This is a genomic window from Streptomyces sp. NPDC019890 (genome assembly GCF_044903445.1).
Classification (GTDB): Bacteria; Actinomycetota; Actinomycetes; order Streptomycetales; family Streptomycetaceae; genus Streptomyces.
The window spans coordinates 29,729-87,399 of record NZ_JBJDQK010000013.1 but is presented as its reverse complement, the minus strand read 5'-3'; the positions used below and the strand labels follow the sequence as shown (position 1 = coordinate 87,399).

Genomic DNA, 57,671 nt, shown 5'->3' with positions numbered 1-57,671 from the left:
TTCCGGCAAACGTGCCGACGGTGTGGGCAATAGCCTCGCGTTGGCGATCGGCGAGGCCGTCGAGTATGCGGCGACCCATGACGGGGTGGCCTTCTGCATCGGCAGCGGAGAGACGTACAGCATCCTCCACCAGTCGGTGATCGGCATCGAGTCCCAGGCACAACTCGCCGAGCTGGACGCCCAGGTCGACACGGTTGTGGGCGCGGTGGGCGCGGGATCCAACTTCGGCGGGATCGCACTGCCCTTCCACGCGGAGGCCAGGGCAACCGGCACGCAGGCCCCGCTGCTGGTGGCCGCCGAGTCGTCGACGGCGCCGAAGCTCACCCGAGGTGTCTACGCGTACGACAAGACCGACGCGACCGGTTCCGGCCCGCTGGAAGCGATGTACACCATCGGCAGCGACTATCCGATCCCGGACGCCCACTCGGCGGGTCTGCGCTTCCATGGAGCGGCGAAGATCATCTCCGCGATGCGGCACACGGGCGACCTGGCCGCGACCGCGGTCACCCAGCAAGAGGCCCTGGACGCCGGCCGGTTGCTGACCCGGCACGAGGCCGTACTGCCCGCTCCCGAATCCGGGCACGCACTGGCAGCGGCGGCCAAGCTCGCCACCTCGGGCGCGGACGGCATGCGGTCCGAGCGCGGCGTACTGGTGTGCGTCAGCGGCCACGGCTACCTCGACCTGGCGGCATACGAGCAGCTCCTCAATGAGGAGCTGGGCGACGAGGCGCCGAGCGAGCAGGCGCTGCTGAGCGCAGTCTCGGGCCTGAAGCCGGTCGGGCAGGGCGCCGGTCCGCTGCTCGTGGGAGGCCGGCGATGACCCCGGTCACCGAAGCGCAGGAGCGCAACCAGGCCGTCCCGTCCGTCCGCGCGGACATGCTCGACTGCGTCCAGTCCAACCTGGCCGTGCTCGCCGACCGGCATCACGGACCGGACACCCACCTGGCGCTCGGCGCGACCCTGCGGTTCAGGCCGCGGCCCGGCCCGGGCGGACTGCCCACCGTCGAGCCCGAGCTGGAGAGCCAGCTGGCCGGCGCGGAAGTCCTCGGACTGGTCGAGCACGGCCGCTGGAGCGGGGTGCCGGCGGCGGAGCTGGCGGAACTCGCCGACAGGCACGGACTGCTGTACGTCATGGCCGACACGTACGACATGCCGTGGCTGCCGTACCACCGGCAACGACACATGGAGCACAGCTATCTGGTAGCGCCCGCCGGCCGGCAGGCGCTGGTCACCGACGCGTACTACAGCCACACCCCGTGGGGAATCGCATCCCCCGGACAGTGGGTCATGGACTGGGACGATCTGCCCAAGTCCGCACTGGTGGTGCGATTCGACCCGGCGGACGCAGGGGCTCCCCTCGTCCGGCACGGCACCGACTTCGGCGACATCGACGGCTACGTCGCCGCCTATGCGGCCCACCCGGACCGGAGCGCCGCCCTGGAGCAGCTCACCACGGAGACCTGGCTGCTGGCCCGCTCCCGGCGGCTGCACGCGGCCTTCCTCGCGCGGCAGGGCAAGCCTGTCTGCGCGGAGACCGCCGCCCACCTCCAAAGGCTGGAACGCCTCGCGGAGCAGGCCTTCCTCGCACTGCGCCGGGTGCAGCGCGGGCGCGCGGAACCGGAGCGCCTCCTGCCTGACCTGGCCGAAGCCCTACGGGCCGACCGACACGTCTTCGCCGGCCAGGACGAGCTGCGCGAGACGGTGACCGCCACCGTCGCCGGGGTGCTGGGCGTCGATACGGCCGAGGTGCTGACCGCGCCCTCCCTGGCAGCGATCGCCGGCTTCAACTCTTTCCAGGTCGTCGAGATCGTCGAAGCGCTCGAGGAGCGACTCGCCGTCGAATTCGACCCCGAGGACCTGGTTCCGGAGAACCTCCACCAGCTCGACGACCTGTGCAGGCTCGCCGCCGCGGCCGCCGCCCCCTGAACACCATTCGACTCTTATCAGGAGCAATTGCTATGGACGCCCGTTTCACCGAACTGCTGACACCGTTCCTCAAGTACCTCCGGGGACAGGAGCTCACCGAGGACTCCGTGCTGCGCGAACTGGGCCTGGACTCGATGCAGTCGATCGAGCTGCTCTTCGCCATCGAGGACACCTTCGGTATCGCACTCGCCGACGAGGACCTGAACGACGCGACCTTCGCAACCGCCGGCACCCTGTGGAAAGCCATCGAGGCAGCTTCCGGCGGCAGCGCGGGCAGCCGGGCGGAGGCGGCGTGAACACCGCGCAGGCTGCCGGCCATGGCACTCTCGGTGGCTCCTTCCAGGGGCAGAGCCTGACCGAGCGGGTCGGGTACGTGGCGGGGGTCGCCGCCGAGCACGCACCTCGCCACGACCGCGAGGCCACCTTCCCCGTCGAGGCCCTGGCCGCGCTGAGAGAGACCGGTCTGCTGGGCCTGACCGTGCCGATCGACCACGGCGGGCTCGGCGCGACCGTGTCCGATCTCCTCGACGTGTGCATCGAACTGGGCCGCGCGGACATGTCCGTCGCCATGATCCTCGGCATGCACTGCCAGCAGGTCGCCGCCCTGGTCGGGCACGCAGCACCCCAGCTGCGGGACGAGCTGCTCCCGCGGATCGCCGCGGGCCGCCTCTACCTGGCATCCGTCACCACCGAGGCGGGCAAGGGCGGCCATCTGCTCACGGCCGAGTCCCAGGCCCACACCGACAACTCCCACCTGGTCATCGACCGGTTCGCGCCGATCGTGACCGGCGGCGCTCATGCCGACGGCTTTCTGATCACCGTCCGGGCCCCGGACGCGAGCTCACCGAACCAGGTCTCCCTCGTCTACGCAGACCGCGAGCAGCTCACCATCGAGCAGAGCGGTGACTGGCAGCCGATGGGTATGCGGGCCAGTCACAGCGCCGCCCTCCAGCTGACCGGCCGCGTTCCGGCACACCAGGTCGTCGGCGAGCACGGGCAGTTCTCCCGGATCGCCGGCGAGGTCTTCGGCCCACTCGCCCACCTGGCCTGGTCCGCGGCATGGCTCGGCACGGCGGCCGGAGCACTCGCCCGGGTCGTCGCGATGCTGCGCAGCCCCGCCGGCCGACGCCGCTTCGACCTCGGCTCCGAGCTGCTGCTCGGCCGGCTCTCCGCAGCCCGCCAGAAGATCGACACGGTGCACGCTCTGCTGCGCCACACCGAGCAGGCGCTGCGCTGCGGCACGGAGCTGTCCGCCCCGCGCATCCAGCTGCTGCTCAACGCCCTCAAAATCACGGCCTCGGAGCAGTGCCACGCTGCCGTCGACGACCTCATCCAGGCGGTGGGCCTGCGCGACGGCTACCTCAAGGACTCCGCGACCAGGCTGGAGCTGGCCCTGCGCGATCTGCGGTCGGCGCCCCTGAACTACAGCAACGACAGGCTGCACCAGGCCGACGGGCGACTCGCCCTGCTCGACGCGGAGGTGCGTCTTGCCTGAAGGCGCCCTGCTCACGCTCGCGGCACGTGAGCCGACCGGGCCCCGGCCCGCCCTGAACCACCTGTCTGCGCACGCAGACGGCCGACAGGTCTGGGCCGCCCTCGGCGCGGCCGGCCGGCTGACCGGTGTCTACCGCGACGGCAACCCGGCGGCAGGAGTTGAGCCGGCCGCGCTCGGCCGGCTCATGGCCGATGTGGACGCCCGCGTCGGTATCGGGTCCACGCTCTCGGTGTGCGTACAGATCGCCACCGCCGTACCCCTGCTTGCCCTCGGCGGGCAGCCGGCCGGGCGCGCCCTGGTCGAGGCACTTGCGGGGACGTCCGTCATCGCACTCGCGGCGACCGACGAGGGCTCCGGTACGGACCTCGCAGGTCTGGGCACCACAGTGACCATCGACGACGAGAACATCACGGTCACCGGCACCAAACGGTGGATCACCAACGCCACCCAGGCAGATCACTTCCTGGTGCTGGCTCGCCACCGCGAGGGCCGGCACTTCACCAACTTCACCTGGGTCCTGGTGCCCGCCGGGAGTGCCGGTGTGTCGGTCGAGGCGGCCGACACCGCGCTGTTCGACGGCTCCGGCACCGGCCATGTCCGCCTGGACCGCGTTCGGCTGTCGCGCGAACATCTCGTCGGAAGAGTGGGGCGCGGGATGACCTCCTTCGCCTCACACATCGCGGTGGAGCGGCTGACCGGCACGTTGTGGGCGGTCGCGCTGTGCACCCGCATGCTGGCGCAGACCAAACAGCGCCTGGAAGAGCGGCGGTTCGGCGACGGAACGCTGTGGCAGCTCGAAAGCGTCCAGCAGCGCTTTGCCGCATGCCTGGTCCGTACGCACCAGCTGCGGGCACTCGTCGACCGTCTCGCCGACCGTGTTGCCCGCTCCTACGACACCACGGCGGCGGCACTCCTCAAGGCCAGTGCAGCGCTGACCGTCGACGGGGTGCTGGCCGAGTGCGCCCAACTGCAGGGCGCCGAGGGTTTCGCAGGCGCGGGTGCCCAGTGGACCAGGGCCCAGGCCGCCCTGTGGGGTATCGGCGGCGGGACCACCGAAGTCGTGCTCTCCACCGTGGCGGGTGCCTCGGACTCTCTCCTCGCGGAGCTGTCACCATGAACGTGATCGAGATCGAACCTGACATCTGGGCTGTGACGCGGCAGGGCGTCACCTCGGCCCGTGGGCATCCGGACGACCACGCGGCCGCCTCCGGGATGGTCGCGTGGCGGGCGGAGGAGTTCCTCGCCGGCCGGGCCCTGCTGCGGGAACTCCTGGCCGAGGTTGTTCCGGAGGCTGCCGACGGGCGGGTGTCGCTCGGGCCGAACGGCAAGCCGTTCCTGGCCGACCGGCCCGACATCGGCGTCAGCGTCGCCCACGACGAGGGCCACTTCGCCGCCTGCGTCTCCCTGGGCCGCGCCGTAGGCATCGACATCCAGCAGCCTGTGCGGGACCTCGACGCAGGGGTGATCAGGCGCTGTGTCCGCCATGGACTCGAGTCACTGAACTCGCTGCCGGCTGCCGAACGTTCGCTCGAGTTCGCCTGGATCTGGACCGCGCAGGAAGCCTGCGTGAAGGCCGAGGGCAGCGGCTTGGCCGGCGGCCCCTGGACCGTGGACGTGCGCCTGAAGCAGACGACCGGCACCTGGAAGGGCTTCGAGTGGCGCAGCCTTCGCGAACGGTCGGACACACCCTTGAGCTGCGCCTGGGAGGTGGCGTGATGAATGGCGTACTGACCGGGTTACCGGAACTGAGCTGCTACACCGCCAACTTGGTGGCCTACCTGGAGCCGGAACTGCCGCAGGCGAGCCGACGGCTCGCCGAGGCCGTCCGGCTGGCGGTCCGTATCGATGAGCCGGGCGGCCATCTGGCCTTCTCCCATCACCGCCGTATCGACCTGACGGGCCACTCCGGGGGGCTCGCCTACCGCAGCGCAGCCCAGTGGCCGGACGCGCTGGCGGCACTGCGGGCGGAACTCGCCCTGAGCGGGCGGGTACTGGCCGTCGGCAACACCCGGTGCGTGCCGTGGTCGCCGGCGTTCGGGAAGTCCACCGTGGCGCACTGGGTGCTTGTGGAAGCCGCTCCCGGACGCTCCGACTCATGGCTGATCACCGACCGCTTCGCCGCGCTGCTGCCCGAGGGCGAGCAGCTCCCGTACAGCGGCGTGGTGGACGACGACGGACTGCGCGAGCTGCTCACCCCGCTCGGTGACCTGGAGCGGCAGTACGTACTGCGTGACATCCACGCGCTCGGAGTGACGTCGGCGCTGCCCGAGCAGTCGCACTACCGCTGGCTGGTCCGTGACCCGCTGTCCGTCGGCCGGCCACCGGCCGGACGTTGGCTCGAGGACCAGCTGGAGGTACTGGAGTTCCTCGCGGACCGGCTGGGCTCGGACCCCACGGCGCTGGCCGCACACGCGGACGACCTCTGGGCGGCCTCCCGCCACCAGCGTCACCGCCTGGAGCTGCTCGCCCAGCGCGGGCAGCTGCCGGAGCCGGTCGCTCACGCGGCGATGGCGAGCTGGGCCGAACTGCCCCGCTCGCTTCGCTTCGCCGTCACTTCGGCGGAGCGGGGCCGACCACGCCCCGGAGTGGTGGCGAAGGCATTCGCCGACCTGATCAGCACCATGACCCCTGCACTGCGGGAGGAGCACTCCTGATGGCCAAGACAAAACGGCTCTACGAATGGTTCGCGGAATCAGCCCACCAGTACGGGGACGCGCAGGTCGCGCTGGAGGTCGACGAGCAGCGTCTCAGCTACGCCCAGCTCGCCGCTGCGGCCGCACGAGTGTCCGGGGCCATCCTGCGCCGGCACGGCGCGGTGCCGTCCCGGGTCGGGCTGCTGGCGTCCCGCAGCGTCGTCGCCTACGCCGGGTATCTGGCGATCTCCCGGCTGGGTGCCACCGTCGTGCCGCTGAACCCCGCGTTCCCGGTCGGCCGCAACAGCGACGTGGCAAGGGAAGCGAGCCTGGACCTGGTGGTCGCCGACGCCGCCCTGCCCGGTTCGGCCGAGCTGCCCGTACCGGTACTGCGACTGGGTGACGAGGATGTGCCGGCGCTGCTGTCGGGGCCGGTGCCGCAGCTGCCCGAACTCGGCTCGGCCTCCGAGGATCTCGCGTACATCCTCTTCACGTCCGGGTCGACCGGGCGGCCCAAAGGGGTCCCCGTCACTCATGCGAACGTCGCTGCCTATCTCGACCATGTCATCCCCCGGTACCGACTCGGGCCGGACGCACGGGTGTCGCAGACCTTCGACCTGACCTTCGATCCGTCGGTGTACGACATGTTCGCGGCATGGGGATCGGGCGCGGCCCTCGTCGTGCCGACGCGCAACGACGTGCTGTCCCCGGTGCGATTCGTCAACCGCAACCGGATCACCCACTGGAACTCGGTGCCGTCCGTCGCGGCCATCGCACTGCGCCTGCGCGCCCTGAAGCCGGGAGCGATGCCCTCCCTGCGGTGGAGCCTGTTCTGCGGTGAGGCCCTGAAGCTGGCGCATGCCGAGGCATGGCAGGCCGCCGCGCCGAACAGCACCGTCGAGAACATCTACGGCCCGACCGAAATGACCGTGACGTGGACGGAGTTCCGGCTGCCGGACAGCGTTGACCTCTGGCCGCGGACAGACAATGGAACGGTGCCCATCGGCACTCCGTACCCGGGCCAGGAACACATGATCCTGGACGAGAACGGGCGCCCGGCCGACGACGGTGAACTGTGTGTGCGCGGCACGCAGCGCTTCCCCGGCTATCTGGACCCGGCCGACAACGTGGGCAGGTTCTGCACCTTCGACGGCCGGCAGAGCGCGGTCCACGACGGATCCGAACCGCTGACCCCCCAGCACTGGTACCGAACCGGCGACCGAGTGAAGCTGCGCGACGGCGTACTGGTGCATCTGGGCCGGCTCGACCACCAGCTGAAGATCCGCGGCTACCGGGTGGAACTCGGTGAGATCGAGTCTCTGCTGCTGCGCCGTCCGGGCGTCACCGACGCCGTGGTGGTGGCCCTGCCCGGGCGGAAGGGCGATCCGCTGCTGCACGCGGTGTGCACGGGCGCCGGTGCGAACCGCGAGGAGCTGCTGGACGCACTGCGGCGCAAGCTCCCGGCCTACATGGTGCCCACCGCGGTCACCTTCACCGGTGCTCTGCCGCTCAACGCGAACGGCAAGGTCGATCGTGCCGCGCTCGTCGCGTCCTTGTCCGAACCGCAAGCGGCCTGAGGGAACAGACGATGACCATCGACATACAGTCCATGCCCGATGCCCGAGTGGACCAGGGCACCTTCCGGCGCGTGATGGCGCGGTTCCCGAGCTTCGTCGCCGTCATCACCACCGACACACACAGTGGCCCGGCCGGCTGCACCGCCACCGCAGTGCTGTCGCTGTCGCTCGACCCGGCAAGCATTCTGGTGTCGCTGCGCAGCGAGGGGCGGACGCTCCACGACGTACGTGCGTCCAGGGCGTTCGCGGTCAATGTTCTGTCCTGGCAGCAGCGGGACTTGGCACGGCAGTTCGCCACCGGCGACCCTCGCCGGCGCTTCGACGGGGTCGCGCACTCGCACGTGCACGGAGTTCCGGTTCTCGACGACTGCTCTGCCACCGTCGTGTGCCGACTGCAGGAAGCGATTGAGGTGCTCGACCACACCCTGCTGATCGGGATCGCGGAAGAGGCCACCAGCAGGACGGACGCACCGATGGTGCTGCTGGACGGCCAGTCGCACCGTATTCCCGATGTGGCGGACTTCCGCTCCCTCTGACTTCGAGACACTTCCGAGGAGACCCTCACCGTGACCACGTTTGCCGAAACCGCCGTCGCGCGCCCGCCGGCGCAGGAGGAGATGCTGCACTCCTTCCTGCTCGCCGCGGCGGCCACCGCGCCCGACAGCCCGGCCGTCGTTGAGTTCGTGGCCAATGACAACGTCCAGACAGTCAGCTACCGGCAGCTCGAAGAGCTGACCCGCGGGTATGCGCTCGCCCTCGACTCGCTCGGCCTCGACATGGGCGACCGGGTGATTCTGGAGTCCGACACCTCGGCCCATGCCATCGCGATGCTGCTGGCCTGCTCGACGCTGGGACTGCCCTTCGTGCCGGTCAGTCCGGAAACCCCTGACCAGCGACTGCGTACGATCATTGAGACCACCGGAGCTTCGCTGCACATACAGGCGGAGGGCGGACAACGGGAGTCAATCCCCGAGGCCACTGGGACCGGGAGGTTCGGCGGCGGCAAGCTGACTCTGGACCGGCTGCCGCGTCCGCGGACCCGGCGCCGCCGGGAGCTGTGCGCGACCGACACCGCGTACATGATCTTCACCTCGGGTACGACGGGCCGGCCCAAGGGCGTGGTGATGAGCCACCGTGCGGTCACGTCCTTCTACCGAGGGATGCTCTCCCAGGACATCGTGGGACCGCAGGACAAGGTGGCGACCACCTCGCCGCTGCAGTTCGACTTCTCGCTGCTGGACATCGGTCTCGCGCTGGGCAGCGGCGCGGCCGTGGTGCCGGTGCCACGCAAGCTGATGCGTTGGCCCACCCGTTTTCTGCGGGTACTCGCCGACACCGGTGCCACCCAGGTCAACGGGGTGCCGTCGATCTGGCGCCAGTCACTGAAGCATCTGCCGGACGCGGTGGCCGCACTCAAGGGCGTGCGCGGAGTGCTGTTCTGCGGGGAGGACTTCCCGCTGCCCGAGCTGCGGCAGCTGCAGCAGCTGCTGCCGCAGGCGAGGCTGATCAACTGCTACGGGGCGACGGAATCCATGGCTTGTTCCTTCACCGATGTGCCGCGGCCACTTCCGGCGGACCTTGAGAAACTGTCCATCGGCTACGCCCACCCGGGCGCCGAGATGCTGCTCGTCGACGAGTCGGGCCATCTCGTCGAGGAGGAAGAGGTACCGGGGGAGATACACCTGCGCACCCCGGCCCTCTTCACCGGCTACTGGGACGATCCGAAGGCGTCCGCGGCCGCACGAGTGCCCGATCCGGCCGAACCGCGCTCGGGCCAGCTGGTGCTGAAGACCGGTGACCTCGCCTTTCGAGGGCCCCACGGCGAGCTGTACTTCTGTGGCCGAGTCGACTCCCAGGTGCAGATCCGGGGCAACCGGGTGGAGCTGGGGGAAGTGGAGCGCAGGCTGCTCGAACATCCCGAGGTGGCCGGGGCCACGGTGCTGCTGCTCGAACGGGCGGGGGCCGAACCGGTACTCGCCGCGGCTGTGGTGGCGCGGGCCGGGGCGGACTCGCTGGGAGACGGCCGACTGACGGCCTTCTGCGGCCAGGCGTTGCAGTCCTACATGGTTCCTGACGAGATTCACTTCCTTGCCGAGCTGCCCGTCACTGAAAACGGCAAGGTCGACCGTCGGAGCCTGGCATTCCGATTTACCGAAGGCGGCTGAGCCGTGCAGGAGAAGTCGGAAGCGGTGACGGTTGACTGGCCACAGTCGGCGCCCGTCGAGCACGTGTATTTGAGCTACGCCTATCTCAATGCCCGCGACTACGACGCGTTTGCCTCCCTACTCGAAGACGACGTCACAGTGAGCGTGCCGGGCGAGGTGATCGCAATAGGGCGCGCCGCTGTGATTTCGACGGAAAGGGGCCGACGGGTCAGTTACTCGCTCGAGGATCTGTGGGCTGGTCAGGGGCGGATTGTCGCGACAGGCGTCTTCTATCGGCAGGCAGACTCCGTGCACGGGGTGGATTTCGCCGACATCTTCATCGTGTCGAGCCGTGGTCTCATAGCTTCTCGGAAGACCTACGCATCGGTGTGCCCCACACGCTAGGTCTTTGCATCCGGCAAACCGGAACCAGCACTCTGCCCGTCCGAAAAGTGCCCGCTCACGACCGCTGTTGTCCGGCCCCCGTGTTAGCTTAACGATCAAGCGAACGCTTGCTCGGGGGTCAAGGGGGAGACACGCCAATGCCGGAAGGGCCGGGTAACCCAACATTCCGCATTCTTGGTCCACTTGAGATAACCGGCGAGGGCGGTCAGGTGTGCCGGATCCCTCGTGGCAGACAGCAGGTTGTACTGGGTGCACTGCTTCTCGAAGCAAACCGGATCGTCAGTACCGAGAGTCTGGTCGACGCGATCTGGGGTGATGATCCTCCACCCACGGCGCGCGCTCAGATTCAGACATGCGTATCAGCGCTGCGGACCAACCTCGCGGCGATCGGCGAGGACTCCCAACTCGTCACGCAGGAGCCCGGGTACCTCATCAAGGTGTCCGGCGACCAGCTGGACGCCACGCTCTTCGCCGGCCTGCGCAAGAAGGCGTACTCCCTGGCCGATGAGGGTGAGATCGAAGAGGCAGCAGCCCTCACCCGGCGTGCGGACGAACTGTGGCGCGGCCCCGCGCTGAGCGGGACCAGGAGCCACAAGCTCCAGTCGATGGCAGCTCAGCTCGACGAGCACCGGCTCATCAACCTCGAGACCCACATCGACCTGGAACTCCAGCTGGGCCGACACGCCAAGATCATTCCTGAACTCTCCGCGCTCGTGTCGAAGTACCCGTTACGTGAGGGACTGCGCGGCCAGCTGATGCTTGCCCTGTACCGCTCGGGCCGGCAGGCCGAGGCTCTGGAGGTTTTCCGCGCCGGCCGGGTGATCCTCGTCGAACAGCTCGGCATCGACCCGGGTGACGACCTGAGACGGCTCGAAGCCGCGATCCTCGCCGGGGACCGGGACCTGCACCAGCCCGGAGGCACGGCCCGGGTCCCGGCCCCGGCGGCAGTGCCCGGGGCTCCCGAGCCGTTCGAGACAGCGGTCCCCTTTCAGCTGCCACCCGACATCGCCGACTTCACCGGGCGGGCCCAACTCGTCGACACAGCGGAGAGCCTGCTCCTGGCGGGAGGCGTGGGGCGGCCCACGCCCGTGGCCGTGCTCGCCGGGCCGTCCGGCGTCGGCAAGAGCACACTCGCCGTGCATGTCGGACACCGGCTGATGCCGCAGTTCCCCGACGGCCAGCTCTACTGCGACCTGGGCGGGACGCAGCCCTCGCCGGCCGCGGCTCTCGATGTGCTGGGCCGGTTTCTGCGCGCGCTGGGTATCCCGGGCTCCCAGATACCCGGAACCGTCGACGAACGGGCCGAGATGTACCGCAATCTCCTGGCCAGCAAACGGATGCTCATCGTTCTCGACAATGCTTCCGAGGTCCAGCAGATACGCCGGCTGCTGCCTGGCACCGGCAACTCATCGGTGATGGTCACCGGCCGTTCGCGGATGACCGGCCTGCCCGGCGCGCGGTTCCTGTACGTGGACGTGCTGGATCTCGACGAGTCGATCGAGATGCTCGCCGCGGTCGTCGGCGAGGAGCGAGTGGCAGCCGAACCCGATGCGGCGGCCGAACTGGTGCGGATGGTCGGACAGTTACCCCTCGCGCTGCGCATCATCGCCGCGCGGCTGGCGGCGCGCCCCAACTGGTCGCTGGTGTGGATGCTTGACCGGCTCTCCGACGAACGGCGCCGACTGGACGAACTCGCCCATGGCGAGCTGGTCATTCGCTCCAGCCTTGCGCTGACCTACGACGGTCTGGCCGAGGACGGCCGGCGGCTGCTTCGTCTGCTGAGCGTGCTGGAAGGCGGGTGCATCCCCACCTGGGCAGCGGCCGCGCTGCTCGACACCGACCTGTTCCGTGCGGACGATCTGCTCGAATCCCTGGTGGACGCCCAGATGCTGGAGATCGTGGGCACGGGGACGTCGGGCGGCCCGCGTTACAAACTGCACTCGCTCGTGCAGCTGTTCGCGCGCGAAGAGCTGGAGCGGCCTCGAGAGGCCGACGAGAAGGAACCCGCGCTCACTCGCCTTGTCGGCGGCTGGCTGGCCCTCGCGGAGGAGGCACACCGCCGGCTGTACGGAGGCGACTTCACCGTCCTGCACGGCGATGCGCCGCGCTGGCACCTGTCCGATGTTCAGGTGGACCGTATGCTGCGGGACCCGCTGGCCTGGCTGGAAGCTGAGCGGGTGAACCTGTGCCAGGCCGTGGACCTGGCCGCGGAGACCGGACAGGCCGAGGCGTGCTGGGACCTCGCCGTCACACTGGTGACGATCTTCGAGTCGCGCTGCTACTTCGACGAATGGCAGCAGACCCACCAGCGGGCCCTTCACGCGGCCGGCAAGGCAGGCCTGGTCCGCGGCTGCGCGGCAGTCCTGTGCTCGGTGGGCTCCCTTTACTTGAGCAGGTCCCAGTTCAGCGCCGCTCGGCAGGCGCTCCAGCCGGCTCTGGAGTCGTTCACCCTCCTGCAGGACACCCATGGTCTGGCGCTGGCCCGGCGGAATCTGGCCCTGCTCGCCCAGCGGCAGGGCGACTCGCACACCGCTCTTGGGCTGTACCGGCAGGCGGTCGCGGACTTCCGCGCCGTCGCCGACCATGTGGGTCAGACGAACGTTCTGGCGCATCTCGCTCGCCTCGCCCTGGACGAGGGACGCCTCGATGACGCGGAAGGGCTGCTCGACGAGGCACTGGAGATCTGCCGGTCGACCGGCAGCCGCCGCACCGAAGGCCAGGTGCGGCTGGTCCTGAGCGACCTCATGCAGCGCCGCGGCCGCTACCAGGAGGCCGAGGACCTGCTGCGGGATGTGCTCGACCTGGTGCGCTCGCGCGGAGACATCGCGGGCGAGTCGCGGATACTGCACCGGTTGGGCATGGTCAATGCCCGGTTGGGGCGGATCAGTGTCGCGCAGAGCCTGCTGCACGACGTGGTGGGCATCAGAGAACGGATCATGGATCGGGTGGGGGCCGCGGAAGCCCGCCTGGAGCTGGCGCAGTTGGAGGCCGAGCACACCGCCCAGCTGACCCGATTCGAACTCAATCTGGGGTGCTCGAGCGGCTGATCCGGCCACCTGCCACGATGCCGGGCCGGTGCGCGGACCCGAGCCGTATGTCAGTGCTGCGCACTGCGCGGCCACGGGGTGTCGCTCGTGACACCGGCCGGAGCAACAGGGGTGGGCCACGGGGTGTCGGCTGCCGTCACCGGGCCCCGGCTCGCCCCGGAGTGCACGGTGCCGGCCCCGAACGAGGTGACGGCCACGGCGGCGGTGATCAGAACGGCAACGCTGCTGAACCGGATCTTTCGCATTTCGAGGAGCTCCTTGCCGATGTGTAGGGGGTTCGTGTCCATCTGCCGAGGACGGTAAGGACCCCCACTACTCATCGGCTCTCACCCAGCACCTCATGGCTTCTCACAGCAGTGCTTTGGCCAAGGCTCGGTCAGTAGAGAAGCAGTAGGACCCGGGCACAGGATGACGAGCTGTCAAAGCAGTCCCGTCCTGTACCAGAGGAGGTTGGACCGTGGACACTCCTCAACTCGACGCATTCGTGGCCGTTGTCGAAATCGGCAGCTTCACCCGAGCCGCCGCCCGACTGAGCCTGTCCCAGCCGACGATCACCACACGCGTGAAGTCGCTGGAGCAGGGGCTCGGCGTCACGCTGCTCGAACGCCTGCCGAGCGGAGTGCGACCCACTCCCGCCGGCCGGCAACTCCTGCCGTATGCACGGGAGATCATCTCGCTCACGGGTCGCGCCCGCCAGGCGATCAGTTCCGACGGCCAGCCGCATGGCTGCCTGGACGTCGGAACCGTCGAGAGCCTGACGAGCTACCGGCTCCTGCCCATGGTCGAGTACCTCTACCGCCGCTACCCGAAGGTGCAGGTCTCCCTGCACGCGGGAGCCGGCACCGACGCCGTCGCAGCCGTCCGCGACGGCCGCCTCGACTGCGCCTTCATCGTCGGCTCACCCGAGGAGCACGAGGGCCTCGACACCCAGGTGCTGTGTCCCGAACCGCTGGTCCTGGTGGGGAACCCAGGACATCTTCTGGTGGGCCGCGGCCGAGTCGCCGACGAGGACCTCCGCAGCACGCCGATCATCCGCGCCGACAGCCGGGCCGGCTACCAGCACCAGTTCGAGCAGGCCATCGGGCTGCTGGACGGATCCGATCGCCCTCGCGTCTTCGAGCTGGACTCGATCGACGCGGCCAAGCGCAGTGTCGCCCTGGGCATCGGCATGGCGTTCATGCCCCTGGTCTCGGTCGAGCGGGAGCTCGCCGACGGGACTCTGGCGACGATCGACTGGGCACCGCCCTTCGAGACCTTCACCCAAGTCGTCCGCCGCAGGACGAGCAGCTCCAACGCCGCGCTGGACGCCCTCGTGGCCGCCGCCCTGGACGTGGCCGCCGAGCACCTCGACGACCCTCTGCTCGCGGCCGGCTAGGGCGTACCTCCGTCGACGTTTCCCGGGGGCTTCTCGCCCCTCTCCCACTCAGTACCGAAGGAAGGCCCTGGCTCATGACAGTCACTCCTGCCGCAACGCAGCCCCAACCCACGGACCCCGTGCCGCACATCACCGAGCGGGTGCACGCCGCGATCACCAAGCGGGTGGGCGAGCAACCTCTCACTCCCCAGACGGAGCTGGCGGCCCTGGGCATCGACTCCCTCCTGCTGCTGCGCATCCTGGGCGACCTCGCCATCGACCCCGCGCAGGAAATCGACCCCTACCAGCTCGCCGACGTCCTCACGGTCGCGGATTTGGCCGCCTTCGTCGAGGACTGGAACTGAGGGAGCGGGAAGTGCGCACCAGGGACATCGACATCGTGAAAGAGTCCGTGGACCTTCCGGTCACGGCAGCGCAGCGCAGCCTCCTCTTCATCCAGGAGGCCATGGAGCGCAAGGACCTCTACAACATCAGCTTCCGCATCACCTTCGACGGCGAGGTGAACCAGGATGCTCTGCGGCAGGCGCTGAAGCGGCTGCTCGACATCCAGCCCACGCTGCGCACGGAGTTCGCCTTTGCCGGCGGTGAGCCCCGGGCACGCATCACCGAACCCGCCGACGTGCCGCTCGAAGTGAGCGCGACCGCGACCGGTGCCGCGGAATCCGACTGGAAGCGGCTGGTGGACGAGGAGAGCAAGCGATTCGCGTCGCTTGCCGTGGACCTGCGGACCGCACCCCTGTGCCGCTTCAAGCTGCTGCAGGGGCCGGGCCGCAGCGCACTGCTGTGCAACATCCACCACTCGGTCAGCGACGGCGTCTCCATGAGCGCCTTCCTCGACGAACTCCGCGACGGATACCGGCTCGCCTGTGGTGGTTCCGCCTCCGCGACCGGCACACCGGAACCCGCCGAGCGCGAACGGCACCTCGCCCATGAACTCGCCGCACAGGTCAGGGCGACGGACGCCGCGATCGAAGCGGGCGAGGTCAAAAAGCTCGCCGCGGACCTGGCCGGCGTACCGGCGACAACGCTCTACCAGACGCCCACCCGGCCGGCGAACACGTCATTCGCCGGCGGAGACCTCAATGCGCTGCTCAACGCCGAGGAGCGACGCCTCGTCGAACGCACCGCGCGCGAGCTCGCGACGACCCCCTTCTGCGTCCTGCTCGCCTGCTACTCGGCGCTGCTGGGCGAGTACTGCGGCCAGGAGCAGGTCATCGTCGGCAGCCCCTTCTCCACCCGTCGCACGATCGCCTCCCATGACCTGTGCGGCTTCTTCGTCAACACGCTGCCACTGGTCCTGCCCGCCCGTGACGTGCCGTTCGACACGCACTGCGCCGCCGTCTCCGACGTCGTACGCGAGGCCAAGCGCTACCAGGCGATCCCCTTCGACGCGCTGGTCTCAGAGGTCGCACCCGAGCGCACCACCAACCGCAACCCGCTCTTCCAGTGCATGTTCGCGATGCAGGACGAGCTGCGCACCCGGCTCGACCTCGCCCCCGGCCTCCAGGGGAAGGTCGAGTTCGTTTCCCAGCAGGCCGCCCGCTTCGACCTCTGGCTCGGCGCGACACCTGTGGAGGACGGTCTGCTCATCGAGCTCGAGTACGACAAGGACCTGCTCCCCGCCTCGTACGCCGAGCGTTTCCTCGCGGAGTACCGGCAGCTGCTGCTGCGGGTCACCGACAGCCCCCGCACTCCCCTCACAGAGCTGCTGGCCGGCCTCGACACCCGCACGGTCCCGGACTTCAGGCGGAGTCATGAGACGCGCACCCACGGCGAAGGAGGACTGCTCGGCCTGATACTCGACGCCGCTCGCCGGCACCCGGAGCAGCTCGCGGTCACGGACGCCTCCGGATTCAGCCTGACGTACCGGGAACTCGCGGCGCGCACCGCCCGGGCGGCAGCCGGACTGCACAGCCGCGGTGTGCGACGCGGCGACGTGGTTGCCGTGGTGCCGGACGCCCTCGCGGACACGGTGGTGTCCATGCTCGCCGTCCTGTGGTGCGGCGCCACCTATCTGCCCGTCGACACCACCCTCCCGGCAGACCGGCTGAGCTACATGATCAGCCACTCGGGCTGCACCTTCGTCATTGGCAGCCGCTCCGTGGTGCCCGACGAGCCCGAACGGACGACGGTCACCGCACTCGAGGAGCCCGGCGGCACCGCACAGCCCCCGCTGCTGCCCGACGGAACCGAACCCGTCTACATCATGTTCACGTCCGGCTCGACCGGGCGCCCCAAGGGCGTCCTCATGGGGCAGCCGGCCCTGATCAATCTGCTGCACTGGCAGATCGACGAGCTTCGCATGGGCTCGGACACCCGGTTCCTGCAGTTCGCGCCGCTCGGCTTCGACGTGTCCTACCAGGAGATCTTTCCGACGCTCGCCGCAGGCGGCACCGTCCACGGGCTCGGCTCCGTCGACCGTCGCGACCTCAGCCGGGTCGCGGCCCTGGTCGAAGACCAGCGCCTGAGCCACGTATACCTGCCCGTCGCCGTCCTCGGCGCCTTCGCCGAAGCGGTCAACGACGCCGGCCACACGCTGGAATCCGTCGGCTTCATCTGCGTATCGGGCGAGCAACTGCACCTGGACAGCCGCTCTCGACGGCTGCTCGACGCGCATGACCGGCTCACGCTGATCAATCTGTACGGCCCGACCGAGACCCACGCCGTGACCTACCACGTTCTGCACGGCGGGCCCGCCGAGCGCCCCTCGCATGTCCCGATCGGTCGCCCGCTGCCGGGAGTCGACACCTACCTGCTCGACAGAGCGGGCCGCGAGGTGCCGCCCGGCGCCGTCGGGGAGCTGTACTTCGGCGGTATCTGCCCCGCAGACGGCTATGTCAACGACCCCGAGCGCACCGCCACCGCCTTCCTGACCGCACCTGACCGGACGGGACGCATGTACCGGACCGGTGACCTCGCGCTGCTCACGGAGGACGGCACCCTGGTCTTCCTCGGCCGCCGGGACTCCCAGGTCAAGTTGCGCGGCCACCGCATCGAACTCGGTGAGCTCGAGACCGCGTCCGAGAAGCTGCCGATGGTCAAGGCCGCGGCCGCCGCCGTTCACGGCACCGGTGAACAGGCAGCGCTCTGCCTCTTCGTCCTGGCCGCGCCGGGCCGAGACGTGGACGTGAGGGAGCTGCGCAGCGCGCTCCAGCAGGAGTTGCCCACGTACATGATCCCCCGGCATGTCCTGACGATCGACGCCATGCCACTGACCGACAACGGCAAGATCGACCGCACGACGCTCCTTCGACGCTTCACCGCCGGCGAGTTCGCTTCGGCCGAGACAGCCGGGCCCGCCATCGCCTGGGCGCCGACACCGAACGAAGCACTGGTCCGGGACCTGTGGACGCAGCTTCTCGGACACGAGCCGGCCGGCCCCGACGAGTCGTTCTTCCTGCTCGGCGGCAACTCCTTCGACGTGCTGCGACTGCTCACGGAGCTGGGAAAACGCACCGGTACGCGCGTCCCGGTCGTCGAGTTCTTCCGGGCGCCGACCATCCGCGCGCTGGCCGACCACATTGCCGCGCCGGCCACCCAGCCGGGCGATGCCGCCAACGGTGGCCACTGACCTCAATCCCCACAGACAGCGGAGCAACACATGACCACCGTCATCGACCTGATCGAGACGAACGTCCAGCGACACCCCGACAAGGCCGCTCTCCTGTGCGGTAACGACCGGGTCAGCTACCAGCAGTTGTGGGACGGGGCGCATGACGTCGCCGACCGGCTGCTGGCCCGCGGCTGCACCCGCGGCGAGACGGTCGCCCTGGTGGGGCCGGGCAACGCGGAGTTCATGACCGCCGCGCTCGGCGCCTGGCTGGCCGGTGCCGCCTGGGTTCCCATCGACCCCCGGCTGCCCGCCGAGCGCATCCGGTACGTCCTCGAGGACACCGGCGCCAGGGTGGTGCTCGAGACCGGCGGCAACGGCGTCGAGACCGCCCTGCCCCGTGAGCGAATCACCCTGCAACCTCCGACTGCGGACGCAGGCCGGGAGGAGCGCCTGCGCTCCCACCGAGCCTTGGCCACCGACCGCGCCTATCTCATCTACACATCCGGCTCCACCGGCCTGCCCAAGGGCGTGGCTGTCGGCCATCACGGCCTGGCCGTCCATCTGCTGGGCACGCTGGAGGCATATCGGCTCACTCCGGACGACGTTCTGCTCTCCTTCGCATCACCGAGCTTCGACGCGGCCGTCGAAGAGATGTGGGCGCCGATGGCCGGCGGCGGCACCGTGCTGCTGCGCGGTCCGGCCCTGTGGACCGGTCAGCAGCTCTTCGAGCGGGTACGGGCGCACCAGGTCACCTACATCTCCTGCACCACCGCCTACTTCGAGGCATTCTTCGGCGAGGAGCTGACCGAGAACGACATCGCTTCACTCGGCTCCCTCCGCGGCATCATCTTCGGCGGCGAGGCGGTGAACCCCGGTGTCGTACGCCGCTGGGCCAACGGGCCACTCGGCTCACTGCCCGTGTGCAACACCTACGGACCGACCGAGACGATCGTCACCGCCACCCTGTACTGGATCGAGCAGGGCTGGGACGGCGACCGGGTCCCGATCGGGCACTGTCTTCCGGGCCACCTCTCCGTCGTCCTGAACACCGAGGGCGACGAGGTCGCCGACGGCGAGAGCGGCGAGCTCTACCTCGGTGGCCCTTGCGTGGCGGAGGGGTACCTGGGACGACCCGACCTCACGGAGCAGCGCTTCGTCGAAATCCCCGGCCGCGACGGCGTCTACTACCGTACGGGCGACCTTGTCGCCGTCGAGGGCGGTGAGTTGCTCTTCCTCGGCCGCGCCGACCGGCAGGTGAAGATCCGCGGCTTCCGTATCGAACTCGAGGAGATCGAGGTCGCTCTCCGCAACCTCGACGAGGTGCGCACCGCCGTCGTGGGCGTCGAGCAGCGTCCCGGAGGCGGTGACCAGCTGATCGCCCATGTCGTCCCGCAGGATCCGGCGGACCAGGATGCGCCGGCCGCCTTCCGCTCGGCTCTGCGCGTCGCCCTCGGCAAGACCCTGCCGGTCTACATGGTCCCCGCCGAGATCAAGGTGCACAGTGAACTGCCGCTGGGAGTGACCGGCAAGGTTGACCGGGCCAGGGTGCTGGCCGACGCGAGCACGTGACATGAGCACCAGACCTGCCGGGTCCCCGCTGCGCATCGAAGCGGGGCCCGGCGTCTGGGCCGCCCTGGCGTACGCACCGTCCGATACCGGCCTCCTCACCACTCGCGACCTCGACGATGCGACGCGCCTGCCCTTGCTCAGGCGCATCGACCGGCTGGGCGCACGTGGCCTGCTGCGTGCTCTGCTGTCCGAGCGGTTCCCCGAAGCTGCCACCGCCGCCGTCGAGTACGAACCGTCCGGCCGCCCCGTGCTCCTCGGTCATCCCCGCATCGGCATCAGCGTCAGCCACAGCAACGGTGCCTACGCCGCGTGCGCCGCACTCGACCGGGCCGTGGGCATCGACGTACAGCCTCCGCCGTCGGAGCTGGCGGATCCACTGCTGCGCTGGTGCACGCCCAACCGGCAGCAGGAGCTCACCGCTCTGCCGCCGCACCGCAGAGCCGCCGAGTTCGCCTGGATCTGGACCGTCAAGGAGGCATGCGGCAAGGCCCTCGGCACGGGCCTGGCCGACGACACCTTCACGCTGGACGTGCCGTGCGGCACGGCGCGCGGGACGTGGGGCCCGTATCAGTGGGTGAGCCTGCGCCAACGCTCGCCGCTGCCCCTGAGCTGTGCCTTCAGCAGCATCAGACAAGGAGAATTCAAGTGACCGAGCAGCGATGGCTGCAGACCTTCGCGGCGGCCCGACCGAACGGCGGACCGACGCAGGCCCGGCTGGTGTGCCTGCCGCACGCCGGCGGATCCCCGTCCTTCTTCCGGGACTGGCCCCAGCACCTGGACCCGCGGATCGAGACAGTGGCCGTCTGCTATCCCGGCCGCCAGGAACGATTTGGGGACCCTGTCATCACGGACATGCACGACATGTCCCAGCGCCTGGCCGCCGTCCTCGCGCCCCTTGGCGACCGGCCGCTGTGGCTGTTCGGGCACAGCATGGGCGCCGCCATCGGATACGAGGCCGCGCGCGTGCTGTGGAACACCTATGGGGTGCATCCGGCCGGCCTGTTCGTGAGCGGCATCGCGCCACCTCACCGGATCGAAAAAGGCGACGTCCACCTTCAGGGCGACGACGCCATCGTCGCGGACGTACTGGACATGGGCGCCGCCGAGAGCGCACTGCTCGCCGAACCGGAGTTCAGGGAACTGCTGCTGCCTGCCTTCCGCGCCGACTACCAGCTCATCGAGAGCTACCGGCCGACGGACACTCCTCCGCTGGACATCCCGCTCACCGCCTACTACGGCACCGCCGATGAGGACGCCGCCACCTGGATCGACGAATGGGCACGCTATTCGGTCCGATCCACGGTCACCATGCCCTTCCCCGGTGGACACTTCTATCTCCAGGACGCCGCGCCCCAACTCCTCGCCGACCTCTCGCACCGCATCCTGGCCGGCACACAAGGAGAGGGCTGACCTCACATGCCGACCACCACCCCCGTCCGCCCCTGGCTGCTCAGCGCCCCGTCGCGGGCCGGCGCACTGCAGCTGTACTGCTTCCCGCACGCAGGCGGAAACCCTGCCGAGTACCTCCGCTGGGCTGCGCGGCTACCGGATGCCGAGCTCCACGTCGTCCAACTGCCCGGTCGCGGAAGCCGCCATCAGGAACCCCACGCCACCAGCATCGAACGGCTCGCCGCCGATTTTCTCGCCGACGTTCCCCTGGAACGGCCGTACGCCTTCTTCGGGCACAGTCTGGGTGCCCTCATCGGATACGAGATCACCAGGGCACTGCGGGATGCCGGTCGGCGTCTGCCGCAGGACCTCATCGTGTCCGCGTTCCCCGCCCCTCATCTGCCCCGGTCGGCGAAGCCTCTGCACACCTTGCCGGACGACCAGCTCCTCCAAGCCGTCGCACGCCGGCACGGTGGCATCCCTCCCGAGATTCTCGGCTCCCCACAGATGCGCGCCCTGGTGGTCAACCCCCTTCGCTCGGACCTGCGGCTTGCCGAGACCCATCACCATCGGCCCTGCACACCTCTGCCGGTGCCGCTGACCGTCTTCGCCGGGAATCGCGACCGGGTGAGTGCGGGACAGCTGGCCGCCTGGCAGCAGCACACCATCGAGCCGATCACCGTCCGGTCCTTCCCCGGTGACCACTTCTACTTCCGCGACCACGAACCCCAGGTACTCCAGAGCCTCGAGGACGTCCTCAGCCCCTCGCGGTGAGAAACTCCCGCCGGGCCCCGACGCCCGGGTGCCGGTCATCGGGATGTGCCGAGGGCCGGATGCGGCTCATGCATCCGGCCCTCGTAGCGCGACAGTGCGTCAGTACGGGTGCTTGTTCGGCTTGCTCGCCCAGGCCTCGTAGGACGTGGCACCCAGCTCGGGGTGGAGCTGCTCAAGGGTGATGCTCCGCCCCGCCGGCGGCTTCGCGAAGTCCTCGTACTGGAAGGCGTCGTCGAAGCCGATCTCCTGGGTCGCCTTCCAGTCGCAGCTGTAGTAGACGGTGTTTATCCGGGACCAGTAGATGGCGCTCATGCACATCGGGCAGGGAGCGCCACTGGTGTACAGCGCGCATCCCATGAGCATGCGGGCGCGCTCAGGCACGAGGTCGGGGGAGCCCTCGGGCCGCGGTATCAACTCCAGGGTGTTCTGGTTCTGGTGCTCCTCGGCAACGCTGGGCGCCTCGGGGTTCAGGATCGCAACTGCCTTGTGGATGGCTTCCACTTCACCGTGCGCGGTCGGATCGGCCGTGAGAAGCACGCGGTTCTGCCCGCGGGCGATGATCTCGCCGTCATGGGTGATGACTGTGCCGAACGGTCCGCCCCAGCCCTTCTCCACGGACTCCGTGGCCAGCCGAACCGCTTCGGCCATGAACTCCTTGTGTCCCATCTCGGAATCCTCCCGCCCGTCCGGCGCAATTGCCGCGATTTGTCCGATAACTCCCTTTCGATCTAGACTACTCCGTATGAGTACCCGTGCAAGTGGTGACCCTGGCGGCAGCGCCACGGTCGTGACCTCCCAGAAGGTCCGGGCGGGCCTGGACGACGACTACAAGCGCTGGCAGGAGAAGACCAACCAGGTTGTGCGAGGCTTTGACGGTTTCCAGGACACTGAGCTGTACCCGCCGGCTTCGGGCGACGAGAACGAATGGGTCGTCGTATTCCGCTTCTCGCGTATCGAGCAGCTGACCACATGGCTGGATTCGGGTGAGCGTCGACAACTCCTGGATGAGGCGCGCCCGCTGTTCGACGGGACCCCGACACAAGAGGTGCTCGCCGGCGGGACGCCGGCCGAGGATGTCGTCACCGCAGTCATCTCGCACGATGTGCTGCCGGGGCGCGAGCGGGACTTCATGCGCTGGCAGGACAAGGTCCTCAAAGAGCAGGAGAAGCATCCCGGCTTCATGGGGTCGGAGTTGTTCAAGCCGGTGGAGGGCATTCAGGACCGTTGGGTGGTCGCCTTCCGCTTCGACACGCGCGAACACCTCGACGGGTGGCTCAACTCCGAGGCCCGCGAGAAGCTGCTGGACGAAGGGCGCGATTCCTTCCGTTCCTACGACGTGCGCAAGATCGGGTCGGCGTTCGGCGGCTGGTTCCGCTTCGGTGAGGGTACGGACGAAGGTATTCCGCCCAACTGGAAACAGGCCATGTCGGTGGTACTGGCCCTGTATCCCACGGTGATGATCCTCAACCTGACGGTCGGCGACTGGTTCAACGACATGGGGATGCCCGGATATGTGGCGCTGTTCTTCGGCAACGTACTGAGTGTCAGCATCCTGACCTGGCTGCTGATGCCGCTGGTCAACCGAGCATTCGCCTTCTGGCTGTTGCCGAGCCGGGCACGGTCCGTACGCGTCCACGTGGCGGGCGCTGCGATTGTGGCGGTGTGTTACCTGGTGTTGATCGTCGTCTTCGGCCTGACCACGGGTTAGAAGCGGACCGCGAGTCAGTCCCGGACCGCGTGTCGTCCGCCATTCTCCCAGGCGGCTGTCTCCAGGCCGCGAGCTTCCACAGGGGCCGGTAGACTGGGGATGTCTCCGCTTGCGCTCTGCAGAATTCACACCTGACCTTCAGCTTCGTCCGCAGCCGCGGCTTGCGCAAATCCTGGAGTCCGTGATGAGCAGACAGCGGCAAGCCCGACGAATCGAGGGGGAGCTCGTCCAGCGGGGCGACGCCGACTACGCAGCGGTCCGGGCAAGCATGGTGTGGAATGGGCTCAAGCCCGATCGATTTCCTGAGGTGATCGTCCGGGCCGCATCGGAGCGCGATGTTCCCGGAGCCATCGCGCTGGCCCGTTCCCGAGGACTCCGCATCGCCGTTCGGTCGGGCGGGCACAGCTGGTGCGGGTCCTCCCTCCGCTCCGACGGCATGCTCATCGACCTCTCCCGGCTCCGGCGGTGCGACATCGACATGGCTTCCGCGACGGCGACCGTGCAGCCCGCTGTCACCGGCGGCGAACTGGCCGCGGAACTCGTCGCGCGCGGCCTCAGCTTTCCCACGGGGCATTGTGGGTCGGTCGCCGTCGGCGGATATCTCCTCAGTGGTGGTCTCGGGTGGAATTCCGGTGCCCTGGGACCGGCTTGTCGGAGCGTTTACGAGATGGAAGCCGTGACGGCGGACGGCGAAGTGGTCAGGTGCAGCGAGGACGAGAATCCCGACCTGTTCTGGGCGGCGCGCGGAGCGGGTCCGGGTTTCTTCGCCGTCGTCACCGGCTTTCGCCTTCGCCTGCACCGGATTCCCGGGGCGATCATGTCGTTCACCCATGCCTTTCCCCTCGCGTACGTCGAAGAGGTGTCGAACTGGGCCACCGAGACCGCGCAGGAGCTCGACCCGACCGTGGAATTGACCCTCGTACTGGCAACCGCAGCCCCGCACATGACGAAGCAGCGGCCGCGGCCGAAGGTGATCACCGTCGCCGCGACGGCTTTCGCGGATTCGGGCGACCAGGCGGTCCAGGCTCTCCGGCCGCTTGAGAACTGCCCCTTCGCCGACCGCTCCCTGTTCCGGGAGGCGTACGAGCCGACGTCCCCCGCTGCCCTGTACGAGGCCTCCAGCGACCTGTGGCCCGCAGAGAACCGCTACGCGGCCGACACGCTGTGGTCGGATGCGGACTTCGGGACGCTGTTGGCCAGGCTCAGCGACGCGGTCGACAGCGCCCCGTCCGACAAGTCCCTTGTCCTGGCACCCGTGTCGCCCGCGTCGCACGACGACGATCTGCTGCGCGACATGGCGTTCTCGGTGCTCGGCGAGAGCTACGTCGTCCCCTATGCCATCTGGGACGACCCTGCGGAGGATGACATCAACACCCGCTGGTTGCGCGAGGCGATGAGCGCCGTGGAGCCGCTCGGAACGGGGCACTACATCGCCGAGGCCGACCTCACCGCCGGTGCGACCCGCGCCGAGCGGTCGTTCACGACGAGCGACTGGCAGCGGCTGCAGGCCCTGAGGGCGCAGTACGACCCGGAGGGTGTCTTCCACTCCTACCTGACGCCCTGAGGTGCGCAACCGACCGCCGCCCGGTCACCCCTCGCCGTTCACAGCGGACGCCCTCACGCATCCTCCAGCGCACGGAACGTGAACGCGAACTCCGTCGGCTCGACCCGGAGTCGGTACTGCGGCAGCGGGCCCGGCCCGCAGGACTGCGAACCGATGCCCTGCTGGTCGTGGTCGAGGTTGACCCAGACCGTGTCCTTCGACGGTACGAGGTCGGTGCGATGCTCCGCGGCGTCCAACTGCTCGCTCGTCCAGCGCCGAGCCGTGAACCAGAACGCCGCGTCGCCCTCGACGCGCAGACCGCCGACCTCCGCCCACCGCACGTCCGCGCGTGCGCCGTTCTCCTGCGGCCGCACATACGGGGTCTGCAGATCGTCCACGGACGACTCCCAGCGGCCGAGCATCGACGCGGCCCGGGTGTCCGGGTATGCCTCGCCCGGGCCGCCGCCGGACCACTTCACGTACCCCGCCGACGACGGCAGGCCGAGGCGGATGCCGAGGCGAGGCAGCGGCAGCGGCCACTCGCCGTCGAGGCCCACCGATACCGTGAGACGCAGCCGGGTTCCGTCGGACGTCCAGCGGTAGACCGTGCGCAGCCCGGCCTCGCGGGCCGCGGGCGCGACCCGGGTCCGCACGGTCAGTGCATCGTCGGTCAACTCCACGCCGTCCAGCCTGTGTTGCATTCGGTGCAGGCCGAATTCGCGCCAGCGCGGCCCGTAGCAGAGATCGGGCTCCCAGGCCGCGCCGTTGTCGTTGTCCGTCGTCGCCCGCCAGACATCCAGCCGCAGTCCGGTGACGTGCACCGCCCCGATGGTGCGCAGCGCCCCGGTGCGGGCGTCGAAGGACGCCGGGCCGAGCGTGATCAGCTTCTCGCCCCGCACCGGCCGGTCGCCGCGGGCCATCCGCTCGGGAGGCCGCTCGCCCACCGGGAGTTGGCCCCAGGCCACCTGGTGGCCGCGCCGCCCCCACGCGATGTCCTCGGCGAGCAGGGCCCGTACCGTCCACCGGGTCTCGGCGCTCCCGGCGCCGGCCGGTGGCGCGGGCAGTTCGATGTCCGCGGACTCACCCGCCGTCAGCTTCGGCACGTCCAGCGGACCGGACTGAATCGTCTCGCCGTCCACCTGGTACGACCACTCGAAGGCAATCCCCGAAAGGTCCGCGAAGTCGTACGCGTTGGTGATCCGTACGGTCCCCGCCCTGCCGTCGCCCTCGATACGGACCGGCTCGATCACCTTCTTGTACTCGAGGAGGCCGGGGGAGGGCGTACGGTCCGGAAAGAGCAGCCCGTCACAGACGAAGTTCCCGTCGTGCAACTCCTCGCCGAAGTCGCCGCCGTACGCATATCCGTACCGCTCGTCCTTCAGGCCGTGGTCGATCCACTCCCAGATGAAGCCGCCCTGAGTGCGCTCGTACGTCTCGAAGAGCCTCTGGTAGTCGGCGATCCCGCCCGGACCGTTGCCCATCGCGTGCCCGTACTCGCAGAGGACGAAGGGGAGTCCACGGCGCTTCTCGGGGCCGCCGTCCAGGCCTTGGCCGATCTGCTCGACCTCGGCGTGGTCCGCGTACATCCGCGAATACACGTCCGTGTCCCGGCAGTTGTGGTCGCCCTCGTAGTGGACGAGCCGGTCGGGATCGCGGCCGTGGATCCACTCGGCCATGGCCGTCAGACCACGGCCGGTCCCGCACTCGTTGCCGAGCGACCACATGATCACGGAGGGGTGGTTCTTGTCGCGCTCGACCATGCGGGTGGCCCGGTCGAGCAGTGCGGGTGTCCAGCGGTCGTCGTCGACCGGGTTGCCGCGCCAGTTCTGCTCGGCGAAGCCATGGGTCTCCAGGTCGCACTCGTCGATCACCCACAGGCCCAGCTCGTCGCAGAGGTCGAGGAAGGCAGGGTGCGGCGGATAGTGCGAGGTGCGCACGGCGTTGATGTTGTGCCGTTTCATCAGCTCCAGGTCGAGACGCATGGTGCGCGCGTCCAGCGTCCGGCCGGTCTCCGGGTGGAACTCGTGCCGGTTGACGCCCCTGAGCAGGATCCGCTTCCCGTTGACCTTGATGACGCCGTCCGCGACGGCCACCGTGCGGAACCCGATGCGCAGCGGGATCCGCTCGCCCTCGGTGGCCAGTTCGCCGTCGTACAGCCGCGGTGTCTCGGCCGTCCACGGCTCGACCGGCACGGTCACCGCCTCTCCGGTCGCCATGTCGATGCCGAGCTCGGGCACGGTGATGCGGCCGGCCGTGTCCGAGTCGACCCGCAGGGTGCCCAGGCCCGCGCCATGGCTGTACGGGGCGTGCACAAAGAAGTCGAGTGCGCAGCCCGCCGGACGGTGCAGCAGTGTCACGTCCCGGAAGATGCCGGGCAGCCACCACTGGTCCTGGTCCTCCAGATACGAACCCGACGACCACTGGTGAACCCGGACGGCCAGCACATTGCCCTCGGGGCGCAGCAGCTGCCCGACGGCAAACTCATGGGGCAGGCGGCTGCCCTTGAAGTCGCCGATGTCCTCGCCGTTCAGCCACACGCGGGCGCACGACTCCACTCCGTCGAAGCGCAGCACGGCGCCGCCGTCCGCCGGCCAGTTGCCGGGCAGGTCGAAGGCGCACAGATGGTCGCCGGTCGGGTTCTCGGTCGGGACGCGTGGCGGGTCGACGGGGAAGGGGTAGCGGTGGTTGGTGTAGATCGGCGCGCCGTGGCCCTGGAGCACCCAGTGCCCGGGTACGGCGATCTCGCTCCAGCCCGAGGTGTCATGGCCGGGCTCGGCGAACGAGTCGGCATGGGCGTCCGCCGTGGCCGACAGCCTGAAGCGCCAGTTCCCGTTGAGACAGAGAGCGGCGGCATCCGATCCGGCGTACCAGGCGCGCGGTGGCAGTGCCCCGTTGCCGGGCGAGACATCGTCGACGTACGAGAAGGACATCGGTCTCCTTGGACAGTTCATGAACTGACCTTGCAAGGCGCGACGCTAATCTTCCCCCAATGCTTCGGCAAGGAGTCAGACGAAGTGGCGGCCGCCCGTTGCCACGGCCGAGGCAAGCGCCCCCTCCAGCGCGAAGGTGGCCGCACCCAGACACACGGGATCGGTGGGAATGGGCGAGAGCACGATCTCGACGGCGGAGGCGGGACGCCGCAGCGCATGCCGCGCCACCGTCTCACGCACCCCGGTGAGCAGCGGCTCGCCCAGCCGCCGCGCGACCCAGCTGCTCAGCACGATCACCTCGGGGTTGAGGAGGTTCACCAGGGCGGCGATCGCGATGCCGAGACGGCGCGCGGTCTCCCGTACGACGTCGACCGCGACCGGATCGCCCTCGGCGACGCCCTGCGCGAGTGCGTCGATGGTCGCCGTCTCGTCGTCCGGGTGCAGCAGCGGGCAGTGTGCGTCCCGCTCGCGCAGATCGCGCATGATGCCGGGCGCCCCGACATACGTCTCGACGCAGCCGCGGCTGCCGCAGTGGCACGGCCGCCCGTCCAGGACGAGCGTGGTGTGGCCCCATTCGCCCGCGTTGTTGCTCACTCCCCGGTGCAGCGCTCCGCCCAGGGCGAGCCCGGCGCCCACTCCGGTGCCGAGATTGACCACCACGGTGTCACTGCGGCCGCGGGCGGCGCCGAACCAGAGCTCCGCCGTCGTGCACGCGTGCAGCGGATTGTCGAGGTGGAGTGGGTAGGCGATGCAGTCGGCGAGCAGATCGAGCAGGGGTACGTCGTGCCAGCCCCAGTTCGTCGCGTGCACCAGGACACCGTTTTCGCGGTCCACCTGGCCCGGCATGCTGACGCCGACGCCCAGCACCCGGGCGCCGTTCGCGCCGGCCTGCGCGACCACCGAGCCGACGGCCGCCGCGACCTGCGCGACCACCTGCTGCGGTGTCCGCTCACCGGGGCGCACCGGCTCCTGCGCGCGGGCCAGCACCGTCAGCCCCAGGTCGAAGAGTTCGGCGTGGACGTACGTCTCGGCGATGTCCACGCCGATGAGCGTGCCACCCGACGCATTGGCGGCGACGAGGCCACGCGGCCGGCCGCCGGCGGACTCCTCGAAACCGGCCTCGGTGAGCATGCCGAGCTCCAGCAGCTCCCCGACGAGCGTGGCGACGGTCGCCAGACTCAGGCCGGTGGCCGACGCCAACTCCGGCCGGGAGGTGGGGGAGCGGGCGATGATCCGCCGCAGCACCTCATAGCGATTGGCGGTGCGGATGTCACGGGACGTGCGCTTCACCGAACTCCCCCTCTGTCCCCGTGGCCCGGCGGGGCGCAAGGCTATGACGGCGGAGTGGAGTTCGACAAGGGGTTGGCACAGGGGCTGGAGGAAGGGAGATGCGGTGGGCGGGCGCGATACCGCGGCTTTCAGGCGAGCAAAGCGGGGGTGGCCCGGCCCAGGACCGAGGTGACCCGGTTCCAGGTTTCCATGTCCCGCTCCACGGGCGGGAGTTCACGGCCGGAGCCGGTGCCCCACCTCGTGGAGATCGCCACTGCGTCGTCCCCCGTGGCGGCACCGGCGGCGAGCGCGGCCGCGCCGAGTGCGACGAGTTCGCCCGCCTCGGGGACGATCACCGGCCGCCCGGAGAGCCGTCGTACGGTCTCCACCCAGGCATGCCCCTGGGCGCCGCCGCCGATGAGCCGCAGCGGACGCTCCCGTACGCCCGGCGAACGGGGGTCGAGGCCGCAGGCGTTCAGCACCTCGTCGAGGGCGCGCAGCACGGTGACGGCCGCGCCCTCGTACGCGGCGCCGAGGAGCTGCTGCCGGGTGGTGGTGTGGCGCAGACCGGTGAGCAGCCCGGCGGCGGCGGGCAGGTCGGGGGTGCGCTCGCCGTCGAGATACGGCAGCAGGACCGCCTCGCTGCCGGGCGCGGCGTCGTCGCGGTCCAGACCGAGGAGGGCGGCCACCTTGTCCACGGCGAGCGTGCAGTTGAGGGTGCAGGCGAGCGGGAGGTACGTACCGTCGGCGGCGGCGAAGCCGGACAGCGCAGGCGTTGTGGGCCGGGTGCGGGTGGCGGCGAAGACGGTGCCGGAGGTGCCGAGGCTGAGGACGGGGTGGTCGAGGAGCCCGGCGCCGCCGAGGCCGAGTCCGACGGCGGCGGCCATGTTGTCGCCGGTGCCCGCGGCGACGGGGGTTCCGGGCGGCAGCCCGAGCGTGGCGGCGGCCGATGCGGTCAAGGTGCCGATACGGGTGCCGCCGGTCGGGGCGACCTCGGGCAGCAGTGCCGCGTCCAGGCCGATCAGCCGGAGCAGATCCGGGTCGTAGGCACCGGTCGCGGTCGAGTACCAGCCGGTGCCGGAGGCGTCCCCCGGGTCGGTCGCGGCCGTGCCCGCCAGCCGTTCGGTGAGGAAGTCGTGGGGGAGGCGGACGGCGGCCGCCGCCTTGGCGACGGCGGGCTCGTTCTCGTACAGCCAGCGCCATTTGGCTGCCGTGATCGCGGCAACCGGCACGGATCCGGTCCGGGCGGTCCAGGCCTGTGGGCCGCCGAGTTCCGCGGTGAGGGCCGCGGCCTGCGGGGCCGAACGGGTGTCGTTCCACAGCAGGGCGGGACGGAGCGGCCGGCCGGAGCCGTCGAGGACGACCAGGCCGTGCTGCTGGCCCGCGACGGCGATGCCGGTGACGGCCGCGGAACTCACACCGGCGGACGCGAGCTCCTTGAGGCCGTCGCCGACCGCGTCGCACAGGGCCCGCCACCACAGCTCGGGGTCGGACTCACGGGCGCCCGCCTCGCCGTGGACCTGGTGCGGGGCGCGGCCGACGGCCAGCGTCCGGCCGGTGGTGGCGTCGGTGAAGACGGCCTTCGTGGACTGGGTGGAGCTGTCCACGCCGATGACGACTGCGTTCGGCGGCATGGGCACGCACCTCACTTCGCAGGTTTTGATCTTGCGCAGAACAAATTACGGGATGGCTGGGTGTGGCAACAGGCCTCGGCGGCGACGGAGCCCTGTTTGAGGCCTTCCCTGTCCTGGGGGCCGCGTGCATGATTAGTAATGTCAAGAAACAAATTGGCAGCGAAGGTGGCCAGGGCATGTCGGAACGCTTCACCCCCACCCCGGAGGACAGGTTCAGCTTCGGTCTGTGGACGGTCGGCTGGCAGGGTCGCGACCCCTTCGGCGACGCCACCCGGCCGGCGCTGGACCCGGTCGAATCCGTGCAGCGCCTGGCGGGACTCGGCGCCTACGGCGTCACCTTCCACGACGACGACCTGATCCCCTTCGGCTCCTGTGACACCGAGCGCGAGTCGCACATCAAGCGCTTCCGTCAGGCGCTGGACACCACCGGCCTGGTGGTGCCGATGGCCACCACCAACCTCTTCACCCACCCCGTCTTCAAGGACGGCGCGTTCACGGCCAACGACCGCGACGTACGCCGTTACGCCCTGCGCAAGACCATCCGCAACATCGACCTCGCCGCCGAGCTCGGCGCGCGCACCTATGTCGCCTGGGGCGGCCGCGAGGGCGCGGAGTCGGGCGCCGCCAAGGACGTACGCACCGCCCTGGACCGGATGAAGGAAGCCTTCGACCTGCTCGGCGACTACGTCGTCCAGCAGGGCTACGACCTGCGCTTCGCCATCGAGCCCAAACCCAACGAGCCGCGCGGCGACATCCTGCTGCCCACCATCGGCCACGCCCTGGCCTTCATCGAGCGCCTCGAGCGCCCCGAACTCGTCGGCGTCAACCCCGAGGTCGGCCACGAACAGATGGCGGGCCTCAACTTCCCGCACGGCATTGCCCAGGCGCTCTGGGCGGGCAAGCTCTTCCACATCGACCTCAACGGCCAGTCCGGCATCAAGTACGACCAGGACCTCCGCTTCGGCGCAGGCGATCTGCGCGCCGCCTTCTGGCTCGTCGACCTGCTGGAGACCGCGGGCTATGCGGGCCCGCGCCACTTCGACTTCAAGCCGCCGCGCACCGAGGACCTCGACGGTGTGTGGGCGAGCGCCGCGGGCTGTATGCGCAACTATCTGATCCTCAAGGAGCGCGCGGCCGCCTTCCGCGCGGACCCTCAGGTCCAGGAGGCACTGAGGGCGTCCCGGCTGGACGAACTCGCCCGCCCCACCGCGGAGGACGGGCTTGCCGCGCTGCTCGCCGACCGGGGTGCCTTCGAGGAATTCGATGTCACGGCCGCCGCCGAGCGCGGCATGGCCTTCGAGCGCCTCGACCAGCTCGCCATGGACCACCTACTGGGCGTGCGCTGACGCGGGGCCCGGCCCCCCGTTCTTCATCGCCCGACGGGCCTGAACATCAGGCCCGTCGGGCGACTTCCGCGTACGCGACGGGGTCGGCCAGCACGTCCCGTACCACCAGAGCCGCCGCACCGCGCGCCGCGTCGCCCGCCAGCGACGAGGCGCGCAGCCGGCCGCTGTCCCTGGACCAGAGCCCGGACACCACCCGGCCGGTCAGCTCGCGGCCGGCCGCGGGAGAGAGCCATGGCATCAGCCCCCGGTAGATCCCGCCGAGCACTACCGCGTCCGGATCCAGCAGATTCACCGCCCCGGACAGCACCCTGCCCAGTTTGGCCCCGGCCGCCTCCAGCGCCTCCATTGCACGCTGGTCGCCGTCCCGCGCCCGCCGTTCCAGCTCGGCGACGCCGGCGGCGCCTGCGTTCTCGTCGAGCCCCGCCGTGCGCAGCAGCGCCGACTGACCCGCGTACTGCTCGAGGCAGCCCCGCGAGCCGCAGCGGCACTCGGGCCCGTCCGGCTCCACCACCACATGCCCGATCTCACCGGCGAAGCCGTGCGCCCCGCGCAGCAGTTCACCGTCGAGCACCACCGCGCCGCCGACACCGATCTCACCGGTCAGATACAGAAAGGTGCGTACGCTGCCGAGCCCGCCGAACCAGAGCTCGGCGAGCGCCGCGAGATTCGCCTCGTTCTCCGCGCTCACCGGCAGCGCCGGGCCGCCGGGCCGTCGGCCGGCCAGGGCTCGCGCGAACAGATCCTCCGCCGCGACCCGGCTCCAGCCCAGGTTCGGGGCCTGGCGCACCGTGCCCGCCGACACCAGACCCGGCAGCGCCAACTCCACGCCGACCGGCCGGAGTTCCTGCTCGGCCGCCGACTCCAGCGCCCGCCCGGCTATCCGGGCGGCACGCCCGAGCACCTCGTGCGGCGGCACGCCACGGTTGTCCAGGTGCTCGGTCAGCCGGACCCGGTCGGTGCCGGCCAGATCCACCACGCACACCGACACATAGTCGATGTTGACCTCCACGCCGAGGCCGGCCGGACCGGTCCGCGCGACCTTCAGCACGGTGCCGGGCCGGCCCGCCTGCCCGCTGAACGTCTTGCCCGACTCGGTGAGGAACCCGCTCGCCAGCAGCTGCTCGACCAGCGACGACACGGCCGCCCTGGTCAGCCCCACGCGGGCGGCGACTTTGGCGCGGGTCGCCTCGCCCTCCTCGTGCACCGCGCGCAGCACCAGGCTCAGATTGTGCCGCCGCACGGACTCCCGCCCGGCCTTGGGCTCCAGCGGAGTGGGGTTGCTGTTCATGAGGCGACGAGCCTATGCGAGGTCCTCGGATGTGTGTGTCAGGGCGTCGCCGTGATCGATTCGGTCCCGGTGCCGTGTGGCGTGAGGTACTCCTCCGAGACCTCCCTGGGCCCGAAGGGCCACACCTTCTCGTACCGTGCCCACACCACGAAGGCCACGCAGCCGAGCGCCAGCCAGGCCAGCGACCATTCGATGGGGTGGCGGCCGGGCGAGTTCTTGTCGGCGTATCCGTAGATGACCAGCCAGCCGACGAGCGCGATGACGCTCGGCAGCGGATAGAGCCACATCCGGTACGGACGGCGCAGCCCCGGCTGCCGCTTGCGCAGCACAGTCACGGCGACGACCTGCGCCAGCGCCTGGACGATCACCATCACGGTGGTCAGCAGCTGGATGAGCGTGGCCAGGTCGGTGTGGCGGCCGATGAGGAAGCCGACGGCCGCGACGACGCCCATGGTGGCCAGACCCAGCATCGGGAAGCGGTGCTTGGGGTGGAGCCTGCCGTAAGGACGGAAGAAGACGCGGTCGCGTGCGGCGTCGTACGGCACCCGAGAGCCGCCGAGGAGCCCGGTGAAGACGGACGCGAAGGCGGTGATGAGGATCAGGACGGTGACCGTCTGGGCGGCGCCCTTGCCCCAGGTCTCCTCCAGCACGGCGGAGGCGACCGAGGTGGCTGCGATGTCGCCGGGGTCGGTCATCCGATGCCAGTCGATGACGCCGAGGGTGCCGATCTGCAGCATCAGATAGATCGCCATGATGCCGAGGACGGAGAAGATGATCGAGCGCGGCAGGGTGCGGCCCGGGTCCTGGATCTCGGCGCCCATGTAGGCGGTGGTGTTGTAGCCGAGATAGTCGTAGATGCCGATCGTCAGGCCCGCGGCGAAGCCGATCCAGAAGTGGTTGCTGCTGAACTCCAGGGCGTGCGCCGGGTAGGTGAAGGCCAGGCCGGCGTCGAAGTGGGTGGCGGAGGCCACGATGACGAGGGCGACCGAGGCGATCATGACGGTCCACATCACGGCGGTGATCCGGGCGATGTGCTCGATGCCCCGCCACAGCAGCAGGATCACGAGGGCGATGACGCCGAGTCCGATCAGATCGCCGGAGCTCTGCCCCAGCCCGGGCGCGAGATAGCCGAGGTACTGCACGAAGCCCACCACGCCCGTCGACATGATCAACGGTATGAAGAGCATGGCCGTCCATACGAACAGGAACGGCATGAGCTTGCCGCTGCGGTACTGGAAGGCCTGGCGCAGATACACGTAACTGCCGCCGGATCCGGGCATGGACGCACCGAGTTCGGCCCAGATGAGGCCGTCGGCGAGCGCGAGCACCGCGCCGGCGACAAAGCCGATGACGGCCTGCGGACCGCCGAAGGCGGCGACCATCAGCGGAATGGTGACGAACGGTCCGATGCCGCACATCTGACTCATGTTGATGGCGGTGGCCTGGAAGGGGCCGATGCGGCGCACAAAGCCGTCGGCCGGCGGTGGGGTTCCGGACATGGGGAGCCTCCCTGATCTCAGGTGGCGGGGCGGGGAGTTGTGACCGTTTCAACCGGTACTTCGCCGGTACTTGACCAGTACAGGGAGGCATGACAGCTCCGGGTGGGATTAAGTTAAGGAGCTTTACTTGGACCGTCAAGAGGCCGACAGGAGATGCGTGAGAATGACGGCATGACCAGCAGCGAGGAGAGCGCGGAGCAGCGCTGGAACCGGCAGCGGCTGCGCAGCGCCAACGAGCGGCTGCTGCTCGGCCGGCTGCGGGCGGGCGGGGCCGCCTCCCGCGCCCAGCTCGCGCGCGAGACCGGACTGTCGAAACCGACCGTCTCCAGCGCTCTGGCCGCACTGGAACAGGCCGGTCTGGTGCGGGAGGCGGGCACTCACGCCCCCGAACGCGGCCGGGTCGCCGTGCTCTACGCCCCCGATCCGGCAGCGGGATACGCGCTGGGTATCGACATCGGGCGCGACTGGCTGCGGGTTGCACTCGCCGACCTGGACGGCTCGGTCGTCACCCGCGCCGACGTACGCAACCGGGCCCGCACCTCGGGCACCATGGCCGACCTCGTCGTCGCCACCGCCCACCAGGTCGTCGCCGAGAGCGGCGTCGAAAGCGAGCGCGTGATCCAGGCTGTGGTCGCGACCCCGGGTGTGTACGACGAGGAGAACCACCGCGTGCGCTACGCGGTCAATCTGCCCGGCTGGGGCCGTGCCGGTCTCTTCGACCGCATGCGGGAGCAACTCGGCATGCCGCTGGCCGTCCACAATGACGCCAACCTCGCCGCTCTGGGCGAGTACGCCTTCGGTGCCGGCGCGGGCAGCCGGCTCTTCGTCTACGTGATGATCGGCACCGGCCTGGGCATGGGCGTCGTCCATGAGGGCCGGCTGTTCACCGGCGCGCACGGAGCGGCCGGCGAGATCGGCTTTCTGCCCTGGCCGGGACGGCAGAAGCCCGACGTCCTGGAGGATGCGGTCTCCGGCGAGGCCGTCGTCGAGGCCGCCCGCGCACTCGGAATGACCGGGCCGCTCACCGCCAAGGACGTCTTCGACGCCGCACGCCACGACGACCCCGCCGCCGCCAAGGCCGTGCGGCAGGAGGGCGAACGGCTTGCCCACACGGTGGCCGCCGTGGCCGCCGTCCTCGACCCGGACCTGGTCGTACTCGGCGGCGGCGTCGGCCACAGCGCCGACCTGCTGCTGCGCACCGTGCGCGACACCCTCAAGTCCCTCACCCCGCTGCGCCCGAAGATCGCACCCAGCGCGCTCGGCGAGGACGCGGTGCTGCTCGGGGCGGTGGCCACGGCGTTGGACACGGCACGGGATGTGGTGTTCGAACGGCGAGCGCCGGGGTAGCACCCCGACGCCGGCGACGTCGTCGGCCTCGTAGACGTCAGGTCAGGGCGGCGCGGTCCGACTGCCGTTCCCTCAGCACCGCGGCGATCCGCCGGCACCAGTCGCGGTTGTCCTTCTCGAACGCCAGACCGCGCAGACAGGTCAGATACGGCCCGATCCGCCTGCCGTGACGCAGGAATTCGTCCTCGTCCGCCGCGCCCCGCATCTGCCGCAGCAGCTTGCCGAAGAGCTCGATCTTGCCCTCGGCGACGGCTGCGCGCTCCTCGAGCTGCTCGATCACGGGACCTGTGCCGATGCGGTCGGCGGCCTGCACCTTCACGAGCAGGTCGTCCCGGACGAAGGAGGGCTTCGACGCGGCGGCGGCGAACTGCTCCAGCTCGGCGAGCCCCGCATCGGTGACCGTGAACAGGCGCTTGTTGGGCCGGGTTTCCTGCACCACCTGCCTGCCTGCGACAAGACCTTCCTTCTCCAGCCTGGTCAGCTCGGCGTACAGCTGCTGGGGCAGCGCGTGCCAGAAGTTCGCGACGCCGACGTCGAACGCCTTGGCCAGCTGGTATCCGCTGTACTCGCCGTCCAGCAGTGCCGCCAGTACGGCATGTCGCAAGGCCATCGCAGCAACCCCTTCCCTTGGTCCCGGCCCTCATGATACTCAAGAAAGTGACTAGTCAGATTCTTGAGTATGAGGGTCTGGGTCAGAGCGCATCAAGGCGTCTGTATCAGGAGGAGTCATGGACACTGCCGAACGCTTCCGCGCGGCCGTGGAGAAGCGGAATCCCGGCGAGCTGGACGACCTGTTCGCCGAGGATGTGCGTTTCTACAGCCCGGTGAAGTTCACCCCGTTCGAGGGCAGGCCGATGGTGCTCGGCCTCTTCGGCGTACTGCTGCGCACCTTCGAGGACTTCCGCTACGTGGGGCAGTTCCAGGGCGCGGCCGAGACGAGCGCGGACGGCGAGGAGGCCCCCTCCGAGATCCTGCTCTTCCGGGCCGTCGTCAACGGCAAGCAGATCCACGGCATCGACCTGCTCCAGTTCGACGAGACGGGCCGGATCAAGGAGTTCACCGTGATGGTGCGCCCCCTGTCCGCGGTCCAGGCGCTGAGCGAGGCGGTCTTCGCGGGCCTGGTCGCCGACGGCCTCGTGCCCGGCCCCGCCGGGGGCTGATCGCCCCACCCTGCGCGCGGGCCGACGGCCCGCGCGCAGGATCCGCGGCCGACTCGCCCGTGTCGCTGTTGGGCCGAACGGGTGAGGAGCGCGAGGATGGTGCCCATGAGTAGGTACGAGAGGTACGACGTCACCGACGAGCAGTGGGAGGGCCTGGCCCAAGTCGTTCCGCTGCGCAGTCGAAACGAGTGGCCGTCGCGGGTCGATCACCGCACCGTCCCGGAGGACTACGCGGCGGTCGAGCAGCGTCGGTTCGTTGTGCTGCGGGTGCAGGTCTTCGCCGACGCGCGCGAGGTCGCCGAGTACCTCATCGCCCAGATTCCGGTGCTCCTCGACCTCACCGGCGCCGACACCGAAGTCGCCAAGCGCATCCTGGACTTCAGCAGTGGTGTTGTCTTCGGCCTGGGCAGCGGGATGCACCGGGTCGACCGGAATGTCTTCCTACTCGCGCCGGTCGGCACGGAGGTCGAAGGGATCGCGGTGGCCGCCGTCCCTCATTCGTAGGAAGGTCGTGGAGGCGGAACGGTTCGGCGCATTTCGCGCTGCGTACCGTCCGGCTCATGGACCAAGACACCCCCCACCACGGCCCGAACACCCCCCACCACGGCGCGACCACTGCCCTCCGCGGCGCGAACAGCGCCCGCCCCGCGGTCACCGAACTGCGGCTCTCCGCCTTCGGGACGCACCGGGGCGCGGCCTTCCCGCTCGGTCCGCTGACGCTGTTCGCGGGGGCGAGCGGCAGCGGCAAATCGAGTGCACTCCAGGCGTACGAGGCGCTGGCGCGGCTGGGCGCGGGCGATGAGCTGGAGGCGGTCTTCCCGGATCCCGCGGCATGCGTGCCGGAGTGGGCGGAGCCCGACCGGCAGGGGCGGCGTGGATTCCGGATCGGCTGCACCGTCGACGGCCCCGCCGGGCCCGTACAACTCGACCTCGCCGTACAGGCGGAACCCGAACTGCGCGTCGTCGGCGAGCGGTTGACCAGCAGCGGGCAGACCCTGCTGACCACAGCACTGCGCGATCCCGGACGGTCGTCGGTGCAGGCGGCCTGGCACACGGCCGGGGCCGTGGCCGTGACGCGGGCGCCCCTGCCCGACAACCGGCTCGGCACGGCTCTGCTGCCGCTGCGCGTGGCCGGCAAGACGCAGGGGCAGTTGCAGGTGCTGGCGGCCGCCGAGCAGGTGGTCGTGGCGCTGCGATCGGTCTTCGCCTGCGACCCGCAGCCGCACCGCATGCGCGAGCCGGTGGCGGCGGGGGAGGGGCGGCTGCGGCGCGGCTGCGACAACCTCGCCGAGGTGCTGCATCGGACGCGGAGCCAGTGCGCCAAGCGGCATGCGCGGCTGGCCGCGGCGGCGCGGGTGGGATGCGCGGGCTCGGTGGAGGGCCTGGACGTCGAGGAGTTGGCCGACGGAAGGGTCCGGGCGCTGCTCGGCAGGGGCGGCGAGCGGGGGGCTACACCCGTGGGGCGGCTCGGCGAGGGCGAGTTGAGATATCTGGCACTCGCGCTCGTGCTGCTCACCGGGCCGGGCGTGCTGGCCATGGACTGCGCGGCCGAGGTGCCGGAGGCTTACCAGGCACTCACCGTGCTCGCCGACGGGTTCGACCGCTGCTTGGACCCGCGGCAGGCGCGCCAACTTCTCTCGCTGGGTGCGGAGATCTGTGCCCGGGGCCATGTCCGGCTGGTGGGGGCCGTGGCCGATGCGTCGTACGCGCGCGGGGTGGACGGTGTGACGGTGGTAGACCTGGTGGCGTGACGAGAGAAGACGGACTGGATGTGGCGGCGTTGCAGGCCCGGCTGGCCGAGTTCGCGGCGGCGCGCGGCTGGGAGCCCTACCACACACCGAAGAATCTGGCGGTGGCGCTGAGCGTCGAGGCCTCCGAACTGGTGGAGATTTTCCAGTGGTTGACCCCGGAGCAGTCGGCGGGGGTGATGGACAAGGAGGAGTCGGCACACCGGGTGCGGGACGAGGTCGCGGACGTGCTGGCGTATCTGCTGCAGTTCTGCGAGGTGCTCGGGATCGACGTCCTGGCGGCGCTCTCCGACAAGATCGACCGGAACGAAATCCGGTTCCCGTTGAAGTGATCCTCGGCGGGTCCGATGATCGCTGAACACACCTTCGTCACTCTATGGAGTTACCGAGATATTCACACTGAGCTTCGTGTCCACAGATTTCCGAATTCCCCTGGAGTTTAGGCTCAAGCACCTTCACTCTGGGTAATGAACTGGGTGGGCAGTAAGTCGTACGAACGGGGGCGCGTACATGGATGCGGAGCGGCTGATCGGAGTCAGCCGGCATGCCTTGGCGCAGAGCCGGGCGGTGCCGGACATCGTGGCGGAGGCCTGGCAGGCCCAAGCCCTGGCGAAGGCGATCGGAGACAGGCTGGCGGCGTACGGGCCGCCGGAGCTCAGAGGCGAGGCACGAGGGCTGAGCGAGATCGGAGGACGCGGGTGCGGGGTGCTCGACCACCCGATGGTGCGCAGCGGCGGGGTCAGAGCCGCGCAGCTGTCCCAAGTGGCGGATGAACGAGGGACGTTGCTCGGGCTGAGTGTGCTGCTGGGGGAAGTGGGGATCGCCCTGGTCGGGGTCGCGTGCGCGACGGACGAGGAGGGGTTGTACTGGCAGTGCATCGAGGCGATAGACGCCGCCGACGAGTCGAGTGACCGGGTGCGGGGGATGCTGCGGCGGCTCGCGGCGCGGGACGCGGAGAGGCCGCCCGGTACGATCCGGCGCCTGGTCGATCCGGTAGTGGTGGCGAGGCCTCCGGATGTGCCGGAGGCGCTGGAAGCGCCGGAGCCGTCCCGGAGGGAGGAGCCGTCTCGGAGGGAGGAGCCGTCTCGGAGGGAGGAGCCGGCCGCCCCGGCTGATTCGGCTCCCTCGAGGGACGCTGTGGACTTGGCGGCGGGGCCGTCATGACCGTGAAAGCGTTCAAAGCGCCGACGCCCGTCGGCGTGCGGGCCGGGCGTTCCGGCTCCGCCCGAGCCGACGACCGGTGCCGCGAGCCAGTCACTGGCGAGGTCGGGCGCGCCCCACCGGGTTGACCGGGCTTCACCCGACCGGGCCGGTGCCGGCCGGGCGGGGACGGCGGGATTGACGGCCGTTCGAAGGTGCAGGATGGATGCATGGATCTTCGAATCTTCACCGAGCCCCAGCAAGGGGCGAGCTACGACACCCTGCTGACCGTTGCCAAGGCCGCAGAGGACCTCGGTTTCGATGCCTTCTTCCGCTCCGACCACTATGTCGCCATGGGGTCGGCCGACGGGCTGCCCGGGCCGACCGATGCCTGGATCACCCTGGCCGGGCTGGCCCGCGAGACCAAGCGGATCCGTCTCGGCACGCTGATGACCGCCGGCACCTTCCGGCTGCCGGGCGTGCTGGCCATCCAGGTCGCACAGGTCGACCAGATGTCGGGCGGCCGGGTCGAGCTGGGGCTGGGCGCGGGCTGGTTCGAGGAGGAGCACAAGGCGTACGGCATCCCGTTCCCGAAGGAGAAGTTCGCGCGGCTGGAGGAGCAGCTGGCGATCGTCACCGGGCTGTGGGCCACCGAGATCGGCAGGACCTTCTCGTACGAGGGTGCGCACTACCGGCTGACCGAATCGCCCGCCCTGCCGAAGCCCGTCAACGGCAAGGTGCCGGTGCTGATCGGCGGACACGGAGCGACCCGCACCCCGCGGCTGGCCGCGCAGTACGCAGACGAGTTCAACATTCCGTTCGCCTCGATCGGGGACAGCGAGCGGCAGTTCGGCCGGGTCCGCGCCGCCGCGGAGGCGGCTGGGCGGGGCGCGGACGACCTGGTGTACTCCAACGCCCTGGTCGTCTGCGTGGGCAAGGACGACGCAGAGGTGGCGCGCCGCGCGGCCGCGATCGGACGGGAGGTGGACGAACTCAAGGCGAACGGGCTGGCCGGCTCGCCCGATGAAGTGGTCGACAAGATCGGCCTGTACGGCGCCATCGGAGCGTCCCGGATCTACCTCCAGGTCCTGGACCTCGACGACCTCGATCACCTGGATCTGATCTCCTCTCAGGTCCAGTCCCAACTGAGCTGATCGTCATGCGCCCCGCCCGTGCCCTCGCCGCCGCCCTCGCCGAAGGGACCGTCGTCCTCGACGGCGGTCTCTCCAACCAGCTGGAGGCGCAGGGCTGTGAGCTGTCCGACGCGCTCTGGTCGGCGCGGCTGCTCGCCGATGATCCACGTCAGATCGAGGCGGCCCACGCGGCGTATGTGCGAGCGGGTGCGCAGGTGCTCATCACCTCCAGCTACCAGGCCACCTTCGAGGGTTTCGCGCGGCGCGGAGTCGCGCCCCCGGAGGCTGCGAGACTGATGGCCCGCAGCGTCGAACTCTCCCGCAGCGCGGGGGAGTTGAGCGAGCAGGAGGTGTGGGTCGCGGCCTCGGTCGGGCCGTACGGCGCGATGCTCGCAGACGGCAGCGAGTACCGCGGGCGGTACGGGCTGACCGTACGGGAACTGGAGCGCTTCCACCGCCCGAGGATCGAGGCCCTTGCCGCGGCCGGTCCCGATGTACTCGCGCTGGAGACGGTGCCGGACATGGACGAGGCGGAGGCGCTGCTGCGGGCGGTCGGCGGGTGCGGGGTGCCGGTCTGGCTCTCGTACAGCATCACCGGCGAGCGCACCCGGGCGGGCCAGCAGCTGACGGATGCCTTCGCCCTGGCCGCCGGCCAGGACCAGGTGATCGCAGTCGGGGTGAACTGCTTCGAGCCGAGTGACGCGGACCGCGCGGTCGGGCTTGCGGCTGCGGTGACCGGCAAGCCGGTGGTCGTCTACCCCAACAGCGGGGAGAAATGGGACGCGGAGGAGCGGGCGTGGCGGGGCGGGGCAACATACGACCTGGCGAGGGCGCGGGACTGGCGGGCATCCGGAGCACGACTGGTCGGCGGCTGCTGCCGGGTGGGACCGGGGCAGATCCTGCAGCTCGCCGCGGCCCTCGCAAGTGGCGGCGGCCTGGAGGAATTCCCTGGTCGCGATGGGTGAATGCGGCCGACGGGCATGCGAGCCCGCATAGCAGTTCGTGACGCTGTCACGCTTCCGGCCTGACGCTGGTCGATCTCTCCCTTGCCCCGGAGCATCGCCGGGGTCACGGACCACCACGCGTCGGATGGCGTGGGCGGCAGCCGAAGTTATGGGGTCTTCCCCAATGCTACGGGCGCGGCCGGCAGACGAAACTCTGTCTGAGCCCGGGCGGGACCCGTGTCCCGCGAGGCTTCCCACTCATGCCAACCCCCCCCACGAGAGGTCTGTTCTGTGACCAAACGTCATGGGCGCCATGCCCGACCGAAACGCCACAACCCGGTCGTGCGTCGCGCAGCGATCGTCAGCGGCCAGGCGATCGGAGTCTCCGCCCTGCTCGGGTCACTCGCCGGTACAGCCAATGCGGCGGCCGGCGACCCGGGGCACGTACGCATCACCGTGATCGGTGACTCCTACACCAGTGGCGAGGGTGCTTCGGCGGGTACCTACAGGACCGTGCAGGTGACAGGAGCCGAGGGCTCCGTCCTGAACCAGATCGACCCTGCCCACCAGTCCGCGACCGCCCCGACTCTCCGCGCCATCGACAAGATCGCGCAGGAGAACCCCCATGTGACGTTCGACGTGACGTTCGTCCCGGTCTCGGGAGCGACCCGCGGATCGTTGTACGAGACGGTACGGCCGGGAACGGAGTTCGAGCATTCGCCGCAGATCGACGCGGTCGACAACGCCAACATCGTGATCGTCGGCGTGGGCGGCAACGACGCGGGATTCGGCAACCTGGCGCACACCGTCGTCACCTCCAGGGAGTCGACCACGGAGCAGGCATTCCCGGGCATGATGGCGCCGCTGCAGGACGGGACCTACCTCAGCCAGCAGGCGGCGGTTTATCAGGACATCGCCTCCCGGGCCGCTCCGGGCGCCACGATCGTCACCCTCGGGTACCCGAAGGTCATGCCCGACGCCATCCAGGGCGGCTCTCCCTCTCCGGTGAGCGAGTTACTGATCAGCAATCGCGAGGCGCAGCTGGTCAACGAGTTCGGGTCGACCATCAACTCGCTGAACCAGCAAGCGACCCAGCTGGCGGCGCAGCAGACCGGTGCCAACGTCACGTACGCGGATGTGTCTCAGGCGCTGGCCGGGCATGAGCTCTTCTCGCCGCAGGAGGGGTTGAACGGCCTCGACTTCCTGAACGTGCAGGGTTCGTACCACCCCAACGACCTTGGCCAGGCACTCATAGCCAACACGCTGACTCCGACGGTGAACCAGGCCGTCATCCACGAACTGGGCAACCAGGGACTCGTCGGCCCGCCGGCCCCGGAGCCGGACCCGCTGCCCCCCGTAGACACGGCACCGGAAAACCCTCCGGCACCGCCGGACCCGGTTGAGCTTGATCCGGGTACGCCGGACCCGGTTGTGCCTGATCCGGTTGTGCCTGATCCGGTAGTGCCGGATCCGGGTACCCAGGACCCGGGTATGCCAGACCCGGTTGTGCCGGACCCCGTTGTATCTGATCCGGTAGTGCCTGATCCGGTAGTGCCTGATCCGGTAGTGCCTGATCCGGTAGTGCCTGATCCGGTAGTGCCTGATCCGGTAGTGCCGGACCCGGTAGTGCCGGACCCGGTAGTGCCGGACCCGGTAGTGCCGGACCCGGTAGTGCCCGACCCGGTAGTGCCGGACCCGGTAGTGCCCGAGCCCATCACCGACCCGGGCTTCTCTGACCCCGTTGTGCCGGACCCGGTTGTGCCGGACCCCGTTGTGCCTGATCCCATCACTGACCCGGGCTTCTCTGACCCGGTTGTGCCGGACCCCGTTGTGCCTGATCCCATCACTGACCCGGGCTTCTCTGACCCAGGGTTCTCTGACCCGGTTGTGCCGGACCCGGTTGTGCCTGATCCCATCACTGACCCGGGCTTCTCTGATCCGGTTGTGACTGAGCCCATTACCGACCCGGGGTTCTCTGACCCAGGGTTCTCTGACCCGGGGTTCTTCGACTCGGGCTCCTTCGACTCGGGCTCCTTCGACTCCGGCTCCTTCGACTCGGGCTCCTTCGATTCGGGGTTCTGATCCAGGAACGGAAGCCTCAGCCTCCTGACCCGATCAGCGACCGTGTGCCATCAGGTCGCGTGGGCGTGAGCTGAATGCCTGCCCTCCAAGCCGGCGCGGATCGCGTGCGAAAGGTGCGCGCGATCCGCGCCCTGGTCTGGCCCGTCAGGGCTCGGCGGCAGCATCGCCCTCGCTGTCCTGACGTTCGCCGAAGGCCTGGGCCAGGGCCCATCGGGAATCAACACCGAGTTTGCGGAAGATCCGGGTCATGTGGGCCTCGACGGTCTTCACAGACAGGAACGTCCTTTCTGCGATGTCCCGGTTGGACAGACCTTGGGTCGCCAGCTCAGCAACGGAGCTCTCACGCGGTGAGAGCCGGGACGGGGCCGCAGATCGCACGCGAGGCCCCATCGCTCCGATCCGGCGCTGCGCATTGACTGCCTGCACATGCAGATGGCCGGCACCGTACGCGACCGCGGTCTGTTTGACCTGGCCGACGTTCTCCGTCGCTGCACCGAACTGCCCCGCCGCGGCCTGCGCCCTGGCAAGCGCCAGCCGGGTCCTTCCTTCGACGAGTACCTGCCGGGTGGACGCGAAGTCCGCCACCGCCGAGCCGAGTAACTCGACGCCTGCTTTCGCATCGCGGCCCACAAGGCAGGCCTGCGCCACGGCCGCGTGCCCGTGCTGGCCTCGAAGTCCGACCGCCGTGGCCGCTTCCGCGGCTCGCCGCGCCCAAGTGCGCGCCGCTTCCAATCGACCGCGCGCCGCCTCTGCCTGTGCCGCCGTGCTGAAAAACGTGGCCTTGATGGAGTGCGTCGGCGCCGAGTGCCGCGGCTGATCGATGATGTCCTGCACCAGCGAGACGCAGTCGTCCAGGCGCCCCTGCTCGAAGCGTATGAGGGAGAGCACCCCGGCGGTCAGGCCCCAGAGCCGTCCACGGGCGCGGACAGTTCGCAGGGCGCGTTCGGCGAGCGGCGCCGCCGTCACCGGATGATCACGGATCATGATGGCTCGGGCGCGCAGCGCCAGCGAGTATCCGAGCAGATCGGACTGGCCCAAGAGATACGCCATCTCTTCGGCGGCCTCCGCCGAGCCGACCGCCTCCGCAAGTTGGCCGACCGCGCGATGTGCCCACGAATGGCTCAGGAGCAGGTACGGCATGACATGGCTCTGCCCGGTGTCGCGGGCGATCCGGATGCCGCGGGTCACGTGCCGTACGGCGTTGTCGTAGCGTTCGGCGAGCAACTCGGCCCAGCCGAGCTGGCTCAGCGGATCGAGGAAGGCGACCAGCTCCGCGTCCTCCATCTCGTCCACGGCCGCAGCGGCGTCCGAGGCATGGGCCAGTAGCGCTTCGGTCTTCCCGCTGTAGGCAGCGCCCAGGGCACGGCACGCGTCGGCTGCGATCCGGGTGCCCCGGTCACCGGTCTCGTTCGCGTGTTGCACAGCTGTGTCCAGGTAGGCCGCCGACTCGTCGTACGCCCGCTGAATCATGCGCACGGTCGCAAGCTCCAGCCGCAGCGGGTTGGCCACGCCGCTGCTCCGGGGCCACGCGGCCAGTTCAGCCTCCAGGACCGACCGCGCCTCACTGATGCTGCCCAGAATCCGCTCGACCTTCGCCTGCAGCGCCACCACCCCCACCCACCGGCTGCGCTGGTCGGGCGGCAGCAGGCCCAGCGCTTCCTTGAGAGCCGCTCGAAAGCCCACAAGGTCGCCGGTCAGCCCCAGGGCGCGGGCCAGCGCCAGCAGCACGCCGAGCCGTGGTTCCCCCGATCCGGCATCCGCGGGCTTCAGCAGCCGTAACGCGGCCGTCAGCCAGGACGCCGCGGTCGCCGGCACCGAGTACATGGTGCGCTCGGCAGCCTCGCGCAGCAGGTGAACCGCGTCCAGATCGCCGGCCTCGGCCGACCGCGCGACGTAGGGGGCCCGTGCCACCGGGCCTGCCCCGGCCTCGCGCAGCGCCCGGTCGGCCCTGGCATGAGCGGCCAGACACCAGCCGGGCGGCGATTCACCCGAGATCAACTCCCGCAGAAGCGGATGCCGGAACTCCAGCATCCGGCCGGACGGTTCACCACGGCGGACCAGATCCATTTCGGCCAGGACGTCAAGCGCTTCCAAGGTCGGCCCGAGTGCCAGGTCCGCCACCGTGGCGAGCAGGTTCGGATCGAACGGGTCACCGAGCACCGCGGCCGCCCTCAGCACCGACAGCTGCTCAGGATTGAGCAGCGCCACCTCCCTGACCAGCGCCGCCCGCAGGGAACCCGGAAGATCGACGAACTGGCCCGGGCACTGAGACGAGAAGTGCGCGGATGCTGCCTGCGAGTGGGCTGCCAGCCGCGCAAGCACTTCGAGGTAGAGGGGATTTCCTCCGCTGGTGGTGTACAGCCTGTCACGCTGCTCGGTCGCCAGCTCCGTGCCGAGAATGAGGTCTCCGGCACGCCGATCGAGGGGGGCGAGCCGGAGTCGCTCCACCCGGTAGCCGTCGACCGTCTCCGGAAAGCACGCCAGCAGCCGCGGCCGGGCCTGCCTCGGCCGATACGAACAGGCCAGGACAACAGGCACCGCAGGAGGATTGCGGAGCAGGTAGTGCAGCAGCTCGAGCGTGCCGTCGTCCGCCCAGTGCAGGTCGTCCAGACACAGCAGGACGCCGCCGTCCCCGCCTGCGCTCTCCAGCAGCCGGCTCACCGCGCCGAACAGCCGGAACCGTTCGACGTCGAGCAGCTGTGGGGCGCGGGGGACCGGCCGCGAGGACCTTGCCATCACCAGATCCAGCAGTGCCCGGGTCTCCTCGTCCACAGCGGGCTCTGCCCGGCTTGGCGCCTGTTCCAGACGGGTGCGCAGCGACTCGACGACGGCCCCGAACGGGCGCTCCTGCTCGTACTCCGAGGCCCGGCCCGACAGTACGGTCACCTCGGTGGCGCGGGCATGCGAGGCGATCTCCGCAAGGAGCCTGGTCTTGCCCAGCCCCGGGTCCCCGGTGATCTCGACGACCGTCGACCTGCCGTGGGAGCAGGCATCGAGGGCTGTGCACAGCCGTGTTACCTCCCAGTCCCGGTCCACAAGCGGCGTCGCCTGCCTTCGCGGTGGGCGTGAGCCGTCACGAGGACTGGGCAGCCCACTCATGGCGTCAGGGGTGTTCCGCATCGCAACAGGAGACACGCAGTTCCCGCTCTGGGGAATAGCTTCAGGCACCACAGCAAGGTTGTTGGAAGGTTGGTCGTCACACATGTCCCGTCCGCCCGGGTCGCCGGGCCCCCCGGACCGGAGCGCGGCTCACGTGGACAGCGACCTGAGGGCGCGCAGGTCGGCGGCGGTCGGATACCGCCAGACGAGGTAGCCGAGGGGTACCCCCGTTCGGTCGGCCAGCCACTCGTGGTTGAGCTCGGTGGGGCCGGCCTGCTGGGCGGCATCGACCAGCAGCCGGGTGCGGCGAGTGTCCCGGACCGATGCGATGACGCGATGGTCGCGCGGCGTCTTACGCCGAGGGCCGTTCCAGCGCCGATACCTAGTGCCTCGGAACTTCATGCCGGGGAGTCAAGCGCGCCGCTGTTGCTCTGGGGTCACTCTCTGGTTGCGGGTCCTTTGCGCTGGCCTTGGCGCTTCGGGGAGGAGAGGAGGAGGCAGGCCGCGGCCCGTTGTCGACGTCCGGAGGCGCGCCGGCAGGGATGCGCATCGCAGCCCGCAACGGCGCAATCCAGACGTCACCGCCGGCTCGTTCGCCCGCAATGGGGATCCGTCGCACTGGTCCTTGACCCAACCGTTCCCGCCGAGCCGCAGGAGCAGACAGGATGGACTCGACCTTGACCAGCACCGTCCTCGGCGTGCCGTTTGGTGCGCGACTGAGGCTTCGTCGATATGCGGACAGATCAGCGCCCAAGCAGGTGGGGCTCATCGAGGGACGGGTCGAGCATGGCGACCGGCGGGGCCGCGAACTCGGCTTCCCCACAGCCAACATCGTGCTCGGCGACGAGAGCGCGAGCGACGGTGTGTGGGCTGGGCTCGTGCAGCTGCCCGACGGCGACACGTACGGCGCAGCCGTGTCGGTCGGCCGGAGGGCCACCTTCTACGGTCGCGACGGGATCCGCCTCCTCGAAGCACACCTGTTGGACTTCTCCGGCGACCTCTACGGTCAGTGGCTGCGGGTCTTTCTCGACCACAGGATTCGACCGCAGCGCCGCTTCTCCGACATCGAGGCGCTGGTGAAGCAGATGCACCAGGACATCGCCGACGCCCGGCTCTGGCTGAATTCGAACGTTCGCCTGCGAGTATCCGACGGCATTGCCGACCAGCTCTGAGGGGCGACCTGCTGTCCAGAGGGCAACCGATGGCGCAATATGTACGTCGCATCTGAGGACGATTGAGGCAACACTCCCATGCTTCCATGATCAGGCTGGATGGCCGCCGCTTCGAAGGGGGTTTCCTCGTGCAGATGATCTGTTGCCTCGTCACGCCGCAGAACCGTGACGGTCGGCGGTGACCACCCACCCTGTCGGGCCGGTGCGCCCCGAGACGCTGTACCAACGGCACCGCCAGACTCCGGACCGGCTGAACAACTCGATGCGCAGGGCCTACGACCTCCTGCGTTCCTCCCTCCAGAGCAGCTGCGAGAGCCAGTACCTGGTCGAGGGGGAGCTGACCGGCGCCTTGTCGGCGAGCCGCAACACGGTGCGTGCGGTCCTGCAGCTCCTGGCCAAGGACGGTCTGGTCACGCGCAGCCCGAAGCGGGGCACGCGCTCTGCCCGCGTGACGACCTTGCGGATCAACCACATCGCCCCCGTAGAGGCGTTCGGCGGCGAGAGGGCCATCCACACCCAGCTCCGTGCCCTGGAGTACCAGACCCTGGGTTGCCCGGGCCTGGTGCGTGAGCGACTGCAGCTCGTGGGGGACTGGACCGTGCTCATGATGGAGTCGCTCCTCCTCCAGCACGAGATGGTGCTGGGCATCTCGGTGAGCTACGTCGCGCTGAGTCCCGAGGAGTCCCGAGGCGTCGTTGTCGACGAACCTGACGCGATCTTGTTCCTGGAGAAGCATTTTGACGTCAGGATCCGCGGAAGCAAGTCGACGACGATCGGTGCGATCGCAGCCGACGAGCAGTCCGCGTGGTTGGTGGGGGTGGAGGTCGGAGCGCCCATGCTCTTCTTGGAGGACGTCCTGGAGGACGAGCAGGGCCAGCCCAGGGCGCTGTCGCAGTTCCGGCTGCGGAGCGACCTGATCGCCTTCCAGACCCACGCCGTCCGATCGGTCTGACACACGCCGATCAGCCTGCCGGAGGACAGCCCACGACCTCACCCCCCCCCGGCAGCCCGCCGACCGTTGCGGCCTGGCCCGACCGGGCGTCGTGTCCAGCCCTTCACTCGTGGCTGTGGGCGGCACTCGTCACCATCGCCGCCCACAGCGCCGCATAGTGGCCTCCCAGCTTGAGGAGCTCGTCGTGGGAGCCGTCCTCGACGATCAGCCCGTTGTCCACGACCAAGATGCGCTGGGAGGCTCGTGCCGTCTGGAGCCGATGCGCGATCAGCAGCGTCGTACGTCCCCTCGCGGCCAGTCCCATCGCTCGCTGGACGCGTGCCTCGGTGGCGAGGTCCAGGTTGGCCGTCGCCTCGTCGAGCAGCAGGATCGCGGGGTCGACGAGGAGTGCCCGCGCCAGGCTCAACAGCTGGCGCTGGCCGGCCGACAGTGACCGGCCCTGCTCGCTCACCGGGGTGTGGTAGCCGAGCGCCAGCTCGGCGATGAAGGCGTGTGCCCCCACTGCGCGCGCGGCCCGCTCCACGAGAAGGTCGGGCGCCTCGGGTTTCCCGTAGGCGATGTTGGAACGGATCGTCCCCGAGAAGAGGAAGGGTTCCTGGGGGACGAACCCGAGTTGGTGGCGGTAGGCCGCCAGGTCGAGCTGCTTGATCGGGATGCCGTCGAGACTCACCGTGCCCGCTGAGGCGTCGTAGAACCGGGCCACCAGCTTGACCAGGGTCGACTTGCCTGCACCGGTGGTGCCGACCAGAGCGACGACCTGCCCGGGCGGGATCTCGAGGCTCACGTCGTCCATGGCGACCAGGCCTGTGCTCTCGTAGGCGAACGTCACGTGGTCCAGGGAGATCCTGCCGGACAGGCGCCCCGGGACGACGGGGTCCTCGGCGAGCGGGGTGCCCGTCGGCGTCTGCAGGAGCTCTCGCAGCTGGACGACCGCGACCTTCGCCTGTAGCCATTGGTCGAAGACGAGGGACAGCTGCTGGATCGGCGTGAAGAACTGGTCGAGGTAGAGCAGAAACGCAATCAGCAGCCCGTAGGACAGGTCACCCTCGATGACACGCGGGGCGCCGACCGCGAGCGCGATGGCCTTGGAGACGGTGCTCAACAGCTGGAGCAGCGGGAAGAACCGGGCGATCAGCTCGGCCGAGCGAATCCGGGCCTCGCAGTAGGAGTCGGCCAGCGTCGCGAACCGCGCTTCGTTCGCCTGCTGCCGGCAGTAGGCCTGGCTGACCGCGACGCCGGCGAGGCTCTCCTGCATGGTGGCGTAGAGCACCGACACCCGGTGGCGCGCGGTCAGGTATGTCTTCCCCGAAGCGGAGCGGAACCACAGCGTCGTGACCACCAGGATCGGCAGCACCGCCGAGACGGCGAGGGCGAGCTGGACGTCGAAGATGACGAGGGCAACGGCGATTCCGGCGCACGACAGCAGACTCACCATCGCGGTCAGCAGTCCCTGCTGCAACAGCTGGGCGAAGGCCTCGACGTCGGAGGTCATCCGGGTCATGATCGTGCCGGCCATGTGCTGCTCGTAGTAGTTGAGCGAGAGTCGTTGCAGGTGCGCGAGCGTTCGCACCCGCAGCCCGAACAGCATGCGCTCGGCAGTGCGCTGGGCGGAGTAGATCATCACCCTGCTGTTGACCCAGATGACGCCTTGGATGGCCAGGAGGACAACACAGACCCAGGTGAGCATCTGGCGGGAGTGCTGGAGGACGCCGTGGTCGATGCCGAACTTGATCAGCACGGGCGTCGCGATCCACGACACGGCGTCGACGACCACCATGACCGAGACCAGCAACAGCGGCTTGGTGAAGGACCGGAAGACGCTCCCGATGGAGAACCGGTCGTGTGGCGCGACTGCCTCTGCGAGGTCGATGTCGGGCTCGCCGCGCAGCTCGGGGAGGCGCTCCACGGCCTGGAGCAGCGTGGGTGACACCGTGGCCAAACCGGCGAGGGTCGAGGTGTCGCCACTCATACCGGGGCCGTGCGAGCCGGACGCCGCCCGCGTGGCGGCCTCGCTGGTGTGGCTGCTGATCTTGGGCGCGCCCAGCCGTGACACGTCCTCCGGCCAGGCGGCGGGGTCCAGCTCGGTGACCGGTTCCTCAGGCCCTGCCTCGAAGTTCGCGTCGGGTCCGGTCAGGAGCTCACGGAAGAGCTGGGATCTCTCGAGCAGCTCTTCGGTGGTCCCGACGTCGACGATCCGGCCGTGGTCGAGCACGATGACCCGATCCGCCAGAAGGAGGGTCGAGTGCCGGTGGGCGATCAGCACGGTCGTCCGCTGGGCGAGGACCTCCCCCAGCGAGCGGTGGATGGCGTGCTCCGTCCGCGCGTCGATGGCCGACGTGGCGTCGTCAAGGATCAGCACCTGGGGGTTGGTCAGCGCCGCTCGGGCGAGTGCGAGTCGTTGCCGTTGCCCGCCGGACAGGGTGAAGCCGCGTTCGCCCACGACGGTGTCGTAGCCGTCGGGGAGCCCGGCGATGAAGCCGTGTGCATGGGCTGCGACCGCCGCGTGCTCCACCTCGTCGGCGGTGGCCGTCGGCCTGCCGAACGCGATGTTGTCGCGGATCGTCGTCGAGAAGAGGAAGCCTTCCTCGAACACCATCCCGACCGCGGCACGCAGCGAGGTCAGGCTGTACTCGCGGATGTCGCGGCCGTCGATGCGCACCACTCCCGACGTGGGGTCGTGGAACCGGGCGATGAGGTGGGCCAGGGTGGACTTCCCCGAACCCGAGGCCCCCACGACGGCGATCCGCTCCCCCGGGTTCACCCGCAGCGAGATGTCGTGCAACACCAAGTCGCCACCGGGGTAACGGAAGTCGACATGGTCGAGTTCGAGCAGCCCTGCGGGGTTCTCCAGCCGGACGGCGTGGCGACGCTCCTGCACGCGTGATTGCGTCGACAGCAGCTCGACGACCCGCTGGGCGCCGGCTCGCGCCTGCTGGCTGGTGGCCATCAGCCCGGACAGGAAACGCACCGGGGCGACCAGCTGCAGGACGTAGCTGGAGAAGGCGAGGAACACGCCGAGCGAGACCTGGTCCTCCATGACAAGCCAGCCCCCGAAGCCGAGGATGGCCAGCTGGGTGAGACCGGGGATGGCATCCAGGCCGGCGCCGAACACCGCGTTGATCCTCGCGGTGCGGAGCCGGGACTGGAAAAGCTTGCGCGCCTCGTCGTTGAGCGACGTCTGCTCCTGCTCCTCCTGCCCGAAAGCCTTGACGACCCGGACTCCGGTGACCGCCTCCTCCACGACCCCGGCCACGCTGCCCTGGAACCGCTGGTCCATCCAGCTCGCGGGGAACGACCGGCTACGGAACCTCATGGCCACACCGAGGAACACGGGAACGGCCACCAGCATCACTGCTGCCAGGAGGGGGGAGAGGTAGACCATCACGGCCAGCGACACGATGAGCAAGGTGATGTTGCCGTACGCCAGGCCCATCTGCTGGAGGAACATCTGGATCAGGGTGAGGTCCGATGTCGCCCGGGACATCACGTCCCCCACACGCAGCTCGTCGCGTCGCGAGGCGTCCAGGTACTGCATGTGCCGGTGCAGCTTGATCTGGAGGTCCCGCTGGACGCGCACGGCGGCTCTCCCGCCGATCGTGCGGCGCAGGTAGTTCGCCACGAAGCCGGCGAGTCCGGCGACGAGCAGGAGCGTGATCCAGACGGCTCGGGAACGCCTCTCGGACAGGATCGTGTCGTCGAGAACGACCTGCTGGATCAGCGGGATGAGGCCCATCAGGCCCATCGTGACGACGGCGCACCCGACGCCGAGCCAGATACGCAAGCGCTCCCGCCGGTCGAGCACGGGTGCCAGCAGTTGGAGGGTCCCGCGCATGTACACCGGACGGTACTGGGTGGCCACCTCCACGTCGGGCTCGAGGGAGTCTGCATCGCGGATGTCGAGTGGAGTGGTCATGGGCACATGAGAAGGGGCGCGGATTTCCGCGCCCCTTCTCATGCATTGCCGGCCTATTGCGCCTCAGACGGCGATCCGCGGATCTGCTGCGGCTTGGAGGACGTCGACGACGATGTTGGCCACCACGTAGAGGAGGCCGACGACCAGCGTGATTCCGGCGATGGTGTTGAAGTCTCCCTTGCCGATCGACTGTGAGATGTACAGGCCGATCCCGGGTCTGGCAAAGATCGCCTCGACCAGGATGCAGTTCCCGATCATCCCGGCGAGCTGCAGTCCCATCAAGGCGAGCACCGGGCCGAGGGCGTTGCGGAGTGCGTGCTTGACGAGGACCTGATTCCCGCTCAGGCCCTTGGCCCTGGCAGTACGGGTGTACTCCGCTCGGAGGGTGCCCTCCAGGCTGCTTCTCAGGACGCGACCAACGGCCACCGCAGGTGCGATCGCGATGCACAACGCCGGGAGGATGAGATGTTTCAGGCCGTCGAGGAACAGGCCCGGCCGACCCGCCAGCAGGCTGTCCACCAGGAGGAAGCCGGTCGGGCCCGGCGGCGCGTCGTACGCCGATGTCTTGCCGGTGACCGGCAGAAGGTCGAGCCAGCGGTAGAAGACCAGCATCGCGATCAGGCAGGCCAGGAACACGGGCACCGACGCGCCAGAGATCATCACCACCCGCAGCACCCCCGATCCGCGCCACCGCTGCGCCGTGGCCAGCCCCAGGAAGAACCCGATCACGGCGATCAGCACGAGTGCCATGAACACGAGCTCCAGCGTGACCGGCAGGAACTTCACGATGTCCGACGCGACCAGCGAGCGCGTCACCGTCGAGGTGCCGAGGTCACCCTGCACTGCGTTCCCCAGGTAATGGAAGAACTGCACCGGCACCGGCTTGTCGAGTCCCAGTTGCCGGCGGGCGGCTTCGTACACCTCCGGCGGTGCCTTCTCCCCGACCAGGGCCACGACGGGGTCGACCGGCGCCACCTTCTGCAGGACGAAGACCAGCAGGACCAGTGCGATCAGGACGGGAAGCGCTCCAAGCAACCGACGCCCCAAGGTCATCAGCATGATGCCACCTCACGTTGGCCTGTCGGGTCAGCGGTCACGGATGCGGTCCCTGAGTGCGTCGCCGGCGAAGTTGCTCACGATGGCGATCAGGGCGACAGCTGCAGCAGGGAACACGGGGATCCACCACGCACTGAAGATGTTGGTCATGCCTTGGGCGCTCATAGCCCCCAGCTCCGGCGCAGGTTGCGGCGCACCCAGACCGAGGAACGAGAGGCTCGAGAGCATCAACACCAGCGCTGACACGTCCAGGCTCGCAGTGACGATGGTGACCGGGATGGCTCCGGGCAGCAGGTGTCTGGTGAGCCGGCGCAACGGTCCGGCCCCCGAGATCTTGGCCGCCTCCATGTGGGGAGAGGCCCGCAGCTTGCGTACCTCGGCGCGGATGATGCGCGTGTACAACGGCCACCACACGATCGAGATGCCGACGAGGGTGTGGAAGTAGGACGGGCCGAGGGCCGCGACCACCGCGACCGCCAGGATCGGCCCGGGCAGCGCCAGGAACACGTCGGTGATCCGCATCAGGATGTTGTCGACGATGCCGCCGACAGCCCCGGCGACGAGACCGACCAGCCCACCGAAGACGACACCGGAGGCGACGACCGCCAGGGCGCCCCACCAACTCGTGGACATGCCGACGAGCACGCGACTGAGCACGTCACGTCCCACCGTGTCGGTCCCGAGAAGAAAGCCGGATCCGGGCGCGGACATCGGTGCCCCGGCCGGCACCAGGGGGTCGTAGGGCGCGATGGCTTCCGCGAAGATCGCGATGAAGAACATCGCCGCCAGCGCGGCGAAGGCGACCCAGCCGGCCACCGGCGTGCCGTGGAAATACTGTCTGAGGCCTTGACCGAACCTGGTCCCGACCGGGACCAGATCTTTGGCGACGTAGGGCTCAGCAATGGCCATGATTCCTCCTCATCCTGCTCGTCCTCGACCCTGCGGTCACGGGCTCCTGATGGGATCCATCGGGAACAAGTGCACCTCTCGGTGGTGGCATTGACAGTGCAATCTCGTTGCTGGTTCATTGCGCGCGTATCGCGCGCGTTTCACGCAGGGGACTCGACCCGGCCAGCACTGCAGCGCACAGCAGGACGAGCCCTCCGCCGACCACGCACCCCGTCGCTCCCAGCACCCCGAAGAGCATGCTGACGCTGCCCGAGCCGCTGAACGAGCCCACCCCGCAGGCGATCCGGTAGGTGGCCACGGCGATCGACGGGTCCGGGCTGGTGGCGACGACCAGCACCGGTGGTGCTGCCAGAGCGACTCCGTCGACGAGCCCGAACAGCACAGCCGCGGCAAGGAAACCACCGAGCGAATGTGCGGCCAGAAGCGCGCCCAGGGCGATCACACCGAGCCCGAACGCCCATACGAGCGCTCGAGCCGGGGGGACCTTCTCGAACAGCGTGCCCGAGGTGCCGAGGACCACGATCTCCACCATGGAGAGCACGCCCAGGGAGATTCCGATGCCGGCGGCGGTGAGACCCGCTGCGTCCCCGATCAGCGGGAAGGCGGTGTTTTCGATCCCACTGCGCAGGTAGTTGCCGAAGAGCCCCAGCGCGAGCGCGACGCGGACTGCTCGGCGGACCCCGAGTCGGGGCAGACCGATACGGGGTCCGCCGAGCTCGTCCGAGGCCGGCAGGCGCGGTAGCAGCAGGACCACCAGCGCGCCCGCCGCCAGGCCCGCTCCGCAGCAGACCGCGAAGGCGAGCCGGTAGCCATCGACCCCCGCGAGCCGTGTGGCCAGGATGCCGCCGACCGGGGCGCCGACGGAGCCGCCGAGCATCTGCAGGCTCGCGTTCGAGCCGAGAGCGCGGTGCGGGCGAGCGCGCATCCGCACCGTCACCTGCAGCGCTGCGCCGGCGACCACCGCGCTGGCGGTGCCCTGGACGACCCGGGCGGCGATCAGCTCCGGCGCGCGGTCAGCCAGCCCGTAACAGGCCTCGCTGACCGCGAAGAGCACCATCCCGACCACGGCCGTTGAGCGAGCGTCGATCCGGGTGACGACCCGGGTTCCCAGGACGTCGACCAGGATCAGCCCGGCCGCGGAGCTCACGATGAAGACTGTGACGAGGACCGGGCTGAGTCCCAGCTTGATCGCGTAGAGCAGCTCGATCGGCGCGGTCATGGCCATGACGAACCCGACCAGGATCATCGTCAGCGAATGCCCGGCCGACTCCCGGAACCTGGCAAGCGCGCTGTCGGCTGCGTACGCCGGCACGATCAACGCCGGCCGTGGGACGTGTGGGGCGTGGTCAACGCCCGCCTCGATCAGAACTCACGGAGGGTCTCGCGCAGGGTGGACTTGGTGTACTCGGTGCGCGTGTACCCGAGGCGCTGCAGCGCGGGCATCAGGCCGTCACAGATGGCGTTGATGTAGTTGCGGGACAGGTCCCAGCCGGGCTTGCTGATCAGGAAACCGTCGCCGCCGACCTCCTCCATCGCCTCGCCCATCTTCTTGGCGACCTGCTCCGGAGTGCCCACCAGCTCCAGACCCCGCTTGGCGCGGTGCAGCACCAACTCGCGCAGGGTCTTGGGGCCGGGGGTCCCGTCGCCCCGCATGAAGTACTCCAGGGATCCGCGTTCGCCGTTGGTGGTCAGGCCCTCGGGGAGCGGCTCGTCCAGGTCGAACTGCTTGAAGTCGATCTCGGTGTTGGACGAGATGTTCACCAGTGACTTCTCGATGTACGACGGGTGGTTGAGAACCCGTTCGACCTCGGCGCGGGCTTCGGCTTCGGTGGCGGCGATGGTGGGGGAGACGACGAAGAGGAGTTTGATCTCGTCGGGGTTGCGGCCGGCTGCTTCGGCGCGGGCGCGGATG

The 57,671-nt window shown here is 69.6% G+C and carries 47 protein-coding genes and 1 pseudogene (1 of these 48 cut by a window edge); 33 read left to right on the top strand and 15 right to left on the bottom strand.

From position 1 onward, the window contains the following. The 12 genes from ACI2LP_RS28995 to ACI2LP_RS28940 form a co-directional block, all read left to right on the top strand. Positions 1-820, top strand: the 3' portion of a protein-coding gene (locus ACI2LP_RS28995; RefSeq protein ID WP_404727489.1) for a TrpB-like pyridoxal phosphate-dependent enzyme. The gene continues 539 nt to the left of window position 1, outside the view; 820 of the gene's 1,359 nt are visible here — the last part of the coding sequence; its start codon lies off the left edge, out of view; its stop codon occupies positions 818-820. Beyond that, positions 817-1,926: an acyl carrier protein gene (locus ACI2LP_RS28990; RefSeq protein ID WP_404727488.1), complete on the top strand. Its 1,110-nt coding sequence runs from the start codon at positions 817-819 to the stop codon at positions 1,924-1,926. The genes ACI2LP_RS28995 and ACI2LP_RS28990 overlap by 4 nt, the downstream gene beginning before the upstream one ends. 32 nt (positions 1,927-1,958) lie before the next feature. Continuing rightward, a complete protein-coding gene (locus ACI2LP_RS28985) occupies positions 1,959-2,222 on the top strand; it encodes an acyl carrier protein (protein WP_404727487.1) in 264 nt (87 codons plus the stop codon). Further along, positions 2,219-3,421: an acyl-CoA dehydrogenase family protein gene (locus tag ACI2LP_RS28980; protein WP_404727486.1), complete on the top strand. Its 1,203-nt coding sequence runs from the start codon at positions 2,219-2,221 to the stop codon at positions 3,419-3,421. The genes ACI2LP_RS28985 and ACI2LP_RS28980 overlap by 4 nt, the downstream gene beginning before the upstream one ends. Then, positions 3,414-4,538 carry an acyl-CoA dehydrogenase family protein gene (locus ACI2LP_RS28975; protein ID WP_404727485.1) on the top strand — a complete coding sequence of 375 codons (1,125 nt, stop codon included), beginning with the start codon at positions 3,414-3,416 and terminating at the stop codon, positions 4,536-4,538. The genes ACI2LP_RS28980 and ACI2LP_RS28975 overlap by 8 nt, the downstream gene beginning before the upstream one ends. Continuing rightward, on the top strand, positions 4,535-5,137 hold the full coding sequence (locus tag ACI2LP_RS28970; RefSeq protein ID WP_404727484.1) for a 4'-phosphopantetheinyl transferase family protein: 603 nt from the start codon (positions 4,535-4,537) through the stop codon (positions 5,135-5,137). Before ACI2LP_RS28975 ends, ACI2LP_RS28970 begins: the two co-directional genes overlap by 4 nt. Beyond that, a complete protein-coding gene (locus ACI2LP_RS28965) occupies positions 5,137-6,075 on the top strand; it encodes a hypothetical protein (protein ID WP_404727483.1) in 939 nt (312 codons plus the stop codon). Before ACI2LP_RS28970 ends, ACI2LP_RS28965 begins: the two co-directional genes overlap by 1 nt. Further along, entirely contained in the window at positions 6,075-7,631 is a 1,557-nt protein-coding gene (locus tag ACI2LP_RS28960; protein WP_404727482.1) for an amino acid adenylation domain-containing protein, read from the top strand. The genes ACI2LP_RS28965 and ACI2LP_RS28960 overlap by 1 nt, the downstream gene beginning before the upstream one ends. 11 nt (positions 7,632-7,642) lie before the next feature. After that, the gene (locus ACI2LP_RS28955) at positions 7,643-8,167 is read left to right on the top strand and encodes a flavin reductase family protein (RefSeq protein WP_404727481.1); all 525 of its coding nucleotides are present in this window, start codon (positions 7,643-7,645) and stop codon (positions 8,165-8,167) included. An 81-nt stretch (positions 8,168-8,248) separates the two neighbouring features. Further along, on the top strand, positions 8,249-9,796 hold the full coding sequence (locus tag ACI2LP_RS28950; RefSeq protein WP_404727558.1) for an AMP-binding protein: 1,548 nt from the start codon (positions 8,249-8,251) through the stop codon (positions 9,794-9,796). A 3-nt stretch (positions 9,797-9,799) separates the two neighbouring features. Continuing rightward, complete coding sequence (locus ACI2LP_RS28945; protein WP_404727480.1) at positions 9,800-10,180, top strand: nuclear transport factor 2 family protein; 381 nt, start codon at positions 9,800-9,802, stop codon at positions 10,178-10,180. Positions 10,181-10,389: 209 nt separating this feature from the next. Then, positions 10,390-13,227: a BTAD domain-containing putative transcriptional regulator gene (locus tag ACI2LP_RS28940; protein ID WP_404727479.1), complete on the top strand. Its 2,838-nt coding sequence runs from the start codon at positions 10,390-10,392 to the stop codon at positions 13,225-13,227. Positions 13,228-13,277: 50 nt separating this feature from the next. Here the strand turns inward: ACI2LP_RS28940 and ACI2LP_RS28935 are convergent, their stop codons facing one another. Continuing rightward, complete coding sequence (locus ACI2LP_RS28935) at positions 13,278-13,472, bottom strand: hypothetical protein (protein WP_404727478.1); 195 nt, start codon at positions 13,470-13,472, stop codon at positions 13,278-13,280. Positions 13,473-13,684: 212 nt separating this feature from the next. Between ACI2LP_RS28935 and ACI2LP_RS28930 the strand changes: the two genes are divergently transcribed. From ACI2LP_RS28930 to ACI2LP_RS28900, 7 genes are all read left to right on the top strand, one after another. Continuing rightward, a complete protein-coding gene (locus ACI2LP_RS28930; protein ID WP_404727477.1) occupies positions 13,685-14,602 on the top strand; it encodes a LysR family transcriptional regulator in 918 nt (305 codons plus the stop codon). 74 nt (positions 14,603-14,676) lie between these two features. Next, positions 14,677-14,946, top strand: coding sequence for a phosphopantetheine-binding protein (locus ACI2LP_RS28925; RefSeq protein WP_404727476.1), 270 nt, complete (start codon positions 14,677-14,679; stop codon positions 14,944-14,946). 11 nt (positions 14,947-14,957) lie between these two features. Beyond that, complete coding sequence (locus tag ACI2LP_RS28920) at positions 14,958-18,173, top strand: amino acid adenylation domain-containing protein (protein WP_404727475.1); 3,216 nt, start codon at positions 14,958-14,960, stop codon at positions 18,171-18,173. Positions 18,174-18,203: 30 nt separating this feature from the next. Next, positions 18,204-19,724, top strand: coding sequence for an amino acid adenylation domain-containing protein (locus ACI2LP_RS28915; RefSeq protein WP_404727474.1), 1,521 nt, complete (start codon positions 18,204-18,206; stop codon positions 19,722-19,724). Between the two features lies 1 nt (position 19,725). Further along, a complete protein-coding gene (locus tag ACI2LP_RS28910) occupies positions 19,726-20,373 on the top strand; it encodes a 4'-phosphopantetheinyl transferase family protein (RefSeq protein ID WP_404727473.1) in 648 nt (215 codons plus the stop codon). Next, positions 20,370-21,134: a thioesterase II family protein gene (locus tag ACI2LP_RS28905; RefSeq protein WP_404727472.1), complete on the top strand. Its 765-nt coding sequence runs from the start codon at positions 20,370-20,372 to the stop codon at positions 21,132-21,134. Before ACI2LP_RS28910 ends, ACI2LP_RS28905 begins: the two co-directional genes overlap by 4 nt. A 6-nt stretch (positions 21,135-21,140) precedes the next feature. Next, complete coding sequence (locus tag ACI2LP_RS28900) at positions 21,141-21,887, top strand: thioesterase II family protein (RefSeq protein ID WP_404727471.1); 747 nt, start codon at positions 21,141-21,143, stop codon at positions 21,885-21,887. A 99-nt stretch (positions 21,888-21,986) separates the two neighbouring features. On the opposite strand, the gene ACI2LP_RS28895 is transcribed toward ACI2LP_RS28900, so the two are convergent. Then, the gene (locus tag ACI2LP_RS28895; protein WP_404727470.1) at positions 21,987-22,553 is read right to left on the bottom strand and encodes a nucleoside deaminase; all 567 of its coding nucleotides are present in this window, start codon (positions 22,551-22,553) and stop codon (positions 21,987-21,989) included. A gap of 76 nt (positions 22,554-22,629) precedes the next feature. Here ACI2LP_RS28895 and ACI2LP_RS28890 point away from each other — a divergent pair, with 76 nt between their 5' ends. Then, positions 22,630-23,595: an antibiotic biosynthesis monooxygenase gene (locus ACI2LP_RS28890; protein ID WP_404727469.1), complete on the top strand. Its 966-nt coding sequence runs from the start codon at positions 22,630-22,632 to the stop codon at positions 23,593-23,595. 184 nt (positions 23,596-23,779) lie between these two features. Continuing rightward, entirely contained in the window at positions 23,780-25,159 is a 1,380-nt protein-coding gene (locus tag ACI2LP_RS28885; RefSeq protein ID WP_404727468.1) for an FAD-binding oxidoreductase, read from the top strand. 53 nt (positions 25,160-25,212) lie between these two features. On the opposite strand, the gene ACI2LP_RS28880 is transcribed toward ACI2LP_RS28885, so the two are convergent. From ACI2LP_RS28880 to xylB, 3 genes are all read right to left on the bottom strand, one after another. Continuing rightward, positions 25,213-28,068 (bottom strand): glycoside hydrolase family 2 TIM barrel-domain containing protein, encoded by a 2,856-nt coding sequence (locus ACI2LP_RS28880; RefSeq protein ID WP_404727467.1) that lies wholly within the window; start codon positions 28,066-28,068, stop codon positions 25,213-25,215. A 75-nt stretch (positions 28,069-28,143) separates the two neighbouring features. After that, the gene (locus tag ACI2LP_RS28875; protein ID WP_404727466.1) at positions 28,144-29,358 is read right to left on the bottom strand and encodes an ROK family protein; all 1,215 of its coding nucleotides are present in this window, start codon (positions 29,356-29,358) and stop codon (positions 28,144-28,146) included. A 128-nt stretch (positions 29,359-29,486) separates the two neighbouring features. Next, on the bottom strand, positions 29,487-30,971 hold the full coding sequence (gene xylB, locus ACI2LP_RS28870) for a xylulokinase (protein ID WP_404727465.1): 1,485 nt from the start codon (positions 30,969-30,971) through the stop codon (positions 29,487-29,489). Positions 30,972-31,147: 176 nt separating this feature from the next. On the opposite strand from xylB, the gene xylA reads away from it, so the two are divergent. Then, positions 31,148-32,317, top strand: coding sequence for a xylose isomerase (xylA, locus tag ACI2LP_RS28865; RefSeq protein WP_404727464.1), 1,170 nt, complete (start codon positions 31,148-31,150; stop codon positions 32,315-32,317). Positions 32,318-32,363: 46 nt separating this feature from the next. On the opposite strand, the gene ACI2LP_RS28860 is transcribed toward xylA, so the two are convergent. Then, positions 32,364-33,605, bottom strand: coding sequence for an ROK family protein (locus tag ACI2LP_RS28860; RefSeq protein WP_404727463.1), 1,242 nt, complete (start codon positions 33,603-33,605; stop codon positions 32,364-32,366). Positions 33,606-33,643: 38 nt separating this feature from the next. Continuing rightward, positions 33,644-35,104: an APC family permease gene (locus ACI2LP_RS28855; protein WP_404727462.1), complete on the bottom strand. Its 1,461-nt coding sequence runs from the start codon at positions 35,102-35,104 to the stop codon at positions 33,644-33,646. A 171-nt stretch (positions 35,105-35,275) separates the two neighbouring features. Between ACI2LP_RS28855 and ACI2LP_RS28850 the strand changes: the two genes are divergently transcribed. Beyond that, positions 35,276-36,451 (top strand): ROK family protein, encoded by a 1,176-nt coding sequence (locus ACI2LP_RS28850; protein ID WP_404727461.1) that lies wholly within the window; start codon positions 35,276-35,278, stop codon positions 36,449-36,451. 37 nt (positions 36,452-36,488) lie between these two features. Here ACI2LP_RS28850 and ACI2LP_RS28845 read toward each other — a convergent pair whose 3' ends face one another. Beyond that, on the bottom strand, positions 36,489-37,061 hold the full coding sequence (locus ACI2LP_RS28845; protein ID WP_404727460.1) for a PadR family transcriptional regulator: 573 nt from the start codon (positions 37,059-37,061) through the stop codon (positions 36,489-36,491). Positions 37,062-37,179: 118 nt separating this feature from the next. Here ACI2LP_RS28845 and ACI2LP_RS28840 point away from each other — a divergent pair, with 118 nt between their 5' ends. The 8 genes and pseudogenes from ACI2LP_RS28840 to ACI2LP_RS28805 all read left to right on the top strand — a co-directional run bounded on the left by ACI2LP_RS28840 (position 37,180) and on the right by ACI2LP_RS28805 (position 44,658). Further along, complete coding sequence (locus ACI2LP_RS28840; RefSeq protein WP_404727459.1) at positions 37,180-37,611, top strand: nuclear transport factor 2 family protein; 432 nt, start codon at positions 37,180-37,182, stop codon at positions 37,609-37,611. Positions 37,612-37,716: 105 nt separating this feature from the next. Then, positions 37,717-38,115 carry a cell division protein SepF gene (locus ACI2LP_RS28835; RefSeq protein WP_404727458.1) on the top strand — a complete coding sequence of 133 codons (399 nt, stop codon included), beginning with the start codon at positions 37,717-37,719 and terminating at the stop codon, positions 38,113-38,115. 56 nt (positions 38,116-38,171) lie between these two features. Continuing rightward, complete coding sequence (locus ACI2LP_RS28830; RefSeq protein ID WP_404727457.1) at positions 38,172-39,362, top strand: ATP-binding protein; 1,191 nt, start codon at positions 38,172-38,174, stop codon at positions 39,360-39,362. After that, positions 39,359-39,691, top strand: coding sequence for a nucleotide pyrophosphohydrolase (locus tag ACI2LP_RS28825; protein ID WP_404727456.1), 333 nt, complete (start codon positions 39,359-39,361; stop codon positions 39,689-39,691). The genes ACI2LP_RS28830 and ACI2LP_RS28825 overlap by 4 nt, the downstream gene beginning before the upstream one ends. Positions 39,692-39,869: 178 nt before the next feature. Further along, a pseudogene (locus ACI2LP_RS28820) lies at positions 39,870-40,352 on the top strand (DUF6099 family protein); the annotation flags it as partial. A 377-nt stretch (positions 40,353-40,729) separates the two neighbouring features. Continuing rightward, positions 40,730-41,653 carry an LLM class F420-dependent oxidoreductase gene (locus ACI2LP_RS28815; protein WP_404727455.1) on the top strand — a complete coding sequence of 308 codons (924 nt, stop codon included), beginning with the start codon at positions 40,730-40,732 and terminating at the stop codon, positions 41,651-41,653. Positions 41,654-41,658: 5 nt separating this feature from the next. Further along, positions 41,659-42,597 carry a homocysteine S-methyltransferase gene (mmuM, locus tag ACI2LP_RS28810; protein WP_404727454.1) on the top strand — a complete coding sequence of 313 codons (939 nt, stop codon included), beginning with the start codon at positions 41,659-41,661 and terminating at the stop codon, positions 42,595-42,597. A gap of 216 nt (positions 42,598-42,813) precedes the next feature. Next, positions 42,814-44,658: a GDSL-type esterase/lipase family protein gene (locus ACI2LP_RS28805; RefSeq protein ID WP_404727453.1), complete on the top strand. Its 1,845-nt coding sequence runs from the start codon at positions 42,814-42,816 to the stop codon at positions 44,656-44,658. Between the two features lie 144 nt (positions 44,659-44,802). Here ACI2LP_RS28805 and ACI2LP_RS28800 read toward each other — a convergent pair whose 3' ends face one another. Next, a complete protein-coding gene (locus ACI2LP_RS28800) occupies positions 44,803-47,694 on the bottom strand; it encodes a helix-turn-helix transcriptional regulator (RefSeq protein ID WP_404727452.1) in 2,892 nt (963 codons plus the stop codon). Positions 47,695-47,907: 213 nt separating this feature from the next. Next, a complete protein-coding gene (locus ACI2LP_RS28795) occupies positions 47,908-48,159 on the bottom strand; it encodes a hypothetical protein (protein WP_404727451.1) in 252 nt (83 codons plus the stop codon). 275 nt (positions 48,160-48,434) lie between these two features. Here ACI2LP_RS28795 and ACI2LP_RS28790 point away from each other — a divergent pair, with 275 nt between their 5' ends. Both ACI2LP_RS28790 and ACI2LP_RS28785 read left to right on the top strand, forming a co-directional pair. After that, a complete protein-coding gene (locus ACI2LP_RS28790; protein ID WP_404727450.1) occupies positions 48,435-48,929 on the top strand; it encodes a riboflavin kinase in 495 nt (164 codons plus the stop codon). A gap of 178 nt (positions 48,930-49,107) precedes the next feature. Further along, the gene (locus ACI2LP_RS28785; RefSeq protein ID WP_404727449.1) at positions 49,108-49,881 is read left to right on the top strand and encodes a GntR family transcriptional regulator; all 774 of its coding nucleotides are present in this window, start codon (positions 49,108-49,110) and stop codon (positions 49,879-49,881) included. Between the two features lie 103 nt (positions 49,882-49,984). On the opposite strand, the gene ACI2LP_RS28780 is transcribed toward ACI2LP_RS28785, so the two are convergent. From ACI2LP_RS28780 to ACI2LP_RS28760, 5 genes are all read right to left on the bottom strand, one after another. Continuing rightward, positions 49,985-53,794 (bottom strand): ABC transporter ATP-binding protein, encoded by a 3,810-nt coding sequence (locus ACI2LP_RS28780; protein WP_404727448.1) that lies wholly within the window; start codon positions 53,792-53,794, stop codon positions 49,985-49,987. Positions 53,795-53,857: 63 nt separating this feature from the next. Further along, positions 53,858-54,853: an ABC transporter permease gene (locus ACI2LP_RS28775; protein WP_404727447.1), complete on the bottom strand. Its 996-nt coding sequence runs from the start codon at positions 54,851-54,853 to the stop codon at positions 53,858-53,860. A 27-nt stretch (positions 54,854-54,880) separates the two neighbouring features. Further along, positions 54,881-55,759, bottom strand: a complete 879-nt coding sequence (locus ACI2LP_RS28770; protein ID WP_404727446.1) for an ABC transporter permease — start codon at positions 55,757-55,759, stop codon at positions 54,881-54,883. 115 nt (positions 55,760-55,874) lie between these two features. After that, positions 55,875-57,071: an MFS transporter gene (locus tag ACI2LP_RS28765; RefSeq protein ID WP_404727445.1), complete on the bottom strand. Its 1,197-nt coding sequence runs from the start codon at positions 57,069-57,071 to the stop codon at positions 55,875-55,877. Positions 57,072-57,121: 50 nt separating this feature from the next. Then, positions 57,122-57,671: LLM class flavin-dependent oxidoreductase (locus ACI2LP_RS28760; protein WP_404727444.1), on the bottom strand; the 550-nt coding region annotated here is incomplete at its 5' end.

Coding starts and splice junctions, on each gene's coding strand:
- ACI2LP_RS28955 (WP_404727481.1), top strand. CDS start 7,643: ATGACCATCGACATACAGTCCATGCCCGATGCCCGAGTGGACCAGGGC.
- xylB (WP_404727465.1), bottom strand. CDS start 30,971: ATGCCGCCGAACGCAGTCGTCATCGGCGTGGACAGCTCCACCCAGTCC.
- ACI2LP_RS28900 (WP_404727471.1), top strand. CDS start 21,141: ATGCCGACCACCACCCCCGTCCGCCCCTGGCTGCTCAGCGCCCCGTCG.
- ACI2LP_RS28815 (WP_404727455.1), top strand. CDS start 40,730: ATGGATCTTCGAATCTTCACCGAGCCCCAGCAAGGGGCGAGCTACGAC.
- ACI2LP_RS28795 (WP_404727451.1), bottom strand. CDS start 48,159: ATGAAGTTCCGAGGCACTAGGTATCGGCGCTGGAACGGCCCTCGGCGT.
- ACI2LP_RS28935 (WP_404727478.1), bottom strand. CDS start 13,472: ATGCGAAAGATCCGGTTCAGCAGCGTTGCCGTTCTGATCACCGCCGCC.
- ACI2LP_RS28910 (WP_404727473.1), top strand. CDS start 19,726: ATGAGCACCAGACCTGCCGGGTCCCCGCTGCGCATCGAAGCGGGGCCC.
- ACI2LP_RS28895 (WP_404727470.1), bottom strand. CDS start 22,553: ATGGGACACAAGGAGTTCATGGCCGAAGCGGTTCGGCTGGCCACGGAG.
- ACI2LP_RS28890 (WP_404727469.1), top strand. CDS start 22,630: ATGAGTACCCGTGCAAGTGGTGACCCTGGCGGCAGCGCCACGGTCGTG.
- ACI2LP_RS28830 (WP_404727457.1), top strand. CDS start 38,172: ATGGACCAAGACACCCCCCACCACGGCCCGAACACCCCCCACCACGGC.
- ACI2LP_RS28770 (WP_404727446.1), bottom strand. CDS start 55,759: ATGGCCATTGCTGAGCCCTACGTCGCCAAAGATCTGGTCCCGGTCGGG.
- ACI2LP_RS28835 (WP_404727458.1), top strand. CDS start 37,717: ATGAGTAGGTACGAGAGGTACGACGTCACCGACGAGCAGTGGGAGGGC.
- ACI2LP_RS28925 (WP_404727476.1), top strand. CDS start 14,677: ATGACAGTCACTCCTGCCGCAACGCAGCCCCAACCCACGGACCCCGTG.
- ACI2LP_RS28985 (WP_404727487.1), top strand. CDS start 1,959: ATGGACGCCCGTTTCACCGAACTGCTGACACCGTTCCTCAAGTACCTC.
- ACI2LP_RS28840 (WP_404727459.1), top strand. CDS start 37,180: ATGGACACTGCCGAACGCTTCCGCGCGGCCGTGGAGAAGCGGAATCCC.
- ACI2LP_RS28860 (WP_404727463.1), bottom strand. CDS start 33,605: ATGAACAGCAACCCCACTCCGCTGGAGCCCAAGGCCGGGCGGGAGTCC.
- ACI2LP_RS28885 (WP_404727468.1), top strand. CDS start 23,780: ATGAGCAGACAGCGGCAAGCCCGACGAATCGAGGGGGAGCTCGTCCAG.
- ACI2LP_RS28990 (WP_404727488.1), top strand. CDS start 817: ATGACCCCGGTCACCGAAGCGCAGGAGCGCAACCAGGCCGTCCCGTCC.
- ACI2LP_RS28970 (WP_404727484.1), top strand. CDS start 4,535: ATGAACGTGATCGAGATCGAACCTGACATCTGGGCTGTGACGCGGCAG.
- ACI2LP_RS28780 (WP_404727448.1), bottom strand. CDS start 53,794: ATGACCACTCCACTCGACATCCGCGATGCAGACTCCCTCGAGCCCGAC.
- ACI2LP_RS28850 (WP_404727461.1), top strand. CDS start 35,276: ATGACCAGCAGCGAGGAGAGCGCGGAGCAGCGCTGGAACCGGCAGCGG.
- ACI2LP_RS28965 (WP_404727483.1), top strand. CDS start 5,137: ATGAATGGCGTACTGACCGGGTTACCGGAACTGAGCTGCTACACCGCC.
- ACI2LP_RS28845 (WP_404727460.1), bottom strand. CDS start 37,061: ATGGCCTTGCGACATGCCGTACTGGCGGCACTGCTGGACGGCGAGTAC.
- mmuM (WP_404727454.1), top strand. CDS start 41,659: ATGCGCCCCGCCCGTGCCCTCGCCGCCGCCCTCGCCGAAGGGACCGTC.
- ACI2LP_RS28880 (WP_404727467.1), bottom strand. CDS start 28,068: ATGTCCTTCTCGTACGTCGACGATGTCTCGCCCGGCAACGGGGCACTG.
- ACI2LP_RS28960 (WP_404727482.1), top strand. CDS start 6,075: ATGGCCAAGACAAAACGGCTCTACGAATGGTTCGCGGAATCAGCCCAC.
- ACI2LP_RS28855 (WP_404727462.1), bottom strand. CDS start 35,104: ATGTCCGGAACCCCACCGCCGGCCGACGGCTTTGTGCGCCGCATCGGC.
- ACI2LP_RS28915 (WP_404727474.1), top strand. CDS start 18,204: ATGACCACCGTCATCGACCTGATCGAGACGAACGTCCAGCGACACCCC.
- xylA (WP_404727464.1), top strand. CDS start 31,148: ATGTCGGAACGCTTCACCCCCACCCCGGAGGACAGGTTCAGCTTCGGT.
- ACI2LP_RS28775 (WP_404727447.1), bottom strand. CDS start 54,853: ATGCTGATGACCTTGGGGCGTCGGTTGCTTGGAGCGCTTCCCGTCCTG.
- ACI2LP_RS28950 (WP_404727558.1), top strand. CDS start 8,249: ATGCTGCACTCCTTCCTGCTCGCCGCGGCGGCCACCGCGCCCGACAGC.